We start from the raw sequence: 57,671 nt of genomic DNA, 5'->3' as shown, positions 1-57,671 counted from the left end.
GGTCGGAACAACGAGGAGAAAAATCCTGAAATAACGGGTTGACTCTGAAAGAGGAAAGCGTAATATACGCCACCTCGCAACGGTGAGCGAAAGCCGCGTTGCACTGCTCTTTAACAATTTATCAGACAATCTGTGTGGGCACTCAAAGTGACATGGATTCTTAACGTCCTCGGACGATAAATGAATACCAAGTCTCATAGAGTGAACACGTAATTCATTACGAAGTTTAATTCTACGAGCATCAAACTTTTAAATTGAAGAGTTTGATCATGGCTCAGATTGAACGCTGGCGGCAGGCCTAACACATGCAAGTCGAACGGTAGCACAGAGAGCTTGCTCTCGGGTGACGAGTGGCGGACGGGTGAGTAATGTCTGGGAAACTGCCCGATGGAGGGGGATAACTACTGGAAACGGTAGCTAATACCGCATAACGTCGCAAGACCAAAGAGGGGGACCTTCGGGCCTCTTGCCATCGGATGTGCCCAGATGGGATTAGCTAGTTGGTGAGGTAATGGCTCACCAAGGCGACGATCCCTAGCTGGTCTGAGAGGATGACCAGCCACACTGGAACTGAGACACGGTCCAGACTCCTACGGGAGGCAGCAGTGGGGAATATTGCACAATGGGCGCAAGCCTGATGCAGCCATGCCGCGTGTATGAAGAAGGCCTTCGGGTTGTAAAGTACTTTCAGCGGGGAGGAAGGCGTTGTGGTTAATAACCGCAGCGATTGACGTTACCCGCAGAAGAAGCACCGGCTAACTCCGTGCCAGCAGCCGCGGTAATACGGAGGGTGCAAGCGTTAATCGGAATTACTGGGCGTAAAGCGCACGCAGGCGGTCTGTCAAGTCGGATGTGAAATCCCCGGGCTCAACCTGGGAACTGCATTCGAAACTGGCAGGCTTGAGTCTTGTAGAGGGGGGTAGAATTCCAGGTGTAGCGGTGAAATGCGTAGAGATCTGGAGGAATACCGGTGGCGAAGGCGGCCCCCTGGACAAAGACTGACGCTCAGGTGCGAAAGCGTGGGGAGCAAACAGGATTAGATACCCTGGTAGTCCACGCCGTAAACGATGTCGACTTGGAGGCTGTGCCCTTGAGGCGTGGCTTCCGGAGCTAACGCGTTAAGTCGACCGCCTGGGGAGTACGGCCGCAAGGTTAAAACTCAAATGAATTGACGGGGGCCCGCACAAGCGGTGGAGCATGTGGTTTAATTCGATGCAACGCGAAGAACCTTACCTGGTCTTGACATCCACGGAATTCGGCAGAGATGCCTTAGTGCCTTCGGGAGCCGTGAGACAGGTGCTGCATGGCTGTCGTCAGCTCGTGTTGTGAAATGTTGGGTTAAGTCCCGCAACGAGCGCAACCCTTATCCTTTGTTGCCAGCGGTCCGGCCGGGAACTCAAAGGAGACTGCCAGTGATAAACTGGAGGAAGGTGGGGATGACGTCAAGTCATCATGGCCCTTACGACCAGGGCTACACACGTGCTACAATGGCATATACAAAGAGAAGCGACCTCGCGAGAGCAAGCGGACCTCATAAAGTATGTCGTAGTCCGGATTGGAGTCTGCAACTCGACTCCATGAAGTCGGAATCGCTAGTAATCGTGGATCAGAATGCCACGGTGAATACGTTCCCGGGCCTTGTACACACCGCCCGTCACACCATGGGAGTGGGTTGCAAAAGAAGTAGGTAGCTTAACCTTCGGGAGGGCGCTTACCACTTTGTGATTCATGACTGGGGTGAAGTCGTAACAAGGTAACCGTAGGGGAACCTGCGGTTGGATCACCTCCTTACCTTAAAGAACCTGCCTTTGTAGTGTCCACACAGATTGTCTGATGAAAAATAAAAAGCAAGGCGTCTTGCGAGTGAGACTTCAGTGTCCCCTTCGTCTAGAGGCCCAGGACACCGCCCTTTCACGGCGGTAACAGGGGTTCGAATCCCCTAGGGGACGCCACTTGCTGGTTTGTGAGTGAAAGTCACCTGCCTTAATATCTCAAAACTCATCTTCGGGTGACGTTTGAGATATTTGCTCTTTAAAAATCTGGATCAAGCTGAAAATTGAAACGACACACGAAAGTGTGTTCGAGTCTCTCAAATTTTCGCGACACGATGATGTTTTACGAAACATCTTCGGGTTGTGAGGTTAAGCGACTAAGCGTACACGGTGGATGCCCTGGCAGTCAGAGGCGATGAAGGACGTGCTAATCTGCGAAAAGCGCCGGCGAGGTGATATGAACCTTTGACCCGGCGATGTCCGAATGGGGAAACCCAGTGCAATTCGTTGCACTATCGTTTGATGAATACATAGTCAAACGAGGCGAACCGGGGGAACTGAAACATCTAAGTACCCCGAGGAAAAGAAATCAACCGAGATTCCCCCAGTAGCGGCGAGCGAACGGGGAGCAGCCCAGAGCCTGAATCAGCTTGTGTGTTAGTGGAAGCGTCTGGAAAGTCGCGCGATACAGGGTGACAGCCCCGTACACGAAAGCACACAGGCTGTGAGCTCGATGAGTAGGGCGGGACACGTGGTATCCTGTCTGAATATGGGGGGACCATCCTCCAAGGCTAAATACTCCTGACTGACCGATAGTGAACCAGTACCGTGAGGGAAAGGCGAAAAGAACCCCGGCGAGGGGAGTGAAAAAGAACCTGAAACCGTGTACGTACAAGCAGTGGGAGCACCTTCATGGTGTGACTGCGTACCTTTTGTATAATGGGTCAGCGACTTATATTCTGTAGCAAGGTTAACCGTATAGGGGAGCCGAAGGGAAACCGAGTCTTAACTGGGCGTTAAGTTGCAGGGTATAGACCCGAAACCCGGTGATCTAGCCATGGGCAGGTTGAAGGTTGGGTAACACTAACTGGAGGACCGAACCGACTAATGTTGAAAAATTAGCGGATGACTTGTGGCTGGGGGTGAAAGGCCAATCAAACCGGGAGATAGCTGGTTCTCCCCGAAAGCTATTTAGGTAGCGCCTCGTGAATTCATCTCCGGGGGTAGAGCACTGTTTCGGCTAGGGGACCATCCCGGCTTACCAACCCGATGCAAACTACGAATACCGGAGAATGTTATCACGGGAGACACACGGCGGGTGCTAACGTCCGTCGTGAAGAGGGAAACAACCCAGACCGCCAGCTAAGGTCCCAAAGTCATGGTTAAGTGGGAAACGATGTGGGAAGGCACAGACAGCCAGGATGTTGGCTTAGAAGCAGCCATCATTTAAAGAAAGCGTAATAGCTCACTGGTCGAGTCGGCCTGCGCGGAAGATGTAACGGGGCTAAACCATGCACCGAAGCTGCGGCAGCGACGCTTATGTGTTGTTGGGTAGGGGAGCGTTCTGTAAGCCTGCGAAGGTGTGCTGTGAGGCATGCTGGAGGTATCAGAAGTGCGAATGCTGACATAAGTAACGATAAAGCGGGTGAAAAGCCCGCTCGCCGGAAGACCAAGGGTTCCTGTCCAACGTTAATCGGGGCAGGGTGAGTCGACCCCTAAGGCGAGGCCGAAAGGCGTAGTCGATGGGAAACAGGTTAATATTCCTGTACTTGGTGTTACTGCGAAGGGGGGACGGAGAAGGCTATGTTAGCCGGGCGACGGTTGTCCCGGTTTAAGCATGTAGGCTGGTTATCCAGGCAAATCCGGATAACCAAGGCTGAGGTGTGATGACGAGTCACTACGGTGATGAAGTAACAAATGCCCTGCTTCCAGGAAAAGCCTCTAAGCATCAGGTAACACGAAATCGTACCCCAAACCGACACAGGTGGTCAGGTAGAGAATACCAAGGCGCTTGAGAGAACTCGGGTGAAGGAACTAGGCAAAATGGTGCCGTAACTTCGGGAGAAGGCACGCTGATATGTAGGTGAAGCCCCTGCGGGTGGAGCTGAAATCAGTCGAAGATACCAGCTGGCTGCAACTGTTTATTAAAAACACAGCACTGTGCAAACACGAAAGTGGACGTATACGGTGTGACGCCTGCCCGGTGCCGGAAGGTTAATTGATGGGGTTATCCGTAAGGAGAAGCTCTTGATCGAAGCCCCGGTAAACGGCGGCCGTAACTATAACGGTCCTAAGGTAGCGAAATTCCTTGTCGGGTAAGTTCCGACCTGCACGAATGGCGTAATGATGGCCAGGCTGTCTCCACCCGAGACTCAGTGAAATTGAACTCGCTGTGAAGATGCAGTGTACCCGCGGCAAGACGGAAAGACCCCGTGAACCTTTACTATAGCTTGACACTGAACATTGAGCCTTGATGTGTAGGATAGGTGGGAGGCTTTGAAGTGTGGACGCCAGTCTGCATGGAGCCAACCTTGAAATACCACCCTTTAATGTTTGATGTTCTAACGTGGACCCGTTACCCGGGTTGCGGACAGTGTCTGGTGGGTAGTTTGACTGGGGCGGTCTCCTCCCAAAGAGTAACGGAGGAGCACGAAGGTTGGCTAATCCTGGTCGGACATCAGGAGGTTAGTGCAATGGCATAAGCCAGCTTGACTGCGAGCGTGACGGCGCGAGCAGGTGCGAAAGCAGGTCATAGTGATCCGGTGGTTCTGAATGGAAGGGCCATCGCTCAACGGATAAAAGGTACTCCGGGGATAACAGGCTGATACCGCCCAAGAGTTCATATCGACGGCGGTGTTTGGCACCTCGATGTCGGCTCATCACATCCTGGGGCTGAAGTAGGTCCCAAGGGTATGGCTGTTCGCCATTTAAAGTGGTACGCGAGCTGGGTTTAGAACGTCGTGAGACAGTTCGGTCCCTATCTGCCGTGGGCGCTGGAAGATTGAGGGGGGCTGCTCCTAGTACGAGAGGACCGGAGTGGACGCATCACTGGTGTTCGGGTTGTCATGCCAATGGCACTGCCCGGTAGCTACATGCGGAAGAGATAAGTGCTGAAAGCATCTAAGCACGAAACTTGCCCCGAGATGAGTCTTCCCTTGGACTTTAAGTCCACTAAAGGAACGTTAAAGACGATGACGTTGATAGGCCGGGTGTGTAAGCGCAGCGATGCGTTGAGCTAACCGGTACTAATGAACCGTGAGGCTTAACCTTACAACGCCGAAGATGTTTTGGCGGATTTGAGAAGATTTTCAGCTTAGATTCAGAGTTGAGTACGCAATGAAAGATTGCGTACTGAGCACAAAGAATTTGCCTGGCGGCTTTAGCGCGGTGGTCCCACCTGACCCCATGCCGAACTCAGAAGTGAAACGCCGTAGCGCCGATGGTAGTGTGGGGTCTCCCCATGTGAGAGTAGGGAACTGCCAGGCATCAAATTAAGCGTGCTGATATGGCTCAGTTGGTAGAGCGCACCCTTGGTAAGGGTGAGGTCCCCAGTTCGACTCTGGGTATCAGCACCAGTTTTAAGGTTAAAGTTCGGCGCTTAGAAAGAATTTGTCTGGCGGCTTTAGCGCGGTGGTCCCACCTGACCCCATGCCGAACTCAGAAGTGAAACGCCGTAGCGCCGATGGTAGTGTGGGGTCTCCCCATGTGAGAGTAGGGAACTGCCAGACATCAATTAAAACAAAAGGCTCAGTCGAAAGACTGGGCCTTTTGTTTTTGATATAGGTTTATTAGCGCGTTTGCAGCTTTCTTTTTCAGTACAACCTACGGGAACTGAAGCAATAAAAAAGGCCATCCGTAGAGATGGCCTTTTGCATTTCTATAACAACTATCAGTGGATAACCTGAGACAGAAAAGCACGGGTGCGTTCGGACTTAGGATTAGCGAAAAACTCCTGCGGCGGCGCCTGCTCAACGATTTCACCACGATCCATAAAGATCACCCGGTCAGCAACGGTACGTGCAAAGCCCATTTCGTGAGTCACACACAGCATTGTCATTCCCGATTCAGCCAGACCAATCATGGTATCCAGCACTTCTTTCACCATCTCAGGGTCAAGCGCAGAGGTTGGTTCATCAAAAAGCATAATTTTCGGTTTCATACAGAGTGAGCGGGCGATAGCCACACGCTGCTGCTGGCCACCAGAAATTTGCCCCGGGAATTTATGGGCGTGCTCAGCAATACGAACGCGCTCTAAATAGTGCATTGCCAGCGCTTCGGCTTCCTTCTTCGGCATCTTCCGTACCCAGATCGGTGCCAGCGTACAGTTCTGCAGTACCGTCAGATGCGGGAAAAGGTTGAAGTGCTGAAATACCATCCCCACTTCCTGGCGAACCTTCTCAATATTACGAATATCTTCGTTTAACTCGATGCCATCCACTACGATACGACCCTGCTGATGCTCTTCCAGATGATTAATGCAACGAATAGTCGTGGATTTCCCTGAGCCGGAAGGGCCGCACAGAACGATGCGTTCCCCTTGCTTTACCTTAAGGTTAATATCTTTAAGTACGTGAAATTGCCCGTACCATTTATTCACATCTTCGAGCGTAATCATCGCATCGGCAGGTTGCATAGTAATTTGACTCATAATTTCCTCAATGCGCTGAACGCCCGGTATGGAAGCGCTTCTCCAGATGTTGGCTATAGCGCGACATGCTAAAACAGAAAATCCAATAAACTAACGCGGCAAATACATAACCTTCGGTCGACATACCGAGCCAGGCGGGGTCAACCGTTGCCTGCTGGACGCTACTGAAAAGATCGAACAGGCCGATGATGATAACGAGGCTGGTATCTTTAAACAGCGCGATAATGGTATTCACCAGACCCGGAATAACCAGTTTCAGTGCCTGCGGTAAAATCACCAGCCCTTGTGTTTTCCAGTATCCCAGCGCCAGTGACTCGGCAGCTTCGTATTGCCCTTTTGGCAGAGCCTGCAAGCCGCCACGCACGACTTCGGCGACGTAGGCGGACTGAAACAGAATTACCCCGACCAGCGCACGGATCAGCTTATCGATACTTGTGCCTTCCGCCATAAATAGCGGCAGCATGACAGAGGACATGAACAGTACGGTGATCAACGGTACGCCACGCCAGAACTCGATAAAAATCACTGACAATACCCGCACGACCGGCATTTTTGAGCGACGCCCGAGCGCCAGCAATATGCCCAGAGGCAAAGCGCCAGCGATACCCACAGAGGCGATGATTAACGTCAGCGTTAACCCGCCCCACTGGCGCGTTTCCACACGTTCGAGTCCCAAAAAACCACCGTACATCAGCCACCACACCACAAGCGGATAGGCCACAGCCCAGCAAGCGATATAGCGACCACGGCTCGGTAGCTTTTTCCAGAACATCGGTGCAATAGAAAGGAGTCCGACAATCAGGGCGAGGTTAATGCGCCAGCGTTGCTCGTGCGGATAGAGGCCATACATGAACTGACCAAAACGCTCATGAATAAACACCCAGCACGCACCCGCTTTGGTACAATCTGCGCGCGTCGATCCTATCCAGTTCGCCTGAAAAAGAGCCCAGTTCAGCAGCGGTGGAATCAGTTCCCACATCAGCCAGAGGCAGAAGAGCGTCAGCAGTGCGTTCAGCCAGCTTGAAAATAAATTTTTCTTTATCCACAGCACAATACCGCTGCTTCCTGCACGGGTCTGGCGCGTAGATTGAGACAGAATAGCTTTTGTCATCAGATGTCCTTAGCGCTCAATTAATGCGATGCGGCGGTTATAGATATTCATAAGCAACGAAATCGACAGACTGATAATCAGATAAACCGACATGGTAATCGCAATCGTTTCGATGGCCTGGCCTGTCTGGTTCAACACCGTACCGGCGAACAACGACACCATATCCGGATAACCAATCGCGGCCGCCAGAGACGAGTTTTTTGCAATATTTAAATACTGGCTGGTCAGCGGTGGAATAATGACACGCAGTGCCTGCGGAATGATGACCTGACGCAACGTCACCGGGTTGGGCAAGCCAAGCGAACGTGCCGCTTCATGTTGACCGTAGGGGACAGATTGAATGCCTGAGCGGATAATCTCAGCAATGAATGCCGAGGTGTAAACCGACAGTGCAATCGTTAGTGCCGCCAGTTCCGGAATTAACACCATACCGCCCTGGAAGTTGAAACCGCGCAAGTGCGGGATGTCCCAGTGAAGCGCTGCGCCAAATACCCAATGAGCCAGCAACGGGAGCACAATAATCAGCCCCAGAGCCGTTGGCCATGTGCGGCGCAATTGGCCGGTTTTAATCTGGTGCGCTTTGTTAAAGCGGTACAGACCGATGCTGATGGCCAGTGCGATAACAATCGTGCCGATAAACGCCCATAGCCCTTCCCCCAGTTGAGGTGATGGGATATAGAGCCCCCTGTTACTGAGGAACAGCAAATCCATAGCGCCAATAGCCTGACGTGGGCCAGGTAAATTACGCAATACGGCGAAATACCAGAAGAAGATTTGCAGCAGCGGGGGAATATTACGGAACGTCTCGATATAAATCGTAGAGAGCTTACGTAACAGCCAGTTTTCTGAAAGACGGCAGAGTCCCAGAAAAAAGCCGATAAATGAGGCGAAAACAATACACAGCGCTGATACCAGCAAGGTATTGAGCAGGCCAACGAAGAAGACGCGGCCATAAGTGTCACCCTGTTCGTAGTCGATAAGGTGCTGAACAATGCCAAATCCGGCAGCACGATCAAGAAATGCAAAACCAGAAGTAATACCGCGGCTGTTCAGGTTAGTAACGGTATTGTGTATCAAATAGATCGCGATGCCGATAACAGCAAGAATAGCGATAATTTGAAACAGCCAGGCACGAACCGCAGGGTTTGAAAAGGAGAGTGATCCTTTAACGGTTGGGCGGCGTTGGGACATAAGAAAACCTCGGTAACCATGACTCTGGAGTGGGCGCCGCATAGGCAGCGCCCGTTACAGCACTTACGTCTTAACGTACTGGCGGAGCGTATTGAATACCGCCGTTGTTCCAGAGATTATTCTGGCCGCGTTTGATTTTCAGCGCGCTGTCAGCACCGACGTTACGCTCGAAGATTTCAGAGTAGTTGCCCACTTTCTTGATGATGTTGTAGGCCCATTTGTTGTCGAGTTTCAGGTCTTTACCAAAATCACCTTCGGTACCCAGCAGGTGCGCCATGTCTGGCGTTGCTGGTTTAGCCGCTTTCTCGTCAACGTTTTTCGAGTTGATGCCCATTTCTTCTGCGTTCAGCATGGCAAACAGGGTCCAACGAACGATGGAGAACCAATCTTCATCACCGCGACGAACGACCGGGCCCAGCGGCTCTTTGGAGATCACTTCCGGCAGGACGATCCATTCAGCCGGATTGCTTAGCTTGATACGCAGTGCGTACAACTGAGACTGGTCAGATGCCAGCGTATCGCAACGGCCTGACTCCAGCGCTTTTGCGGATTCATCAGAGCGGTCAAAGGTCACCGGCGTGTATTTCATATTGTTGGATTTAAAGTAATCCGCCACGTTGAGCTCGGTATCGGTACCCGCCTGAATACATACGGTGGCGCCGTCCAGCTCTTTGGCGCTTTTCAGACCAGCTTTGTTATGGGTCAGGAAGCCGATACCGTCGTAATAGGTTACGCCAGTAAAGGACATCCCCATACCAGCGTCGCGTGAAGAGGTCCAGGTTGTGTTACGGGAAAGGATATCTACCTCGCCGGATTGCAGTGCGGTGAAACGCTCTTTTGCGGTCAGCGGGGTGTATTTTACTTTCGTGTCATCGCCAAATACGGCAGCGGCAACGCCACGGCATACATCAACATCAATACCGGTGAATTTACCGTTAGCATCCGCGTAAGAGAAGCCAGGAAGACCGTCACTGATACCGCACTGTACGAAGCCTTTCTTCTTAACGGCATCCAGAGTTGTGCCAGCATGGGCTTGATTTGCAACGGCAAACAGCACGCCGGCAGCTGCCAGGCTGGCAATCATCATCTTTTTCATAATGCATCCTGTGTGGCGAAAAATTATCGTTATATGAAGGCGTCCGGGAAACGCCTTAAACCTGTCTGTGGCTTTGGCCATACTCTTTAAAGCAAAGGTAGTGCCAGTTTTTGCGAACGCGGAAAAATGCGAGCCGCGAGCACAATATGGAGAGTGTAGACATGAAAAAATAACCTCAACGCCCTGCCATGGTGCAAAATTCCAACCTGCGCCACAAAACAGAGCAAAAAACTTTCACATAGCCGATTCTGCTAACAAATAAGTTTCAGGGGGTAATATAAGCAAGAAAGCTAAACGCATTACTTTGTGAAACGCGTCACGAGCAGAGATGAAATAATTAAAAATGTGGCGGGAAATCAGGCAGGAGTGCAGAATTATTTAAATGAGTTGCTCATTTTTGATGCTAAAAATTTACGCCAATAAAAAGAAATGCACTGTAATAAAGCAAAGCGCGGCATAACCGCGCTTTGGATAAATTACTTAGTTAACGCGACGATACCCAGCGTTAAGCCTGCCAGAGCCGCAGCCCCTCCCGCAATCGCACCTGCGGTTTCCCAGTTATCCTGAGTCGTTCCTTTTACACAGGTATTGGTATGGACCAGACGCCCTTGATCATCATACGTGGGGACGCAAGGTGAGTCGTGCGCACAACCTGCCAGGGTAGCGGTAAGCAGAACAACGGAAATTAATCTTTTCATGATGTTACCTCTAAATAGTCCCGATCCCTGGTATCAAATAACGACACCAGCGCAGAATCGATACGCTATTTTAACATCGCGAAGATTAAGAATGCCCCGTTCAATAATCTCAAAGTATGAGCTGTGTAAACATCGTGAAGAGAATAACGATATTTCATCGAATAATGCAGAAAAAATGGAGGTGATGAAGAGAGTATGCAGGGGGATAAGGAAATATAAAAATTTAAAGTTCGTTATCTATTGTGAGCCAATGATTTTAATAAAAATAATGGAAATGGCAATAGCAAGGTAGGTTAAAAACGCCGACAGGCTAATAGATAAAAGGGTGCAAAATTAAACCCCCTTTTATCTACTCTATTGATATTTAACAAACAGGTTCCTGTTGGCACAATGTATTTCCCTGAGCGCTGATAACCTCAGGCGTGACCGGGCGACCTAACAGATAACCTTGTAGCGTATTGCATCCCAGCTCAGTCAAAAAGGCCTGCTGTTCTGTGGTTTCAACCCCTTCCGCCACCACTTTCAGATTTAACGTTTTCGCCAGCGCGATGATAGCCGAGACGATGGTTGCATCGTCGCCATCACTATTGAGTTCTCTGACAAAAGCGCGATCAATTTTCAGTTCACACGCGGGAAGTCGCTTAAGATAAAGCAAGCTGGAATAGCCAGTACCAAAGTCATCAATGGATGCCTGAACGCCTGCATCGGTAAGTTCCGTCAAGACGCGGACGCTCTCGTCAGGGTTCGTCATCGCTGTGGTCTCGGTGACCTCAAGTATTAGCGTGTCAGGTGGCACCTCATGCTTTTGCAGGCTATCCATGATGGTCTGAACCAGCGACGGTTGTTCAAATTGCAGTGTTGATAAGTTGACTGCTACCGACCAGCCAATATTCCCCTGCGCACGCCATTCGCTTAACTGGCGGCATGCTTCATCAATGACCCAGTTTCCGAGCGGGACAATCAGGCCCGTCTTCTCCGCTAACGGTAAAAAAACGTCCGGAGAGAGCATCCCTCGTTTTGGATGCTGCCAGCGGAGCAGGGCTTCAAAGCCAATGATTGGTCCGGCTGGCGCCTGGAATTTCGGTTGATAAACCAGGCGGAACTCTTTACGTTCCATTGCCAGCCACAGGTCGTTCATCAGTTGTAACTGCGTCTGCGCCAGGGTATTCATGGACGGCTGGAAGAAGTGATAGCCGTTTCGCCCCATATGCTTGGTGTGATACATCGCCGCGTCGGCGTTAAACATCAGCTCGCGCTCATTTTTACCATCGTGCGGATAGAGTGCGATGCCCACGCTCAGGGTGACCATCATGTCATACGGGTCGATATTAAACGGCTTGTCGATAACGCGCACCAGCGAGCCAGCAAGCGTCGCTGCTTCATCCGGGGCACTTACCTCTGTCAGCAGGACGAATTCGTCACCACCCATACGAGCCAGCGTAAATTGCCCCTTGAGCTGCTGCTTGAGACGATCAGCCACAGCAACCAGCAATTTATCGCCCACGTCGTGCCCATAGGCGTCGTTAACGGTTTTAAAGCCGTCCAGGTCCATAAACATCAGCGCGAAGAAAGAACCTTCACGTCTGGCTTTATTTATTGCCTGATCCAGACGGTCTTCCAGCAGCACGCGGTTAGGCAGGCGCGTTAGGGTATCGTGTAGCGCCAGTTGGGCCAGCTCGCGGTTCGCTTCTGCCAGTGACGAGGCCAACTGAGATGTCCGCGCCTGCAGGCGTGCATCCAGCATGGAAACGAGTAGAGTGATGCCGAGGATGGAAAATGCCACGACGCTTACCAGCACTGCCAGCCAGTTGCCGTTAACGCCATGGTGACTCATTGGCTCCTGGTTTGGGAATCGCGCTGCCATCATGCCGCTGTAGTGCATACCGGCAATAGCGATCCCCATTAGGATGGCCGCGCCAAAGCGCATTAAGGCCACCTGAGCGGCTTCATGACGAAGACGGAACGTCAGCCATAGCGCGGCAAAAGAAGCGGTTAATGCAATGATGACCGAGATGGCGACCCAGAACATATCCCAGACAATGGCGGGCTCCACTTTCAGCGCTGCCATGCCGGTATAGTGCATGGCAACGATCCCCATCCCCATCACAAAGGAACCGGGGAGAAGATGCAGCATGGTCAGTTCATTACCGCTGACTAACCAGAGTGCGAACAATGAGGCGCCGATGGCAATGAGCATGGAGATCGCCGTCAATAACGGGTCATAGCTCAGGTGCATTGAGATATCCATCGCCAGCATGCCGATAAAATGCATGGCCCAGATACCAATGCCCATTGCTACACCGCCGCCGGTCAACCACACCCATGATGAAGACCCTGAGCTGGTGGACACACGACCTGCCATATTTAGCGCAGTATAGGAAGCCAGAATGGCAACAATAAAAGAAACAACAACCAGGATTTGGTCGTATTGGCTAACCAGCATGATGTCATCAACTCATTCACAAAAGTATTATGCGTAGCTACACTTGAGAAGACAAAAAAGGTGGTGACATTATCATTGCAAGTGGATGACTCAAAACGGTTTCTCTGCTTGCACGAAGCAAGAGGCCGGGCGGGAAAACAGCTAATTTAAATCAGCACAGTTCACCAGCTTGAGAGGATTGACGGAATCCATGTTTCGGCATTTATCTACCTCTGTTGTCAGGAATTCGATCCACTGCATGATCAATGCATCCAGCAACAGGACAGAAAGGGCAAAAATAACCAGCCAAAAATACTTTCGAATCATCCCGCATATCCTTTTCGTGCAACCATTCGTTGGGAATATACACGAAAATGTTATCGGCAGGCGTTGAGGAAAGATAAGTTTTTTGGCGGAATTCCAGCGAAAAAAAAGCGCGTCCCCATGCCGGTCCGCGCCTTTTAACAAGCAGTCTCTGATAACTATCAGTTCATGCCGTATTTTTTCAGTTTCTTACGCAGCGTACCACGGTTGATACCCATCATCAGGGCAGCGCGGGTTTGATTGCCGCGGGTGTATTGCATCACCATGTCCAACAGTGGCTGTTCAACTTCAGCCAGTACCAGCTCATACAGATCATTAACATCCTGACCATTCAGTTGAGCAAAATAGTTCTTCAGTGCCTGTTTAACCGAGTCACGCAGGGGCTTTTGAGTTACCTGATCCTGAGAGTTAACGGTAGAAACGGTCAGTACGTCAGAATTTACGCGTTGTTCGAACATAGTTCTGTCAGCTCTTTATTTCATTACGCAAGATTTTCGAAGTATGCCTCCAACGCCTCCAGCTGTTCGCTGGCGTCCTCTATGGCGTTGAATGTGCGCCGAAACTGGTCATTTGGAGCGTGCTCCTGGAGATACCAGGAGACGTGTTTACGTGCAATTCGGTACCCTTTTGCCTGACCATAAAAGTCATGCAATTCCCGAACATGCGCGCAAAGCAAGCGCTTTACCTCTGCCAAAGGCAGTGGGGCGAGCAGCTCCCCAGTGTCCAGATAATGCTGGATTTCCCGAAAGATCCAGGGTCTTCCCTGAGCTGCACGTCCTATCATCAGGGCATCAGCCCCCGTATAGTCGAGTACAGCTCTGGCTTTAAGCGGGTCAGTGATGTCACCATTCGCGATAATCGGAATGGAAACCTTCTGCTTAACTGCCCGAATACTGTCGTACTCAGCGTCTCCATTGAACAAACAGGCGCGGGTGCGTCCATGAATGGTCAGAGCCTGAATGCCACAGTCTTCAGCCAGTTGGGCAATTTCTACGCAGTTACGGTGTTCCGGAGCCCAGCCAGTGCGAGTCTTAAGCGTGACGGGCACATCCACTGCTTTCACTACCGCGTTCAGGATAGACTTCACCAGATCCGGGTATTGCAGCAGGGCAGAGCCCGCAAGCTTGCGATTCACTTTCTTTGCCGGGCAGCCCATATTGATATCAATAATCTGGGCGCCGCTTTCCACGTTGATACGTGCGGCTTCCGCCATTTCTTCCGGGTCACTACCGGCAATTTGCACGGTACGAATACCGGGCTCATCGATATGCACCATCCGCAGTCTTGATTTGTCACTCTCCCAAACCTGCGGGTTGGAGGACATCATCTCGGATACCGTTAATCCGGCTCCCATCTCGTAGCACAACGTCCGAAACGGTCTGTCAGTAATGCCAGCCATTGGCGCTGCGATCAGTCGATTTCTGAGCTGGTGGTGTCCGATGCGCATGAGTTAAGAAATGACCATACTGTGACTGCAAGGCGGCGTATATTACGCATTTTTCGCACGAGATGAAAGGCCAAACTTTGACCAATCCACTGTCGCAGATCAATGAATCACAGCGAAAGGCGATACATGCAAATATTAATTATTTAAAATCATTGAGTTATATTAAAATGGTGAATTTGTGAACAAATATAAATTCGTCAAACTTCTCTGTTTTTCTTCACCATAACCCTGATTCAGCGGCATATCTTGCTGTTTTAATCGTCAAAAAACAGGGTGAAAATGAGATCAGACTCCCATTTTCACCCTATGGAGCATTATGTCGCTGAATGCTTCATAGCCTCATTGTCAGGGCACCGACTTACTTTTTCTGGCCAGTGATGCGGCACCATTCTTCTTTTTCCACCACAGCGTCGAGTGCGAAGGTATCGCGATAGGCTTCACAGACACTTTCAGCCTGGCTGGCGAGAATGCCGGAAAGGCCGAGCAGGCCGCCTGAGATCGGCAGTACGCTGATAAGCGGGGCAAGCTCACGCAAAGGGCCTGCCAGAATGTTGGCGACCACCACGTCTGCTTGCATCGCGTCAGGCTGGTCTTGCGGCAGATACAGTTCCAGGCGCTCAGAAACGCCGTTACGCTCGGCATTGTCGCGGCTGGCCTGAATCGCCTGCGGGTCGATATCGATACCGATCGCTTTTGCCGCCCCCAGCTTCAGCGCGGCAATCGCCAGAATGCCGGAGCCGCAGCCAAAGTCGATCACTGTTTTACCCGCTAAGTCCAGGCCATCAAGCCACTGTAGACATAATGACGTGGTTGGGTGCGTGCCGGTACCGAACGCCAGGCCCGGATCGAGCATCACATTTACCGCGTTTTTGTCCGGCACATCGCGCCAGCTCGGGCAGATCCACAGACGTTCACCAAAGCGCATCGGGTGGAAGTTATCCATCCACTCGCGCTCCCAGTCTTTATCTTCGAGCTGTTCAATTTTGTGTGCGAAACCTGCACCGAGTAGCGGATGATTTTCCAGAATCGCGACGACTTCTTTCATGTCGGTTTCGGCATCGAACAGGCCAATAACGTCGGTATCACCCCACAGGCGCGTCTCGCCCGGCAGCGGCTCAAAGACCGGCGTGTCATGCGTGTCCTGAAAGGTGATGGAGACCGAGCCGGCCTCCATCAGCGCATCGCTCAGGTCTTCGGCGTTAGCGCCAGTTGTATTCAGCTTTAGTTGGATCCACGGCATAAGAAACTCTTTATTGATTCACGGTTATTGCGTCAGCATCCGCGGCTGGGCGGCCAAAACGGTTGCCAATCATAAACGCCAGCAGGCTAATTATCAGCGATGGCACAATCGGGTGAAGCCCGAAGTAATGGACGTTCCACGTTGCCAGCACGGCATACAGAACACCACCAACGAGCATTGCACTTAGCGCGCCTGCCGCATTTGCACGTTCCCAGTAAAGCCCCAGCACTAGCGGCCACAGGAATACAGCTTCCAGCCCACCAAACGCCAGCAGGTTCAGCCAGATGATCATCTCCGGTGGTCGCCAGGCGGCAAGCATCATTAAAATACCGAGCACCAGGGTGATGATCATAGAAATACGTTTCAGACGCTGCTCATTACGTAGCTGTTCCGGGCGAGTATTGAGCCAGAGATCTTTAATGATCGTAGCGGACGCCTGCAAAAGGTGCGCGTTAACGTTCGACATAATTGCCGCCATAGGCGCGGCCAGGAACAGTCCGGCGGCAAACGGCGGCAGAACTTCAACCATTAGCGTTGGGATGACCAGGTCAGGCACTTTCAAATCAGGCAGCACCGCGCGTCCCAGTGCCCCGGCCAGATGCATACCCAGCATCAGTAACGTCACCACAATGGTACCGATGATAATGCCCCGATGTACGGCTTTACTGTCTTTATAGGAGATGCAGCGAACGGCGGTATGGGGGAGACCAATCACGCCAAAACAGACCAGAACCCAGAACGAAGCCATAAACGCGGGCGAAAGTATGTCATCCCCTCCCTGCGGCGTCACCAGCTTCGGATCGATATGCTGTAACTTATCTACGGCACTGTGTAAGCCGCCTGCGGCGTGTACCACACCGACCAGTAAGACGATAGTACCGACCAGCATCACCATACCTTGCATGGTGTCATTGAGTACGCTTGCGCGAAAACCGCCAAATGCCGTGTAGAGGGCGATACTGATCCCGAATATCAGCAGCCCGGATTCATACTGAATACCGGCCGCGGTTTCCAGCAGGCGAGCACCACCGATAAACTGCACGGCAATGGCACCCACAAACGCAACCAGCAGGCTGATACTGGCGACCCACACAACGGTGCGGCTTTGATAGCGCGCCAACAGCATATCGTTCAGGGTAATCGCGTTGTAGCGGCGCGCAAGAATCGCAAATTTTTTGCCGAGTATGCCCAGCGATAGCCAGATGGTCGGTACCTGAATCATCGCCAGCAGTACCCAACCCAGCCCATATTTATAGGCTGCGCCCGGACCGCCAATAAACGAACTGGCGCTGATATAGGACGTGGTGAGCGTCATTGCCAGTACCAGTCCCCCCATCGAACGACTGCCAAGAAAATACTCGGTCAGGAATGTCCCGGACTTACGCTGACGCATGGCATAGACCGACAACCCTAAGACAATCAACATGTAGGCAATCAGAGGAATAATGACTTCAAGCCGCATCGTTATCCTCCAGTGAGATATCGCGGAAGATAAAGCGCACCATCGCCCAGCACAGCAGGATAAAAATCAGCGGCGTTAACAGGCAGGCCATTTCAAACCAGTGAGGTAATCCGGTAAACCCGACCGTTGAATCTGGTAAGTAAGCAGTCACCAACCATGCGGCGAGGTAGAGGAGGGTCAGCCACAGCGCCCAGCGCGCTTCTTTGTGGGCCTGAACAAAACGTTTGTCCATTTTGTGTCCCATGTGGATAAAGAAAGCGGGGATTGTACCTTATGGATAGTCAGCGATCCCCTGAAATAAAAAAGGCCGGAAAATCCGGCCTTTTACATGACAAGTCACCCAGTCTTACTTTTCGTTCAGACCGAGTTTCTTCTCCAGATAGTGGATGTTGGTACCACCCTGCTGGAATTTTTCATCGCTCATGATGCGCATCTGCAGCTCCACGTTGGTTTTGATACCGTCAATGATCAGCTCCTGCAACGCATTTTTCATACGCGCAATTGCCACATCACGGTTCTCACCAAAGCAAATCAGCTTGCCGATCATTGAGTCATAGTACGGCGGTACGGTGTAACCGGCGTAGATATGTGATTCCCAGCGCACGCCAAAACCGCCTGGCGCATGGAAACGGGTAATTTTACCCGGGCTCGGCAGGAAGGTGTTCGGATCTTCGGCGTTGATACGGCACTCTACCGCATGGCCTTTCACCACAACTTCTTCCTGTTTGATGGACAGTGGCTGACCGGCAGCGATACGCAACTGCTCTTTGATCAGGTCCACGCCAGTGATCATTTCGGTCACCGGATGTTCCACCTGGATACGGGTGTTCATTTCAATGAAATAGAACTCGCCGTTTTCGAACAGGAACTCAAACGTACCTGCTCCACGGTAGCCGATATCCACACAGGCTTTGGAGCAACGCTCACCGATATAGCGGCGCAGTTCCGGAGTGATACCCGGAGCCGGTGCTTCTTCGACAACTTTCTGGTGACGACGCTGCATGGAGCAGTCGCGTTCGGCCAGATAAATGGCGTTACCCTGGCCGTCAGCCAGCACCTGGATCTCGATATGACGAGGATTTTCCAGGTATTTTTCCATGTACACCATGTCATTGTTGAACGCCGCTTTGGCCTCAGCTTTGGTCATGGCAATGGACTGTGCCAGTTCAGCGTCACCGCGAACGACACGCATACCGCGACCGCCGCCGCCGCCGGACGCCTTGATGATAACCGGGTAGCCAATGCGTTTGGCATGCGCGCGGTTGACATCCATATCGTCGCCCAGCGGGCCGTCGGAGCCCGGTACGGTCGGTACGCCCGCTTTCTTCATCGCGGTAATGGCAGACACTTTGTCGCCCATCAGGCGAATAGTGTCAGCTTTCGGGCCGATGAAGATAAAGCCGGACTGCTCAACCTGCTCGGCAAAGTTGGCGTTCTCAGAAAGGAAACCATAACCGGGGTGAATCGCCACCGCGCCAGTGATTTCCGCCGCGCTGATGATAGCCGGGATGTTCAGGTAGCTTTTTACGGACGGAGCCGGGCCAATACAGACCGTCTCATCCGCCAGGAGTACGTGTTTTAAATCGCGGTCCGCAGTCGAATGCACGGCGACAGTCTTGATACCCAGTTCTTTACAGGCACGAAGAATACGCAGTGCAATCTCGCCGCGGTTGGCGATGACAATTTTATCCAGCATGTGCGCCTCGTTATTCGATGACGACCAGCGGCTCGTCAAACTCTACCGGCTGGCCACTTTCAACCAGAATGGCTTTCACTACGCCCGCTTTGTCGGCTTCGATCTGGTTCATCATTTTCATGGCTTCAACGATGCACAGGGTATCGCCGACATTGACTTTCTGGCCGACTTCACAGAACGCTTTAGCGTCCGGGCTCGGCGTGCGGTAGAAGGTCCCGACCATCGGGGAACGTACGATGTGACCACTGATTTGCGCAGCCGCAGGTTCTGCTGCCGTAGCCGGAGCTGCGGGAGCGACTGCGCCAGAAAGCGCAGGGGCTGGCTGTTGCATAACCGGAGCCGCATAAGCTTGCTGCATCACCGGGAAGCCCGTGTTCACCGGTGCGCGGCTGATGCGTACAGACTCTTCGCCTTCAGAAATTTCCAGTTCAGCGATGCCTGATTCTTCAACCAGTTCGATCAGTTTTTTAATCTTACGAATATCCATGAGTGGGTTCCGTACTCTTGTTTAGTTTGATTGTGACAGGCGTTTTACCGCCGTCTGTAAAGCGTATGTACAACTGCCAGCATAAGGTCCGAAGACCACGCCAGTAGCGATTTCGGAGAGCCAGGAATGATGGCGAGATGGTTCGTGCGCATGCATATTGCTCAGAGTGAACTCAGTAAAGTCGAAGGGTGCCATAGGTTTCCGACTTGCGTGCTCCCGGCATGTTAAGATTGGGGCCGTTTAAAAGCAAAATGCGCAACTTGCCAGCCATCATGCTGCTATCTCCTGCAATTTTCCGGTAAAAAACAAAATATACCTTCATTGCGTGGTTGTCACCTTTTTGGACCTTAAAAAGCCCGCCAGGCAAAACCAAAGTCGCACATTATAACTATTTCGTAGCATTTCGCAGCTAAATACTGGTCTTATCAGGGAAGATTATCAACCGCATTTGGTTTTATCCCTGCGATTGATAATGGAACTGCGGAGGAGTGCACATATCGAAAGTTTAGCGCCACCACTGGCGGAACTTCTTGTATCGCCACGCTAATAGCCCGAATGCAGCGGCTGCATAAAGGAGCGGCAACGGCGATAATATCTTCACTGACCACAGATAATGTACAGGGGCCAGGATCGCGACGAGATAGACGAAGTTATGCAATTGTTGCCATCGTTTACCCATTTTTCGCTGTGCCCACTGGGTAGATGTCGCTGCCAGGGCCAACAGGATAAACCAGCTCACAATTCCTAACATTAAATAGGGGCGCGTTGTCAGCTCCCGGCCAAGCAGAACCAGATTGTTGATCCCCAGTTCCAGCAGTGCGTAACTGGTCAGATGCAATGTTGCCCAGGCAAAACACCATAATCCCAGTAAACGACGGGTGCGAATAAGCAACGGTTGTTTAGCGTAACGCGCCAGCGGCGCAACCAGCAAGCCTGCCAGTAAAAATTTCAGCGCCATTCTGCCGGTAAAATGCTGAATGTCTTTTGCCGGGTCGGCACTAAAATACCCCTGCGACGATGCCCAGAACAACCAGACAAATGGTAGAAAACCTGCCAGGTGCAGCAATACTTTAAGCCAGACAATCTGTTTTGCTGTTAAACGCACTCAAAAATTCTCCCGCAGATCCAAACCACGATAAAGGGACGCCACTTCATCCGCATAGCCGTTAAAGAGAAGCGTAGGCTGGCGTTTTACATCCAGCACGCCGCCGGATCCGATAAAGCGCTCGGTTGCCTGTGACCAGCGAGGATGGTCGACATGCGGATTTACATTGGCAAAAAAACCGTACTCATTTGGCGCCGCAAGGTTCCAGGTCGTGGGGGGACGTTCTTTCGTTAGCTTAATACTGACTATCGACTTAATGCCTTTAAAGCCGTATTTCCACGGGACGGTCAGGCGGATCGGTGCGCCATTTTGTGGCGGCAACGCTTTGCCATAAACGCCGACCGACAATAATGTGAGGGGATGCATCGCTTCATCTATACGTAACCCTTCTACGTAAGGATATTCCAGACCGCCGCCAATGAAGCGATCCTTCTGACCGGGCATCTCATCGGGGGCATAGAGGGTTTGAAAAGCCACATATTTAGCGTTGCTGGTGGGTTCGACCAGCGACAGCAGCTTATGCAGCGGAAAGCCGGTCCATGGAATCACCATCGACCAGGCCTCAACACAACGCATGCGGTAGATGCGCTCTTCCAGCGGGAAACGCGTGGTAAGCGCGTCATAATCAAGCGTAAGAGGTTTGGTTACTTCACCGTCAATTTTGAGCGTCCATGGATTGGTTTTCATGCTTCCCGCGTTAGCCGCGGGATCGGCTTTATCCAGCCCAAACTCATAAAAATTGTTATAGCCCGTCACTTTATCTTCCGGCGTTAATGTCAGCGTGTTTTGCCACTGAGCCGGTTTACTGAACTGGAGTGGTTTGCCGGGCTGGGCTTTAGGCCGATCATTTCCTTTAAACCAGTCAAGCAGATCGGCGCGCGCTGTGGGAGACAGGCTCAGGGCAGCGGCGCTAATGCCCAGCGTTTTCAGGATCTGACGACGTCGCAGCATAAAAACGGATTCGGCGGTGACATCGGATTCAGTAAGTTTTTTCTTGTGCATAAATTTCCCCCTTTTTATTACTTGTAGCACGGCGAATATGGGGTCGGGGGATTATCACGAAAAATTGAAATCTGGCCGTTAACTGCCTGCAGGTGGCCTTTGCTCCCCAGGATGATTGGCAAATAAATTCTGAGGGCTATACTCGCATAGTTGTATGCAATACTGATTGCCAGAAGCGTCAGGCCTGCTAGTATGCCGGGCTCGTTTTTCAAGTTAGCGCTTACTTTGTTTTCAGGGTTTGCCGCGTCTCGTTCTTTTACACTACGGAGTTAACACAAGGATGCGATTAACGACGAAATTCTCGGCTTTTGTGACGCTACTAACGGGCCTGGCAATATTTGTCACCCTCTTTGGCTGCTCACTGAGCTTTTACAACGCCATTCAGGCGAAGGTGATGAACCGCGTTGAATCGGTTGCGGCGGTGGTTGATACCCGTTTGATTTTTATGTCTCCTTCGTCCATCTCTTCCCATCTGGATGAACTGATGGTGCCAGTGGACATAGTGGGTATTGAGGTACGTCAGGGAAAGCAAACCGTTCTGCAGCACACCCGCAAAAGCAGTTATCGCCCCGCCGGTAGTAATTACCAGTATCGTGAATTAGAGATTAACTCCCTTAAAAATCCGGGCATGACCATCACACTGGTCTACCAGGACCCGATGGCTAACTATTTCCGTTCTCTCTTAACCACCGTACCGCTGACGCTGGCGATCGGTTTTATGGTCCTGATTATTTTCCTCTCTGTACGCTGGTTGCGCCGACAGCTCTCGGGGCAGGAATTACTCGAACTTCGCTCCACCCGTATTCTTAATGGGGAGCGCGGGGCACAGGCGCGCGGTTCTGTTTATGAATGGCCATCCCGCGCCAGTAGCGCTCTGGATGTTCTGCTCTCGGAGATCCAGTTTGCCAGCGATCAGCGTAGCCATATCGATACGCTGATCCGTTCCTACGCCGCCCAGGATACAAAAACCGGGCTCAATAACCGTCTGTTCTTTGATAATCAACTGGCTACATTGCTTGAGGATCAGGAGAAAGTCGGCGCGTACGGCGTTGTCATGATGATCCGGTTACCAGATTTCGAATTACTGCGCGATAGCTGGGGGCGCCCGGCCGTCGAAGAGCATCTGTTTATGCTCATTAACCTGTTATCGACATTTATTATGCGTTATCCCGGCGCGCTGTTGGCGCGCTACCACCGCAGCGACTTTACCGTGCTGTTACCGCACCGCACATTAAAAGAAGCGGAAAGTATCGCCGGGCAGATTTTAAAGGCCGTGGATGGTCTGCAGCCCAGCAAAATGCTCGATCGTGAAGATATGATGCACATTGGCATTTGCGCCTGGCGCAGCGGACAGTCGACAGAGCAGGTCATGGAGCATGCCGAAGCGGCGACCCGCAACGCGGTATTGCAAGGGGGGAATAGCTGGTCGGTTTACGACGATACGCTGCCGGAGCAGGGGCGCGGCAACGTTCGCTGGCGCACGCTCATTGAGCAAATGCTTAGCCGTGGCGGCCCGCGGGTTTACCAGAAGCCAGCAGTGAATCGCGAAGGGATTGTTCACCATCGCGAACTGATGTGCCGCATCTATGATGGCGACCAGGAAGTTATTTCTGCGGAATATATGCCCATGGTGCTGCAGTTTGGTCTGTCTGAGGAGTATGACCGACTGCAAATTGGACGCCTCATTCCTTATCTGGGGTACTGGCCGGAAGAAACCCTCGCCATGCAGGTGACTGTGGAGTCGCTTATTCGGCCACGTTTTCAGCGCTGGCTGCGCGATACCTTGATGCAATGTGAAAAATCACAGCGTCGACGGATTATTTTTGAACTTGCCGAGGCTGATGTTTGTCAACATATCAGCCGGTTACAACCGGTGGTGCGGTTGATTAATGCGTTAGGCTCGCGAGTTGCTGTCACGCAGGCGGGTCTCACCCTGGTCAGTACCAGCTGGATTAAAGCGCTGGATGTCGAATTGCTAAAACTTCATCCTGGGATTGTCAGGAACATTGAGAAACGCACGGAAAATCAGCTACTGGTGCAAAGTCTTGTGGAAGCCTGCAAAGGTACGCATACGCGTGTTTTCGCCACTGGCGTTCGTTCCCGTGGCGAATGGCAGACGCTGATTGAACGTGGCGTTTCGGGTGGTCAGGGGGATTTTTTTGCTTCCTCCCAGCCGCTTGACACCAATGTGAAAAAATATTCGCAAAGATACTCGGTTTGAACTGCCGTTTAAGCCGTTTTCACGTAGAATAACGCGCGCTGTATCGTACGTATGGGGGTGTGCTTGCCTGCCCGCCAGATTGCCACAGCGCGAACGCTAGTTTTAACCTTTGACAGGTTACAAACGCAGGGCAAGGATTGCTCCCGCCATGGTTCATTCCTGAAGGAGTCAGGTTGTTTGTAACAAAGGAAACAAACTGCACTAATTTTCACCGTAGCAGATGATTTTTGCGCCTTGTCGCTGCTGCGTGTGGTTGGTAAAGTAAGCGGATTTTGTTTTCCGCCCCAGCTTTCAGGATTATCCCTTAGTATGTTGAAAAAATTTCGTGGCATGTTTTCCAATGACCTGTCCATTGACCTGGGTACCGCGAATACCCTGATTTATGTAAAAGGACAAGGCATCGTATTGAATGAGCCTTCCGTGGTAGCCATTCGCCAGGATCGTGCCGGTTCACCGAAAAGTGTAGCCGCGGTAGGTCATGAAGCTAAGCAGATGCTGGGCCGTACGCCGGGCAACATTGCTGCTATCCGCCCGATGAAAGATGGCGTGATCGCCGACTTCTTCGTGACAGAAAAGATGCTCCAGCACTTTATCAAACAGGTGCACAGCAACAGCTTTATGCGCCCAAGCCCGCGTGTTCTGGTGTGTGTGCCGGTTGGCGCGACCCAGGTAGAACGTCGCGCAATCCGTGAATCTGCCCAGGGTGCAGGTGCACGTGAAGTGTTCCTGATTGAAGAGCCAATGGCTGCCGCAATCGGTGCAGGCCTGCCGGTTTCTGAGGCAACCGGTTCTATGGTTGTCGATATCGGTGGTGGTACCACAGAAGTGGCCGTTATCTCTCTGAACGGCGTGGTCTACTCCTCCTCTGTACGTATTGGTGGTGACCGTTTCGATGAAGCGATCATTAATTACGTTCGCCGTAACTACGGCTCTCTGATCGGTGAGGCGACCGCTGAGCGTATTAAGCACGAGATCGGTTCTGCTTACCCGGGTGACGAAGTCCGCGAAATCGAAGTTCGTGGCCGTAACCTGGCAGAAGGTGTTCCGCGTGGCTTCACGCTGAACTCTAACGAAATTCTGGAAGCATTGCAGGAACCTCTGACCGGTATTGTTAGCGCGGTGATGGTCGCACTGGAACAGTGCCCGCCAGAACTGGCGTCCGATATTTCTGAGCGCGGTATGGTTCTGACCGGTGGTGGCGCGCTGCTGCGCAACCTTGACCGCCTGTTAATGGAAGAGACAGGTATTCCTGTCGTAGTTGCAGAAGATCCACTGACTTGCGTAGCGCGTGGCGGCGGCAAGGCGCTGGAAATGATCGATATGCACGGCGGCGATTTGTTCAGCGAAGAATAGTCTGATTCAGATTCGGGGCGAAGATATCGCCCCGGATTTGTCTGGCCTGAGAATACGCAAAGCCTATGAAGCCAATTTTTAGCCGTGGCCCGTCGCTACAGATTCGCCTTTTCCTGGCGGTGGTAGTGGCGCTCGGAGTTATTATTGCCGACAGCCGCCTCGGTACGTTCAGTCAAATTCGAACGTACATGGATACTGCCGTCAGTCCTTTCTACTTTATTTCCAATGGTCCTCGCGAATTATTAGATAGCGTTTCACAAACGATCTCGTCGCGCGATCAACTTGAGCTTGAAAATCGGGCATTGCGTCAGGAACTGCTGCTAAAAAACAGCGAGCTGCTGATGTTAGGGCAATATAAACAGGAGAACGCGCGACTGCGCGAGCTGCTGGGTTCGCCGCTGCGTCAGGACGAACAGAAAATGGTCACCCAGGTTATCTCAACGGTCAACGATCCGTATAGCGACCAGGTTGTAATCGACAAGGGCAGCGCTAACGGTGTCTATGAAGGCCAGCCGGTGATCAGCGATAAAGGCGTGGTAGGCCAGGTTGTCGCAGTAGCCAAACTGACCAGCCGGGTCCTGTTGATTTGTGATGCGACCCATGCACTGCCGATTCAGGTGTTGCGTAACGATATTCGCGTTATTGCCGCAGGCAATGGCTGTACTGACGATCTGCAACTGGAACATCTGCCAGCCAATACCGATATTCGGGTAGGGGATGTGCTGGTGACGTCCGGTCTCGGTGGGCGCTTCCCGGAAGGTTATCCTGTTGGGGTGGTCTCTTCCGTAAAACTCGACACGCAGCGGGCGTATACCGTTATCCAGGCGCGACCTACCGCAGGCTTGCAGCGTTTGCGCTACTTGCTTTTGCTGTGGGGAGCCGATCGTAACGGCACGAATCCGATGACGCCGGAAGAAGTACACCGCGTGGCTAACGAACGTTTGATGCAGATGATGCCGCAAGTGCTGCCTGCCCCGGATGCGATGGGGCCGCCTGCGCCGATCCCTGCTCCTGCAACCGGTATTGCCGGGCCGCCGTCACCGTCTCAAGGCTCCCGGGGAGGCCAATAGTGGCAAGTTACCGTAGCCAGGGGCGATGGGTTATCTGGCTCTCGTTTCTTATCGCATTGTTGCTTCAAATTATGCCCTGGCCGGATGACATTCTTGTCTACCGGCCAAACTGGGTGTTACTTATCCTGCTTTACTGGATTCTGGCGCTACCGCACCGCGTAAATGTCGGCACAGGTTTCGTTATGGGTGCCATACTGGATCTCATTAGCGGATCCACGCTTGGTGTACGTGCGTTGTCTCTGAGCATTATCGCCTATCTGGTCGCGCTTAAATTTCAACTGTTCCGTAACCTGGCGCTATGGCAACAGGCGCTGGTGGTGATGGTCTTGTCGCTGGCAACCGAAGTCATCGTCTTCTGGGCAGAGTTTTTGGTCATTAATGTCTCCTTCAAACCAGAAATTTTCTGGAGTAGCTTCGTTAATGGCGTGCTTTGGCCGTGGCTTTTCCTGCTTATGCGTAAAATTCGCCAGCAGTTTGCCGTGCAATAAAGGTTTTTATGACATCGATTTGGCTTGCCTCTGGTTCCCCGCGTCGTCAGGAACTGCTCACTCAACTGGGCGTGACCTTCGAGCGAATTATTCCCGGTATTGAAGAGCAACGTCGGGCGCAAGAAAGCGCCCAACATTATGTTGTGCGGCTGGCAAGGGAAAAGGCGCTCGCAGGTGTGGCGATGGTTTCTCGCGATTTACCCGTGCTGGGGGCTGACACCATTGTCATATTTAATGGTGAAGTGCTTGAAAAACCGAAAGACTCCTCGCATGCTGCTAAAATGCTGCGACAGCTCTCTGGTCAGACCCATCAGGTGATGACGGCCGTCGCGCTGGCGGACAACCAACATCTGCTGGATTGTCTGGTAACAACCGAGGTGACGTTCCGAACCCTTTCTGATGATGATATTGCTACTTATGTTGCCAGCGGTGAGCCGATGGACAAAGCCGGTGCGTACGGAATTCAGGGGCTGGGCGGTTGTTTTGTCAGGAAAATAAACGGGAGTTATCACGCTGTGGTGGGGTTACCGCTGGTAGAGACCTGGGAACTGTTGAGCAACTTTAATGCATTGCGCGAGGGAAGAGACAATCATGACGGCTGAATTGTTAGTCAACATTACGCCATCGGAAACACGCGTGGCCTATATCGATGGCGGTATTCTGCAAGAGATTCACATTGAACGTGAAGCGCGGCGCGGGATAGTAGGCAATATCTACAAGGGTCGGGTCAGTCGCGTACTGCCTGGTATGCAGGCGGCTTTTGTAGATATTGGTCTGGATAAGGCCGCGTTTCTTCACGCCTCGGACATTATGCCTCACACCGAATGTGTTGCGGGGGAAGAGCAGAAGAACTTCACCGTTCGCGATATCTCTGAGCTGGTGCGTCAGGGACAGGACCTGATGGTACAGGTGGTGAAAGATCCGCTGGGTACCAAAGGTGCTCGCCTGACCACAGACATCACTCTACCTTCTCGCTATCTGGTTTTCATGCCTGGCGCATCACACGTTGGGGTTTCTCAGCGTATCGAAAGCGAGGCTGAACGTGAGCGACTCAAGCAGGTCGTCTCTGAGTATTGCGATGAGCAGGGCGGATTCATCATTCGTACAGCGGCAGAAGGGGTGTGCAATGAGGACCTCGCCTCCGATGCAGCCTACCTCAAGCGGGTATGGACGAAAGTCATGGAGCGCAAAAAGCGTCAGCAGACCCGATGCAAGCTCTACGGCGAACTGGCGCTGGCGCAGCGTGTGCTGCGTGATTTTGCCGATGCTCAACTTGACCGGATCCGCGTTGACTCACGTCTGACCTATGAGATGCTGCTGGAGTTCACCGCTGAGTACATGCCGGAAATGACCAGCATGATTGAACATTACAGCGGTCGCCAGCCGATATTCGATCTCTATGACGTTGAGAATGAAATCCAGCGTGCGCTGGAAAGAAAAGTGGAGTTGAAATCCGGTGGCTATTTGGTTATTGACCAGACCGAAGCCATGACAACGGTGGATATCAACACCGGGGCGTTCGTTGGCCACCGTAATCTCGATGACACCATTTTCAATACCAATATAGAAGCCACGCAGGCTATCGCTCGCCAACTGCGTTTACGTAACCTTGGCGGCATTATCATCATTGATTTCATTGATATGAATAACGATGACCATCGCCGCCGTGTCCTGCATTCACTGGAACAAGCCTTGAGCAAGGACCGTGTGAAGACCAGCATAAACGGTTTCTCTCAACTCGGCCTGGTTGAGATGACCCGTAAACGTACGCGTGAAAGCGTGGAACATGTTCTCTGTAATGAATGCCCAACCTGCCATGGACGAGGCACAGTAAAAACGGTGGAAACCGTCTGCTACGAAATCATGCGCGAGATCGTTCGCGTACACCATGCTTACGACTCGGATCGTTTCCTGGTCTATGCTTCTCCTGCTGTGGCGGAAACCCTGAAAGGGGAAGAGTCCCATGCGCTGGCTGAGGTCGAAATCTTTGTCGGTAAGCAAGTTAAAGTGCAAATTGAGCCGCTCTATAATCAGGAGCAGTTTGATGTGGTGATGATGTAAAAGACGATTACGTCCAGACGTTTGTTAACAAGGAGAGGTGCGTGAGGCGATTGCCGGGGATATTGCTGCTTACAGGTGCGACGCTGGTGGTGATAGTGGCGCTGCTGGTAAGTGGCTTGCGCCTTATCCTGCCCCATCTGGATAACTGGCGCCCTGAAATCCTGGCGAAAATTCAGGCACACACCGGTATTGTAGTCGATGCCAGTCAGTTGAACGCCAGTTGGGAAAATTTCGGCCCCATCCTCGACGTTCGTGACGTTAAAGCCACCCTCAATGACGGCGGCGATCTGTCCGTTAAACGCGTCACCCTGGCGCTGGACGTCTGGCAAAGCCTGCTACAAATGCGCTGGCAGTTCCGCGATCTCACGTTTTATCAGTTGGCTGTGCGCACGAATACCCCGTTACAGCGCAATGATGATGGTAAAGCGATAGAAACTGACCGTATCCGCGATCTTTTCCTTCGCCAGTTCGATCACTTCGTTCTGCGCGACAGTCGCCTTAGCTTTTTGACCCTCTCCGGCCAGCGTGCCGAACTCGCGATACCTCAATTGACCTGGCTTAATAGCGATGACCGACACCGCGCAGAAGGCCAGGTGAGTCTGTCCAGCCTGACCGGACAGCATGGCATTATGCAGGTGAGAATGGATCTTCGCGATGACAGGGGCATCCTCAATAACGGTCGGCTGTGGCTACAGGCGGACGACATTGACGTTAAGCCCTGGCTTAATAAATGGATGCAGGACAACGTTGCCCTGGAGAGCGCCCAATTCAGTCTCGAAGGCTGGATGACCCTCAATAAAGGTGTGGTGGAAAGTGGTGATGTCTGGTTTAAAAAAGGCGGCGCAAGCTGGCCTGGGGACAAAGATAATCACCAACTGTTGGTTGATAACCTGACGGCACACGTCTCGCGTCAGCAGCAGGGCTGGCAGTTTGATATTCCCACTACGCGCATCACTATGGATGGACACCCGTGGCCGCAAGGCTCGCTGGCTTTGGCGTGGGTACCGGCCAGGGAAGCAGGTGGGGAAAAAGATCAGCGTAGCGATGAATTACGCGTCCGTGCCAGTCGCCTCGATCTGGGTGCGCTTGATGGTATGTTGCCGATTGCCGAAAAAATTTCACCACAACTGGGAAAAGTCTGGCGAACAATGGCCCCGGAAGGGCTGCTGGAAAACCTGGCGCTGGATATTCCGCTACAGGCGACGGAAAAAACGCGCTTCCAGGCAAACTGGAAAGACATCTCCTGGAAGCAGTGGGAGCTGCTGCCCGGCGTCGAGAACCTTTCCGGTACGTTGTCCGGTAGCGTTGAAAATGGGCGCGTGACTGTCGACATGGCAAAGGCAAAAATGCCTTATGCCACGGTTTTCCGTGCGCCGCTGGAGATTGAAAAAGGGGGAGCGACCCTCGCCTGGCAAAACGATGAGCGTGGTCTGCAGATTGATGGACATGGTATCGACGTGCAGGCGAATGCGATTCACGCCAGGGGCGATTTCCGCTACTTGCAGCCTAAAGACGACGAGCCGTGGCTGGGTATTCTGGCAGGCATTAATGTTACCGATGGCGGCCAGGCATGGCGCTACTTCCCGGAAAACCTGATGGGCAAAGCGCTGGTGGATTATCTGAGCGCGGCGATTCAGGGCGGGCAGGCTGATAACGCGACGCTGGTCTACGGCGGCAACCCACGGCTATTCCCTTATAAGCATAATGAAGGGCAGTTTGAGGTGCTGGTGCCGTTACGCAACGCCACCTTTGCCTTCCAGCCAGACTGGCCAGCGCTGAAAAATTTCGATATTCAACTCGATTTCATCAATGACGGCCTGTGGATGAAGACGGATGAAGTGGCATTGGGCGGTGTTAAAGCCACAAACCTGACGGCTGTCATTCCGGATTACATTAAAGAGAAACTGCTCATTGATGCCGATATCAACGGGCCAGGGAAAGCGGTTGGGCCCTATTTTAAAGATACGCCGCTGAAAGATACGCTTTCTACAGCCCTTGATGAGCTCCAGTTGGATGGCGATGTGAGTGCTCGCTTACATCTTGATATTCCGCTGGACGGCGAGATAACGACCGCCAAAGGCGATGTCGTCCTCAACCACAATAATCTGTTCATTAAACCGCTTAACAGCACGGTGAAAGATTTGCGGGGCTCGTTCAGCTTTGTTAACGGTAATCTGAAAAGTGAGCCACTGCAGGCGATGTGGTTTAACCAGCCTGTGAATATTGATTTCACTACCACCGAAGGGGCGAAAGCCTATCAGGTGGCGGTCAATCTGAATGGCAACTGGCAACCGGCGAAAACGGGCGTCATGCCGCAGCAGCTCAGTGATGTGGTGAGCGGCAGTGTGGGCTGGAAAGGTAAAGTGGACATCGAACTGCCGCACAGCGCCGGGGCGAAATATAACGTCAGTATCGACGGTGATTTGACGGATATCGCCAGTCGCCTGCCGCCGCCGCTTGATAAACCTGCGGGAAAAGCGTTGCCGGTGAAGGTGAATGTTGAAGGCAATCTGCGCAGTTTTGATCTGACCGGCAGCGCAGGCAATAGCAACCATTTTAACAGTCGCTGGTTACTCAACCAGAAACTCACCCTCGACAGGGCGATCTGGACCTCTGATAGCCGCACGCTGCCGCCACTGCCTGAGCAGGCCGGTCTTGAACTGAATCTGCCGCCAATGAATGGCGCGCAGTGGCTGGGTCTGCTGCGTCAGGGTGTTGCCAGTAACGTCAGCAACGCGACGGCTTTCCCGGCCAGTGTCACGCTGCGCACTCCGGCGCTCACCCTGGCAGGTCAGCAGTGGAACAACTTGAGCATTGTCTCGCAGCCACAGGCATCAGGGTCGGTTGTCGAAGCACAAGGGCGTGAAATCAACGGGACGTTTACGCTGCGCGATAACGCACCGTGGCAGGCTGCGATTCGCTACCTTTACTACAACCCGTCAGCGACAGCGTCGGATGACAACGATATCTCTTCGCCATCGACATTGCTGCGCGGCAAGACGCAGGTGGACTTCACCGGTTGGCCGGATCTGCAACTGCGTTGTGCTGAGTGCTGGCTGTGGGGACAAAAATATGGCCGTATTGAGGGCGATTTCGCGATCAACGGAGACACCCTGTCGCTGGCAAATGGTCTCATCGACAGCGGCTTTGCCCGTCTCACTGCCGATGGCGAGTGGGTCAACAAAATCGACGGAGAACGTACCTCACTGAAAGGTACACTGCACGGTGACAAAATCGATTCGGCGATGAATTTCTTCGGCATTTCAACGCCTGTGCGCAATGCGCCGTTTGATGTGAACTATGATTTACACTGGCGTAGCGAGCCATGGCAGCCGCAGGAAGAGTCGCTTAACGGTATTCTGCGCACCCGCCTCGGCAAAGGGGATATTACCGATATCAGTACCGGGCACGCCGGGCAACTGTTGCGCCTGTTTAGCGTCGATGCGTTGCTGCGCAAGCTTCGTTTCGATTTCAGCGACACGTTCAGCAGTGAAGGGTTCTATTTTGACTCTATCCGCAGCGCCGCCTGGATCAAAGATGGTGTTCTGCATACTGACGATACGCTGGTGGACGGCCTGGAAGCTGATATTGCGATGAAAGGGTCGGTGGATCTGGTACAGCGCCAGTTAGATGTCGAGGCAGTTGTCGCACCGGAAATCTCAGCAACGGTAGGCGTTGCGGCTGCCTTTGCCGTTAACCCGATTATCGGTGCTGCGGTGTTCGCCGCCAGTAAAGTTTTGGGGCCGCTGTGGAATAAAGTCTCCATTTTGCGTTATCGCATCACCGGTCCGGTAGACAAACCACAAATCAATGAAGTCTTACGCCAGCCGCGTACAGATAAAAAGCAATGATTTGACGGCGTCGGCGAATTGCCTCAAGCTCCTTATATCACACTTTTTTATTGCCCGATGTGGCGGCAACGACGAGTAGCAAACGATGAGTCTGAACCTGGTAAGTGAACAATTGCTCGCAGCGAATGGCCTGAATCATCAGGATCTATTTTCCATCCTTGGTCAATTGACCGAGCGCCGACTCGACTACGGTGACCTCTATTTTCAGTCGAGCTATCACGAATCCTGGGTGCTGGAAGACAGTATCATCAAAGACGGGTCATACAACATCGACCAGGGCGTTGGTGTGCGTGCGGTAAGCGGTGAGAAAACCGGTTTTGCCTATGCTGACCAAATTAGTCTGCTGGCGCTGGAGCAGAGCGCGCAGGCGGCACGTACCATCGTGCGTGAGTCAGGCGATGGGCGTGTGCAAACGCTTGGCGCCGTTGAGCATCAGGGACTCTATGCCAGCATTGACCCGCTGCAAAGCATGAGCCGGGAAGAGAAGCTGGATATTCTGCGCCGCGTCGACAAAGTGGCCCGTGCAGCGGATAAGCGTGTACAGGAAGTGTCCGCCAGCCTGACTGGTGTGTATGAATTAATTCTGGTTGCCGCGACGGACGGTACGCTGGCGGCGGATGTTCGCCCGCTGGTACGCCTCTCTGTGAGTGTGCAGGTGGAAGATGACGGCAAACGCGAACGCGGCTCCAGCGGTGGCGGCGGTCGTTTTGGCTATGACTGGTTCCTGAAAGATGTCGATGGCGATGTCCGTGCCGATGCCTGGGCAAAAGAAGCCGTGCGGATGGCGCTGGTGAATCTCTCTGCTGTGGCGGCGCCTGCCGGAACACTGCCTGTGGTGCTGGGCGCTGGCTGGCCGGGCGTATTGCTGCACGAGGCGGTCGGGCACGGTCTGGAAGGCGACTTTAACCGCCGTGGTACGTCAGTATTCAGTGGTCATATGGGCGAGCTGGTAGCCTCTGAGCTTTGTACTGTTGTTGATGATGGCACCATTGCCGATCGCCGAGGTTCCGTCTCTATCGACGACGAAGGTACGCCGGGCCAGTACAATGTGCTGATTGAAAACGGTGTGTTGAAAGGCTACATGCAGGATAAGTTGAATGCCCGTCTGATGGGCGTTGCGCCAACCGGTAACGGTCGTCGCGAATCTTACGCGCATTTGCCGATGCCGCGTATGACCAACACCTACATGCTGGCAGGGAAATCAACGCCGCAGGAGATCATCGAGTCGGTCGAGTTTGGTATTTATGCACCGAACTTTGGTGGTGGTCAGGTGGATATCACCTCCGGTAAGTTCGTGTTCTCTACCTCAGAGGCCTACCTGATTGAAAAAGGCAAGGTGACGAAGCCGGTGAAAGGGGCAACCCTTATTGGCTCGGGCATTGAAGCCATGCAGCAGATTTCCATGGTGGGTAATGACCTGAAACTCGATAACGGCGTCGGTGTCTGCGGCAAAGAAGGCCAGAGCCTTCCGGTGGGTGTCGGTCAGCCGACGCTGAAGGTGGACAACCTGACCGTCGGTGGGACGGCGTAAGTTCGGTTTATTCCCGGATGGCGCAGCGCCGTTATCCGGGAGCGCATCCTACAATCTCCGCCCCTGTACGCCCTGATACAGCTTCGCGACCTCGTTAAAATAATCCGTCAAATAGTTAATACACACCTGCACCTTTAGCGGCAGTTTGTCTTTTTCCGTATACAGAGCCCAGACCGGACGCGGATCGGACTGATAGCGGCTGAACAAGATCTCCAGCGTCCCGTTATTGATCTCATTGATCGCCCACATCAACGGTACATAGGCGATCCCGGCCCCGGCGGTAAGCCAGCGTGTCATGGTCATCGGATCGTTGGTGACAAAGCGGCCCTGGGGGATCAGGCGAGTGGAAATGCCCTCTGGTGCGATCAGCTCAAATTCATTATCTGGTCTGACGCTGTATTCCAGCCATGAATGATTAACAAGATCCGTGGGTTTTTCCGGAACACCGTACTGTGCCAGATAACTTTTAGCCGCGCAGACGACCATCGGCATCGCGCCCAGACGACGTGAAAACAGGCTGGAATCCTGCAACGCGCCCACCCGGATGACCACATCCAACCCGTCGGCAATCAGATCCGGCGCGGGAATACCCGTCACCAGATTCACCGATAAACCGGGGTACTCTTTCAGCATCGCGGCGGTCATCTGCGCCAGAACATTGTGCGCCATGGTTGAAGAACAACCAATGCGCAGTGTACCGATGGGCGTGTTATTGAAGGCGTAAAGCTGTTCATGGACATCCTGCACTTCATGCAGCATGCGTCGGCAACCCTGATAATAAATTTTCCCGGCTTCGGTGAGCCCAAGGCTGCGTGTACTGCGGTTTAACAGCTTAACCTGTAGCTCATCTTCCAGCTTCGCCACCGTTTGACTGATGGAAGATACGCTCATTTGCAACTGCCGGGCCGCGGCAGTAAACGAGCCTTGTTCCACCACTTTGGCGAATACCGACATGCGTTTAAGTCGTTCCATTATTCACTCTGGCTTAAAAGTGATTTAGATCACATAATATAGATAACAGCATAACAGTTACGTTAATATACTATTCGCTGAATAATTAACGTGCCGATCTCGCCTTGCTTCCTGCTCCGCTGCGGTGCGTATAAGAAATATTGTCGCCTGCATTCTCTCTAATCAAGGTCAACATGAGTCTGTTTCCCGTTATCGTGGTGTTCGGTCTGTCGTTCCCACCGATTTTTTTTGAATTGCTTTTGTCACTGGCGATCTTCTGGCTGGTGCGCCGCATGCTAATCCCTACCGGGATCTATGATTTTGTCTGGCATCCGGCGTTGTTCAATACTGCGCTCTACTGCTGCTTGTTTTACCTGCTGTCGCGTCTGTTTGTTTGAGGTAGAAGTGAAAACACTAACAAGAAATTTCTTTCGTACCGCCATCACCCTGGCGCTGGTTATCCTCGCTTTCATCGCTATTTTCCGCGCATGGGTGTACTACACAGAATCCCCCTGGACCCGCGATGCGCGCTTTAGCGCCGACGTGGTCGCTATCGCGCCTGACGTCGCCGGATTAATTACCGACGTCAGCGTTCACGATAACCAACTGGTTAAAAAAGACCAGGTGCTGTTTACCATCGATCAGCCGCGTTATCAGAAAGCGCTGGAAGAGGCTGAAGCGGATGTCGCTTACTACCAGGCGCTGGAAAGTGAAAAGCGCCGTGAAGCAGGCCGCCGTAACCAGCTTGGCGTTCAGGCGATGTCCCGCGAAGAAATCGATCAGGCCAACAACGTCCTGCAGACAGTATTACATCAACTGGCGAAAGCGCAGGCTACACGTGACCTGGCAAAACTGGATCTGGAACGCACGGTGATTCGCGCACCGGCAGACGGCTGGGTTACCAACCTCAATGTCTACGCCGGGGAGTTTATTACCCGTGGTTCAACGGCCGTCGCGCTGGTCAAACAGAACTCCTTCTATGTTCAGGCTTATATGGAAGAGACCAAACTGGAGGGCGTTCATCCTGGCTTCCGGGCCGAAATCACTCCGCTGGGCAGTAACCGGGTTCTGAAAGGCACGGTAGAGAGCGTGGCCGCCGGTGTGACGAATGCCAGCAGCAGCAATGACAGCAAAGGGATGGCGACCATTGATTCGAATCTTGAGTGGGTACGTCTGGCGCAACGCGTGCCGGTACGTATTCGCCTGGATGAGCAGCAGGGGAATCTCTGGCCAGCAGGCACGACGGCTACGGTTGTGGTAACGGGACAAACCGATCGCGATGAGAGCCACGACTCATTTTTCCGTAAACTGGCTCATCGCCTGCGTGAATTTGGTTAATCCCTATGGCTATGTTTTCCATCGCCAGCTACCACGTTCGCTTCGCCCTCAAACTCGCATGCGCTATCGTACTGGCGCTGTTTGTCGGCTTTCATTTCCAACTGGAAACACCGCGCTGGGCAGTATTGACGGCGGCGATTGTGGCGGCAGGTCCGGCTTTTGCTGCCGGGGGAGAACCCTGGTCGGGCGCGATTCGTTATCGCGGTATGCTGCGTATTGTCGGTACTTTTATTGGCTCTATCGCCGGTCTGACCATCATCATCGCCATGATCCGCGCTCCATTCCTGATGCTGACGGTCTGCTGTATCTGGGCGGGGTTTTGTACCTGGGTTTCTTCGCTCGTCCGTGTGGAGAACTCTTATGCCTGGGGACTGGCAGGCTATACGGCGCTGATTATTGTTGTGACGATCCAGAGCGAACCGCTGCTGGCCCCTCAGTTTGCCGTTGAGCGTTGCAGTGAAATCGTTATCGGTATTGTCTGCGCCATTGCGGCAGATTTGCTGTTTTCTCCCCGTTCGATTAAACGCGAGATTGACCGCGAACTGGACAGTCTGCTGGTGGCCCAATACCAGCTAATGCAGTTGTGCATTAAACATGGCGACCCTGAAGATGTGGATAAAGCCTGGGGAGCGCTGGTGCGGCGCACGACTGCCCTGGAAGGGATGCGCAGCAACCTGAAAATTGAATCTTCCCGCTGGGGGCGCGCCAACCGCCGTCTGACAGCGATCAATACGTTGTCGCTTACGCTGATTACCCAGGCCTGTGAAACGTATCTGATCCAGAATACGCGACCCGAATTGATTACCGACACGTTCCGCGAACTGTTCGATGAGCCCGTAGAAACCGTTCAGGATGTGCATAGACAAATGAAGCGGATGCGCCGGGTGATCGCCTGGACCGGTGAACGTGAAACACCAGTCACCATCTATAGCTGGGTGGGGGCGGCAACGCGGTATTTGCTGCTCAAACGTGGGGTGGTGAGCAACACCAAAATCAGTGCGACGGAAGAAGAAGTCCTGCGCGGCGAAGTGGTTATCAAACCGGCATCGGCGGAACGCCATCATGCGATGGTCAACTTCTGGCGTACCACTCTATCCTGCGGATTAGGAACCTTATTCTGGTTGTGGAGTGGCTGGACTTCCGGCAGTGGAACCATGGTGATGATCGCGGTGGTGACGTCGCTGGCAATGCGTCTGCCAAATCCGAAAATGGTGGCCATTGATTTTCTGATAGGGACGTTGGTCGCCCTGCCGGTCGGTGCGCTCTATTTTCTGTTTATCATCCCTTCGACGCAGCAGAGCATGCTATTGCTCTGCATCAGCCTGGCTGTACTGGCTTTTTTTGCCGGTGTCGAGGTGCAGAAACGGCGGCTGGGTTCGCTGGGGGCGCTGGCAAGCACCATCAACATTATCGTGCTTGATAACCCGATGACGTTTAAGTTCAGCCAATTTCTTGATAGCGCGCTTGGGCAAATTATCGGCTGCGGGCTGGCGCTGATCGTCATTTTGCTGGTGCGGGACAATTCGCAGGCACGTACCGGACGGATGTTGCTCAATCAGTTTGTTTCGGCGGCCGTTTCGGCGATGACAACCAACAGTGCGCGACGTAAAGAGAACCATTTACCTGCGCTCTATCAGCAGTTGTTTTTACTGTTGAATAAATTCCCTGGCGATGTGGCGAAATTCCGCCTGGCGCTGACATTGATCATCGCTCATCAGCGTTTACGTGATGCGCCTGTACCGGTGAATGATGAGCTTTCGGCGTTCCATCGACAGCTTCGCCGTACGGCGGATAGCGTCATCTCTGCCCGATCTGACAGCAGACGACGGCACTATTTTTCGCAGTTGCTGAAGGAGCTGGAGGTCTATCAGGAGAAATTGCAGCACTGGGATGCGCCGCCGCAGGTGACCGAGCCGGTAAAACGACTTACCGGAATGTTACACAAATATCAGCATGCGCTAACCAGCAGCTAGACCCGAAACCGACGCCAGAAGCGTCGGTTTTTTTATGGCTATACTTTACGGGAGCTTTTGTAAATCACAGATCAGGAGGACAAATGACAACGCAGGCATTGCAGGACAGCGAACTTTTCCAGACGGGCTATCTTGTCGATGGCGTCTGGAAATCGTTGGACACGACATTTGACGTACTGAACCCGGCGACCGGCGAGGTTGTCGCAAAAGTAGCAAAAGCCGGGAAAAAAGAGACAGAAGCCGCTATCGCCGCAGCCACCAGGGCTTTTCCCGCCTGGCGTGCGAAAACGGCAAAAGAGCGTTCTGCCATTCTTTATCGTTGGTACGAATTGATCATTGAAAACAAAAGCTGGCTGGGAAGGTTAATGACCACCGAACAGGGCAAGCCTTTAAAAGAAGCCGAAGGTGAGGTGGACTATGCTGCAAGCTTTATTCAATGGTTCGCCGAGCAAGCGAAGCGTGCTAATGGCGAAATTATCCCGCCGATAAAACCCGGATCGCGTATTTTTGCTACCCGCGAACCCATTGGCGTTGTGGCAGCGATAACCCCCTGGAATTTCCCGATGGCGATGCTGACCCGTAAGCTGGGACCCGCGTTAGCTGCAGGGTGTACAGGAGTGATTAAACCCGCCAATAACACGCCGCTCAGTGCCTTTGCGCTGCTGGCGCTGGCGAAAAAAGCGGGCGTGCCGGACGGTGTGCTAAATGCGGTTGCCGGGAGTACATCGGAAATTAGCGATGCGATCATGGCGAGCCATGATGTACGCAAAATTTCCTTTACCGGATCTACCGCCGTCGGTAAAACGCTGGTGCGTAACGCGGCTGAAACCATGAAGAAAGTCTCCATGGAACTCGGGGGCAACGCGCCTTACATCGTCTTTGAAGACGCAGATATTGATGCGGCGGTAAAAGGGGCGGTTGCCAATAAATTCCGTAATGCCGGGCAAGTATGCGTGAGCGTAAACCGTTTTTATATTCATGAGTCGGTGTATGACACCTTCACGCAGAAACTGGCAGAGGCGGTCAATGCCCTTAAAGTCGGAAATGGTCTTGACGACGGTGTGGTGGTTGGCCCGCTTATTGAATCTTCTGCGGTGGATAAAGTGCGTGAACACGTGGAAGACGCCGTCGCAAAAGGGGCGAAAGTTCTGGCTGGGGGTAAAGCGCACGCGTTGGGAGGCAATTTCTGGCAACCCACCGTCCTGGGGGATTGCAGCGATGGCATGAAGCTGGCGAACGAAGAGACGTTTGGCCCGGTCGCCGCCTGTTTTCGCTTTACGACCGAGGATGAAGTTATCCAGCGCGCTAACGCAACGCCGTTTGGTCTTGCAGCCTATTTCTACACCCAAAACTTATCCCGCGTATTTCGCGTCTCCCAGGCGATTGAAAGTGGGATGATTGGTATCAATGAATGCGCGGTATCCACTGAGCTGGGCCCCTTTGGCGGTGTAAAAGAGTCCGGCCTGGGGCGGGAAGGCTCCGTTCTGGGGCTGGAAGAGTTTATGGAAGTCAAAACCCTGCATCTTGGGGGATTATAGTGAAACGGGTGGCGTAAGCCGCCCGACAGGGCTGGATGGCGGACAATGAATACCTATACCTTCGATTTTGCTGAGATCGACACGCAAAGTAAGTTCTATCGCGAATTTTCCCGCCGGTTTGCTCTCGCTGGGGCAAGCATTACCGATCTGGATTCATTATGGATAATAGTGACGGAAAAGTTGCCGTTGCCGGTTGAAATTGAGTTCATTCATCTTAGCGAAACACTGCGGCGGCGTTTCGGCGCGCTCATTCTGCTGTTTGATGAAGCGGAGGAAGAACTGGAAGGGCAGTTGCGTTTTAACGTGCGCTAATGCAGCACAAAAAAAAGCCCCCGACAGGCGGGGGCAAGTCGTCGGAGTAGACGACGAGGGTTTATTTGTAGAGTTCCGCTGTTGCGTGCCAGGTATCACCTTCCTGGAGTTCGGTCACGTGGTAGGCTTTCGCGCCTGCCGCGTCCGCTTTAGCAGATAATTCGTCACGGATGCTCATTGGAGAACTTGCGGTCTGGGAAACAGAAATGGTCCCAATGGCCTGCATGTTTTGTGTTTGGTTCTCGGACAGTTGAGTGGCTGCGCTGGCACCAAAAGAGATCAGTGAAGCTAAACCAAGGGCTGCGATGATTGCGTTACGTTTCATTGTCTTTCTCCTCAATACTCAACGGCGAGAAGGTTTATACCGCTATTTTTATGCCTGGTGCCGCTGAGTGATGATGACATAGGGTTGTCGATTAATTATTTATACAGTTCAGCAGTGGCATGCCAGCTATCGCCGGTACGTGCTTCGATGATGCGATAAGAAGACGCACCCTGTTCTTCAGCTTTTTTGTTCAGTTCCGCACGCATATCCATCGGGGATGATGCAATGCCACCGACGGAGACGGTGCCTAATGATTGGCGATTTTGCGCCTGGCCAGCATCGATAGAGCTTGCTGCAAATGCGCCAAATGACAGAACAGAAAGGATGCTGAGTGTTGCTACAGTTGATTTGATTTTCATAATGCTTACCTCGTCGAATCTTAATTCCTGAGGGCTTTGTTTCGTGACCCTCATCACAAAATCAAGTATACACTAATAACGTGTAAAATTAATACTAAGCTAATTATTGCTATTGTAAGTAAGTGGTAAAGAAACCTTTTTTTATAGTCAAAAAGGCATAAAAAACGGGTGATTTTGAGCGGGATTTTATTTTTTAATATTTAAAATCAAGGTGATATGTGATTTTGATTTTTTGTGCGAAAACATTCATTGCGTGAATGAAATGCGACAGAAATTCGCACATTGTGTTAAAGGAAAGGGGGGCCAGAAAGAGATGTGACCCTAAGAGAGGCATTTCCCCGGCATGAAACCGGGGGAAGGAATTAAAGTTCTTGTTCGAAGAGTACGAGGATGGCTTCGTAAAGTTCTTTGACCGTAAAGCCGCTTGCCGGGGTAGTGAAAATGGTATCGTCACCGGCAATAGTACCCAGAATACCTTCTGCTTTGCCCAGCGAGTCCAGTAAGCGCGCAATCAGTTGTGCAGCGCCTGGGCTGGTATGAATAACAACAACGGCGTCGTTGTAATCGATATCAAGCACCAGATTTTTGAGCGGGCTGGAGGTGGTTGGAACACCCATTTCGACAGGCAAACAGTACACCATCTCCATTTTGGCGTTGCGCGTACGCACCGCGCCGAATTTAGTCAACATGCGGGACACTTTAGACTGATTGATATTGTCAAAGCCCTGTTCTTGTAACGCCAGAACAATCTCTCCCTGAGAACTAAATTTCTCTTCTTTAAGTAGCGCTTTAAACGCTTTAACTAATTCTTCTTGTTTTGCCGAGCTTCGCATAAGTCACCCGTATTAAGGCCGTGAAAACTACATTATTATGCACATGGATGAATTTTTATGCAAATAATCTACTGTGGAAATAACTCAAATTTTCTTATAGTTCACGTAAATTTTATCAAATTACGTTATGGAACCTACTGTGTCATGTGTCGCAAATTCAAGCAAAAGTAAAATAAATGTTACTGAAATGATATTGTTTAGATGGATATCAGCGCTATATTGTAAACTCTCAATCTTAGTTGCTTGGTTTGCCGGTCCGACGGTCGTGAAAGCCCATTATAATATTTTAAAAGCGTGCCATGCCGCAGAATTTTGGCTGGTTCGTTGCCATAATTATCAGGGTGAATTAAGGTCGCCGCAATGGAGTAACAAAATATTTAGCTAACCATAATAAGGAGTTTATGATGAAAGTTGCAGTCCTCGGCGCAGCTGGTGGCATCGGCCAGGCGTTAGCTCTACTACTTAAAACACAACTGCCTTCAGGTTCAGAACTCTCGCTCTATGATATTGCTCCTGTAACCCCTGGGGTTGCTGTTGACCTCAGCCATATTCCTACCGCTGTGAACATTAAAGGTTTTTCTGGAGAAGACGCAACGCCTGCCCTGCACGGTGCGGATGTGGTGCTGATTTCCGCAGGCGTCGCGCGTAAACCGGGTATGGATCGTTCCGATCTCTTTAATGTGAATGCCGGTATTGTGAAAAACCTGGTCGCGCAAATTGCTAAAACCTGCCCCAAAGCCTGTATTGGCGTGATCACTAACCCGGTTAACACTACGGTGGCGATTGCCGCGGAGGTGCTAAAAAAAGCGGGTGTGTATGACAAAAACAAACTGTTCGGCGTGACAACGCTGGATATCATTCGCTCCAATACCTTTGTGGCTGAGCTGAAAGGTAAGCAGCCGGGCGAGGTTGAAGTGCCGGTCGTGGGTGGGCATTCAGGCGTCACCATTCTGCCGCTGTTGTCGCAAATTCCGGGTGTCAGCTTCTCTGAACAGGAAATTGCCGATCTGACAAAACGTATTCAGAACGCGGGCACTGAGGTGGTCGAAGCAAAAGCGGGTGGCGGGTCTGCAACTCTCTCTATGGGCCAGGCAGCCGCGCGCTTTGGCCTGTCGCTGGTGCGTGCGTTGCAGGGCGAAAAAGGTGTTGTTGAATGTGCCTATGTTGAAGGCGATGGCCAGTATGCCCGCTTCTTCTCTCAGCCGCTGCTGTTAGGTAAAAATGGTATTGAAGAACGCCAGTCGATTGGCAAATTAAGCGCCTTTGAACAGCAGGCGCTGGAAGGGATGCTGGAAACCCTGAAAAAAGATATTCAGCTCGGCGAAGATTTTGTTAACAAATAAATAGCTGCCGCCGTCTGGTACGCCGTTTGCCTCCAGAGACGCGCAAAAAAACCGGAGTTCATAGGGCTCCGGTTTTTTTATGGCTTTTAGTTGGTCGCTGGATATTCCTGGATCGTGACCTGTAGTTTCAGTTTCTTGTCATCACGCATCACTTCAACCGGTATTTCTGACCCGGGACGAATTTCCGCGACCTGGTCCATGGTTTCCAGTGCTGAGACCGCAGGCTTACCATTCACGCTGACAATAACATCATTCACTTGAATGCCTGCCCGGGCTGCCGGACCATCTGGCGAGACTTCGTTAACCACGATCCCCTGAATTTGATCGATACCGCCGTTCTGGGTATGCATGGGGGCGATTTCTCTTCCGCCGATACCGATATAACCACGGATCACCCGACCATCGCGAATCAACTTATCCATGATTTTCGTCGCGAGCTGGAAGGGGATAGCGAAACCAATACCTTCCGGTGTCTCGCCATCGTTGCTCTTGTCGAAAGAGAGAGTATTGATACCCATTAACTCACCCAGCGAGTTCACCAGCGCGCCGCCGGAGTTGCCGTGGTTGATGGAGGCATCCGTTTGCAGGAAATTCTGGCGACCGGTTGGGTTCAGGCCAATACGCCCGGTGGCACTGATTATTCCCTGAGTAATGGTTTGACCCAGGTTATAAGGGTTACCAATCGCCAATACCACATCACCAATGTGCGGTACACGACGCGGATTGATCGGAATCACCGGCAGGCCGCCAGTGGCGTTAATTTTCAGTACCGCCAGGTCGGTAAGGGAGTCCGACCCCACCAGAAGCGCCTCAAAAACGCGGCCATCCTGCAAGGCAACGATGATCTGGTCCGCATCGTTGATAACATGTTTATTCGTAACGATATAACCACGCTGATCCATTATCACACCGGAACCCAGGGTGCGAATTTCCAGACGATTATGGGATGACGTATTCATACTACGGTTATAGACATAGACTACCGCGGGCGCGGCGCGGCGAACCGCCGGGTTGTAGCTGGCGGGCGTTTCATCGGTACTGTCAAATTGCGTTGCGGTTAGCGGGTTATGCTGGCGTAGCGAAGGCAGGGCGGCGAGGATAATGCCACCAACCATTAAACCAATTGCAACCGAGCGTAAGAGCTTCAAAAACATGATGCAGGCGTCGTCATTAGGGAGTCGCAGCAGCATAGCACGAGTTTTCCGGACATCACATGCAGCGGTGATGTCCGGGATCGCATTTGCTTAACGTAGCAATAAATAGAGTGTTTCATTGCCGCGGATGATTTGCAGAGCAATTACCGACGGTTTGGTTTCAAGAACCTTACGCAGCTCGGCAATGGACTGCACCTGCGTACGGTTAATGCCAATAATGACATCGTCTTTATGCAGGCCTGCCTGAGCAGCCGCACTGCCTTTTTCGACGTTCTCAATATTGATACCTTTCGTACCGTCTTTGAGTTGACCATCACTCAACGAGGCGCCCTGTAGCGCCGGGGAGATCAGTTCAGCGCTGGCAGAAGACGAAGTGCTCTTATCCAGTGTGACTTCAATATCCTGCGGTTTGCCGTCACGCAGGATGCCTAACTTCACTTTTGCGCCTGGTTCCGTCGTTGCAATGCGTGAACGCAGTTCGGCAAAGCTGTTCAGCGGCTTATCATTAAGGCTGACAATCACGTCGCCAGATTTAATGCCCGCTTTCGCTGAACCGGAGTTCGGCAATACTTCGCTGACAAAGGCGCCACGCTGCACATTCAGGTTAAAGGCTTTGGCGATATCAGCACTCATCTCGGTCCCTTTAATACCCAGCAGGCCGCGTTTGATTTCACCGAACTGAATCAACTGGCGAGACAGTGTCTGTGCCATATTACTGGGAATCGCAAAACCGATACCGATGCTGCCGCCGCCCGGCGCAAGGATTGCTGTGTTGATGCCAATAAGCTCACCGTTCAGGTTCAGCAATGCGCCGCCGGAGTTACCGCGGTTAATCGAGGCATCGGTCTGGATAAAGTTTTCCAGTCCTTCGAGATTAAGTCCGCTTCGGCCCAGAGCAGAAACAATTCCGGATGTCGCTGTTTGCCCCAGCCCGAACGGGTTCCCCACGGCAACGACAAAGTCACCCACTCTTAACTTATCGGAATCGGCGATCGCGATTTGCGTCAGGTTGCTGGGGTTTTGTAGCTGCAACAGCGCAATGTCGCTTTGATCGTCGCCGCCAATCAGTTTGGCCTCGAACTCGCGACCATCGTTGAGCTGGACATTGATTTTTTGCGCCTGGTTAATGACGTGGTTGTTCGTCAACACGTAACCTTTTGCTGCATCAATGATGACCCCGGAACCCAACCCTTCAAAAGGCTGAGCCTGCTGCTGTTCGGGCAACTCGTCGCCAAAATATTTTTTCAGTTCATCAGGGACTTTCTGTCCTTGTACCGCCGTTCCTTCCACCTGCACGCTCACCACGGCAGGTAAAACTTTCTCCAGCACTGGCGCGAGGCTGGGAAGCGCTCCCTGGCCTGGAACCTGCGATGGCATCGCTGCCATAGTCTGGATGGGTGCCGAGAGAGATAACCCGACACTTAACGCTAACGCACTCAACAGCTGGGTTTGTTTCTTCATTGATGCTGGCTCTCGTAACCTGAAGTGAAAGGGAAAACGATGCAAAACAGTTTGATGTTATTGAAATTTCAATCGGGTAACAATGAGGTTAATGACTAAATGATAGCTGTGATTATAAAGACAAGACGGGCGCAACCTGTGCGCCCGTTAAAAATGCGGTAATAAAGTGATTATTTGCGGTTTGCGTTGCCGCGCAGCAAGCCGGAGGCACCTTCGGAATAGTCGCGAGGAATCTGTACCGGTGCCTGATCGTTGCCCGCTTCGGACTCCGCCAGACGGTTACGGAATGGGTTTTCCTCAGCAGACATTTCCGGCAGTAAGCTGCTGGAACTTTTTGCCATGTGCTGATAAAGCTGGCGGTAATCATGCGCCATATTGTCGAGGAGTTCTGCGCTGCGAGCGAAGTGATTGACCAGCTCTTCACGGTACTCTTCAAGTTCTGCTTTATTTTTTTCCAGCTCGTACTGCATTGCCTGTTGCTGGCGTAATTTCCGGTTTCCAAAACGCATGGCCACAGCACCAATGATGACGCCGACGACTAACCCAATTAGCGCGTATTCCCAGGTCATGTACTTCTCCCATTGTCTTATGGTTCCGTAGGGTAATAGCTGCAAGCTCCTTGCCTGCGCCTGATTATGCCACTATAACCGCTATTCGCGCAGAAGTGGAATCCCGACGCGGCATCGCGTAGGGTAGAACGACCTTTTTTTCGCCAACCCTGTGGGCAGGATCGATTTTCAAGGAATAACGATAACACCATGCAGAGCCTTACCCCGACATCGCGTTACCTCAATGCCCTCAACGAGGGTAGCCATCAGCCGGATGATGTGCAAAAAGAAGCTGTTAGCCGTCTTGATCTCATTTACCAGCAAATTGTGACCAAAGAACAATCCGCCCCGCAAAGCGGTGGCTTGATGGCGAAACTTGGCAAATTGTTAGGTAAGCGTGAGCCCACGACGCTTACCCCCGTACGCGGCCTTTATATGTGGGGGGGCGTTGGGCGCGGTAAAACCTGGTTAATGGACCTCTTTTATCAAAGCCTGCCAGGGGAACGGAAACAGCGTCTGCATTTCCACCGTTTTATGCTGCGTGTGCATGAGGAATTAACGCAACTACAGGGACATAGCGACCCGCTGGAGATTGTCGCCGACCATTTCAAAGCCGAAACCGATGTGCTCTGTTTTGATGAGTTTTTCGTATCGGATATCACCGACGCCATGTTGCTCGGCGGGCTAATGAAGGCACTCTTCGCCAGAGGGATTACGCTGGTCGCCACTTCGAATATTCCGCCGGACGAACTTTATCGTAACGGGTTGCAACGGTCGCGCTTTTTGCCGGCTATTGATGCCATCAAGCAGCACTGCGATGTGATGAATGTCGATGCGGGTGTGGATTATCGTCTGCGCACCCTGACCCAGGCACACCTGTGGCTTTCGCCCTTAAATGAAGAGACGCAGCAGCAAATGGATAAACTCTGGCAAGCGCTGGCAGGGGCAAAACGTACTCATTCTCCGGTATTAGAAGTCAATCACCGTCCGCTGGAGACGCTGGGGGTGGAAAATCAGACGCTGGCGGTGTCGTTCGCCACGCTGTGTGTGGATGCCCGTAGTCAACACGACTATATTGCGCTCTCTCGTCTGTATCACACCGTCATGCTATTTGATGTCCCCGTCATGACAACGCTGATGGAGAATGAAGCGCGGCGTTTTATCGCGCTGGTGGATGAATTCTACGAGCGGCATGTGAAGCTGGTGGTGAGCGCGGCGGTTCCGCTGTACGAGATTTATCAGGGCGAGCGACTGAAATTCGAGTTCCAGCGCTGTCTGTCTCGTCTGCAGGAGATGCAGAGCGAAGAGTACCTCAAGCGGCAACATATGCCATAACTGCCCGCTTCTCTGTGGGAGAGGGGCTGGGGGGAGGGTATCAGAACGCACAACCCCAACACCGAAAAACCCTCTTCAAATCACAAATAGGGGTCGATCTTTGACCCCGACTTCTCTATAATCCTGCGACCCCACGTTACAAGAAGGTTTTTTTCCCAAAACTTTCTCTGCGCCGGCATAGGCTATTCGAAGGGGTAGGTTTGCTGGACAATGTCGTGTGAACCTCAACTGACTAAACGTTTGGGTGTTCACCAACGTGTAACTTATTATTTGGGTAAGCTTTTAATGAAAACTTTTACAGCTAAACCAGAAACCGTACAACGCGACTGGTATGTTGTTGACGCGACAGGTAAAACTCTGGGCCGTCTGGCTACTGAACTGGCACGTCGCCTGCGCGGTAAGCATAAAGCGGAATACACTCCGCACGTTGATACTGGTGACTACATCATCGTTCTGAACGCAGAAAAAGTTGCTGTAACCGGCAACAAGCGTGAAGACAAAATGTACTACCACCACACTGGCCACATCGGTGGTATCAAAGAAGCGACCTTTGAAGAGATGATTGCCCGCCGTCCTGAGCGTGTGATTGAAATCGCGGTTAAAGGCATGCTGCCAAAAGGCCCGCTGGGTCGTGCTATGTACCGTAAACTGAAAGTTTACGCTGGCAACGAGCACAACCACGCGGCACAGCAACCGCAAGTTCTTGACATCTAATCGGGATTATAGGCAATGGCTGAAAATCAATACTACGGCACTGGTCGCCGCAAAAGCTCTGCTGCTCGCGTGTTCATCAAACCGGGCAACGGTAAAATCGTAATCAACCAGCGTTCTCTGGAACAGTACTTCGGTCGTGAAACTGCCCGCATGGTAGTTCGTCAGCCGCTGGAACTGGTCGACATGGTTGAGAAACTCGATCTGTACATCACTGTTAAAGGTGGTGGTATCTCTGGTCAGGCTGGTGCGATCCGTCACGGTATCACCCGCGCTCTGATGGAGTACGACGAGTCCCTGCGTTCTGAACTGCGTAAAGCTGGCTTCGTCACTCGTGACGCTCGTCAGGTTGAACGTAAGAAAGTCGGCCTGCGTAAAGCACGTCGCCGTCCGCAGTACTCCAAACGTTAATTGCTTTCTGCGAAAGCAGAACGATTGGCGAAAAACCCGGTTTCTACCGGGTTTTTTTATGGATAAAAATCACGTTATCCACAGTAATGAGTTGATTCTCTCTTCTTTTTCAGCATTTCCAGAATCCCCTCACCACAAAGCCCGCAAAATCTGGTAAACTATCATCCAATTTTCTGCCCAAATGCCTGGGATTGTTCATTTTTTGTTTGATGTTTAAACGAGAGTGACTGTGCGCGTGGGTGGGTTACCAACATCTCGCCGGTCAAAGTAAGACTGGTAGCAGTAAAAATACTGAATATACCTGGAGGTTTTCATGGCTGTCGCTGCCAACAAACGTTCGGTAATGACGCTGTTTTCTGGTCCTGTTGACATCTATAGCCATCAGGTCCGTATCGTGCTGGCAGAAAAAGGTGTCAGCTTCGAAATTGAGCACGTGGAAAAGGATAATCCTCCTCAGGATCTGATTGACCTCAACCCGAATCAAAGCGTACCGACTCTTGTCGATCGTGAACTCACTCTGTGGGAATCACGCATTATCATGGAATACCTGGATGAGCGTTTCCCTCATCCGCCGCTGATGCCGGTTTATCCGGTTGCGCGTGGTGAAAGCCGTCTTTACATGCATCGCATTGAGAAAGACTGGTACTCGCTGATGGAAGTGATCATGTCCAGCAGTGGCGCGCAGGCCGATAACGCCCGCCGTCAACTGCGTGAAGAACTGATGCAGATTGCTCCGGTGTTCGGCCAGAAGCCTTACTTCCTGAGTGATGAATTCAGCCTGGTGGATTGCTACCTGGCGCCGTTGTTGTGGCGTTTGCCGATTCTGGGTATTGAACTTAGCGGCGCAGGCTCTAAAGAGCTGAAAGGCTACATGACACGTGTTTTCGAACGTGATTCATTCCTCGCGTCTCTGACAGAAGCCGAGCGCGAAATGCGCCTGGGCCGGGGTTAATCGAATGGACTTGTCGCAACTGACACCGCGCCGTCCTTACCTGTTGCGGGCTTTTTATGAGTGGTTGCTCGATAACCAGCTCACCCCACATCTGGTAGTCGACGTAACGTTGCCGGGTGTGCGCGTGCCCATGGAATATGCGCGCGACGGGCAGATCGTGTTGAACATTGCGCCGCGAGCCGTGGGTAACCTTGAACTGGCGAATGATGAAGTGCGTTTTAACGCGCGCTTTGGCGGCGTCCCGCGTCAGGTTGCTGTGCCGCTTGCCGCTGTTCTTGCTATCTACGCACGTGAAAACGGCGCGGGTACGATGTTCGAACCTGAAACGGCATACGATGAAGACGTGGTCACGGTGAATGACGACGACGAAACCTCTCTGCCGGATGGCGAGACGGTGATGTCGGTTATCGATGGCGACAAACCCGATCATGCGGACGATAACGATCCGGATGATGATCCCCCACCACGCGGCGGGCGTCCATCGCTGCGTGTCGTGAAGTAACACAAAGGCAGGGTCAATCGACCCTGCTTTTTTTACGGCAGCAACCCCGGCGCCAGCCAACACGCGATCGTTTCGCGCATTACCTTCCGCCTTGTTGCCAGCGCTTCAGGACGCTTAAGATCCTGCTGATAGATGATCGACAGCGTCGACTGGTTAATCAGATAGAAAAATCCCAAAGCCGACATTGTGATGTTTAGCTGCATCGCATCAATACCTGGGCGGATCGTCCCATCCTGCTGGCCGCGTTCAAGAATGCGCTGGGTTATCGAAAGCCAGCTACTGTTGATGGGGACAATCGTATCCACTTCCTTAAGGTGACGCGCCTTGAGCTGGTTTTCACTGTTGAGCAACTGGATAAATTCCGGGTTCTCAAGGTAGTAGTGCCAGGTAAAATCCATCAGTTCAAGTACCGCGTCGCGGGCAGGCAGATGATCGAGTTCCAGTGCGGCCTCTTTGGTACGGATATCCTGGTACGCGGCCTGCAAAACATGGGTAAACAGCGTATCTTTGTTGTCGAAATAATAGTAAATCAGCTGCTTGTTCACGTTCGCCGTCGCGGCGATCTGATCAATCCTCGCCCCGTCAAAACCCTTTTCAGCGAACTCCTTTTTGGCTGCATCAAGGATCAGGCTTTTTGTGAGATCTGGATCATGCCTGCGCTTTGTTCTGGCTTCCCCTTTCATAGATCCTCCATTCAATTTATTGTTTTAATTGTAGTTTTAAATAAATCAACCAGTTGGTTGATTTTGAGAAGTCGATCATGAATTTAATTTTTCTCTCTTTCTATACTGCTTTTACAGTTTCAACTGTTTAGTTGAAATGTTTGGCACTCATCAGGGAGTATGCTCATGATCCATTCGCAACGTCCGGTAGCATTAGTGACAGGCTCGACACGGGGAATTGGTAAAGCGTGCGCGTTGGCGCTTGCCAGAGCCGGGTTTCACGTCGCAATCAACGGACGCGATAACGAAGAAGGTCGCGCCCGACAACAAGCCATGGTAGCGGAATTAGAACAATTTGGCATCGAAGCTCTGGCGTTACCGGGTGATGTTTCAGATTTAATTCTCCAGCAAGGGATGCTGGACACCGTTTTGCAACGCTGGGGGCGACTGGACTGCCTTGTCAACAACGCCGGGACGGCGGCGAAGCAGCGTGGCGATCTGCTTGAGGTCACGCCGGATAATTACCAGTACTGTCAGGACGTCAACACCAGGGCAATGTTCTTCTTTTGCCAAAAAGCGGCGCGCGCCATGCTTTCGCAGGGTGAGCTTAATAATCAGCACCGCTCTATTATCAACATCACTTCCTGTAGCGCCCACAGCTTATCGATTTCTCGCGGAGAATATTGCGTATCGAAAGCAGCCGCCAGCATGGTGACGCAACTTTTTGCGCTGCGCCTGGCGGAAGAAGGCATCGGTGTTTATGAAATTCGCCCTGGTATCATCGAAACTGACATGACCAGCGGTGTGAAACCGAAGTATGACCAGTTGATCGGCGGCGGTCTGGTGCCGATGAAACGCTGGGGCCAGCCGACGGACATTGCCGTGGTCGTCGATGCGCTGGCAAACGGCAACTTACCTTTCACTGTCGGTCAAATTATTGATGTCGACGGCGGCCTGAACAAATCCCACTTTTAATTACGAGGCACAGCAATGGCGACAATTTCCGTTGGCATCATCATGCATGGCGTAACCGGGCGGATGGGCAAAAATCAGCATCTGATCCGCTCCATCGTGGCAATTCGTGAACAGGGCGGCGTTGAGCTGGCAAACGGCGACAGGCTCATGCCGGACCCGATCCTGATTGGTCGTAATGAAGAAAAAATTGCCGCACTGGCGAAACAAACCGGTATCAGTCGTTGGGGCACGGATCTGGATGCGGCGCTGGCCAACCCAAGCGATACGATCTTCTTTGATGCCGCCACGACGCAGGCGCGCCCCGGTTTACTGAAAAAAGCCATTGCCGCCGGTAAGCATATTTACTGCGAAAAACCGGTAGCGGTCAGCCTGTCAGAAGCCGTCGAGTTATATCACTACGCAGAGCAGCAGGGCGTTTGCCACGGCGTGGTACAGGACAAACTGTGGCTGCCGGGGCTGCGTAAACTGCAAATGCTCAATCAGGCGGGCTTCTTCGGTAAAGTGCTGTCGGTTCGCGGCGAGTTTGGTTACTGGGTGTTTGAAGGTGATTTGCAGCCGACCCAGCGCCCGTCATGGAACTACCGTCAGGAAGATGGCGGCGGCATCATCCTCGATATGATCTGCCACTGGCGTTATGTCGTCGACAACCTGTTTGGCGAAATCAAAAGCATCAGTTGCCTGGGCGCGACCCATATTCCGGAACGTTTTGATGAGCAGGGGAACGCCTACAAAGCCACCGCTGATGACGCCGCCTACGCCACATTTGAACTGCACAATGGCACTATCGTGCAGATCAACAGCTCCTGGTGTGTCCGGGTGCGTCGCGATGACCTGGTGACTTTCCAGGTGGATGGTGTGAACGGTTCTGCGGTTGCAGGCCTGACCGACTGTCTGACGCAATCACGTGTGAACACCCCGAAACCTGTCTGGAACCCGGATGTTCGCCAGACACATGACTTCTTCGAAGACTGGGCGCCAGTACCTGATACCACCACCTATGACAACGCCTTCAAGGTGCAATGGGAACTCTTTCTGCGCCATGTGCATGGTGAGATCGACTTCCGCTGGAATCTGCTGGAAGGGGCCAAAGGGGTGCAACTGGTTGAACTGGCGCTGCAAAGCTGGAAAGAACGCCGCTGGGTTGATGTTCCGTCACTGGTGCGCTAAGGAGGCCATATGCAACAGCCCGATCCACGTCGTTTATCGATGAATACCGCCACCGTCCGTAAGCAGTGGACGCTGGATAAGATCATCGACGGCTGCGCCCGTCATGAAATTCGCGGCATCTCGCCGTGGCGCGATCAGGTTCAGGCGCTGGGGTTAGAACGTACCGCGCAGCTGATCCGCAGTAACGAACTGACCGTCAGCGGCTATTGCCGCGGCGGGATGTTTCCCGGCATCGATGAGGCGGCACGCCGTGCGGCGGATGACGATAACCGCCGGGCGGTAGATGAAGCACTGGCAGTGAATGCCGCCTGTCTGGTGCTGGTGGTGGGCGGATTGCCGGGTGATTCGAAAGATATTGCCGGCGCACGTAGCCAGGTACGGGATGGTCTGGGCCGCCTGCTGGAGTATTCGCGCAAGGTGGGAATGCCGCTGGCGATTGAGCCGCTACACCCGATGTATGCCGCGGACCGCGCCTGTATAAACACCCTTGAGCAGGCCAACGATCTGTGTGATGAGCTCGGTGATGATGGGTTAGGAATGGCCGTCGATCTCTATCACACCTGGTGGGATCCAAAGTTTTTCCAGCAGATCGAACGCGCCGGACGGAAACGTATCCTGGGTTTTCACATCTGCGACTGGCTGGTGCCGACACAGCATCTGCTGCTCGATCGCGGCATGATGGGGGATGGGGTGATCGACATTCGCGCGGCCCGTCAGGCGGTGGAGGCGCTGGGGTACCAAGGGGCGCATGAAGTGGAGATTTTCTCCGAACACGACTGGTGGCAACGTGACCCGGATACGGTGCTCGCTACCTGCAAAGCGCGTCATTTAACGCATTGTTAATCAGATTTTGGCTGTATCTGATGTCTCGTCAGTCTTACCAGGTTAGTCGAGGGAATTATGAATACAGATACAAAAAAGATGATACTGGTGTCGGTGCTGTGTGGCCTTGGCTACATGATGTACTCCGTCGACCGTATGACTGTCTCCTCCGCCATTGGACTTATCGCGACGGATTTTGGGCTCGGTAGAGCCCAGTCCGGGATCCTGATGAGTTCATTCTTCTATGGCTTTATTGGTTTCTTATTTATCTCCGGGATTATCGCCGACAAACTCAGCGGCAAACCGGTGCTCATTCTTGGTTTAGTGATGTTCTCGCTTGCGACGATCCTGACGGGGGTGGCGGGTAGTCTGACATCGCTTATCTTTTACCGCGTGATGACCGGTATCGGCGAGGGGGTCTTCTGGCCCGCCGCATCGCTGGAAGTGGCCAACGTTACCACCGAGAAACAGCGCACGACGGTGATGTCCCTTTACTGGATGGGTTATCCGATTGGCGGCTTCTTCGGTACCTGGCTCGGTGCAATGCTCGGCCCGGTGTACGGCTGGCGCGTTGTGTTCTATGTCGCCGGAGCGCTGGGTCTGCTGGTAGCGCTGGCGTACGCCTTCATGGTGAAAAACGAGCCGAAAAAAGTGGTTGTCGCCACGACAAAAGAAAAAGTGCTGTTAAAACAACTGTTTCGTAACCAGTCCGTCATGCTGATGGCGTTCTATTACTTCCTGCTGCTGAGCGGCTGGTGGATTGTGTTGCTGTGGGCGCCGACCTTCCTGATGAATGTAAAACAACTGCCAATCAGTACCGCAGGAACCATTGCCAGTCTGCTGGGGCTGACCGGTGCGCTGGGGGGCTTCCTGCTTGGGCGTTTATGTGACCGTGGCGACTTCTCGCGTAAGCGTGCGGTGTTGATAGGCATCACGCTCGCCAGCAGCCTGCTGATGGCCGCGATGGTACTGCAACTGCCGGTCTTCGCCGTGGTGATTCTGGTGTTGTTCCTCGGGCTGCTCGGTTATCCCATCACACCGCTGGTCCTCTCATTTACCGCCGAACTGGTACCGCCACAGCTTCGCGGCTCCGCCATTGGCTTTGTGATGAATGTCGGCATGACGGCCGGTGGGATTTCACCCGTCCTGGCGGGCTATTTCGCGGATAAATATTCCATGTCTACCGTCTGGTTTGTCGCGGCCTGCGTGATGGTCGTCAGTTCGGTACTGCTGCTGGGGGTGCGTAAAGCGCCCAGGCCAGTGAAAGAGATGGAAATATCCGGCCTGTCATCACGCGTTTAACGAGGTAAAACATGACCACAGCGATCCCGCAATCGATCCTGGAAGCGCTTACGAATGTCTCTATGCCGCGCCATGTCATGATGGCGCAGCCGCAACAGACGCTGGACGTGGCGGGATACCGTATTCCGCTCTACCACAGCGAGGCGTTAGTGATTGGCAGCGGCGCCGCCGGGCTGCGCGCGGCGGTGGAGTTGCGTCGCCGCAAAATGGATGTTCTGGTGGCGACCCAAACCTTGTTTTGGGGAACATCGGCCTGCTCCGGATCGGATAAACAGACCCTGCATACCGCCTCGACCAGTTTTCGTGGCGATAATTTTACAGCCCTCGCCAGTGCTATCGGCGCGGGTGGGGCGATGGATGCCGACACGGCGTATGTTGAAGCGGTCGGCTCGGTAGAGGCTTTTATCGGCCTGAAAAGCATGGGGCTTCCCTTGCCGGAGGACCGCTACGGCGCCGTATTGCGCTACCAGACCGATCACGATGAAGTGGGCCGCGCAACCAGTTGTGGGCCACGTACTTCCCGCCTGATGGTCAAAGTGCTGGCGGAAGAGGCGGTCCTGTTGGGTGTGCCGTTTGTCGATCACGCGACAGCCGTACGTTTGCTCACCGAAGGGGAAGGGGAGCAGCGCCGGGTCGCCGGGGTGCTGGCCATTGTGAAAGGCGCGCGACAGGAAAATAACCCGTGGGGTCTATGTCTGATGCGTAGCGCGACAGTAGTCCTGGCGGCCGGTGGACCGGGTGAACTGTTCCGCGACAGCGTCTACCCGAAGCGCTGTTTTGGTTCGCTGGGGCTGGCGCTGGAGGCGGGGATCGCGACGGTCAATCTGACGGAACATCAGTTTGGTATCGGTACGCGACGCGATGAGTTCCCCTGGAACCTCTCCGGCACCTACGTGCAGAGCATGCCTTATATCTACTCGATAGATGCGCAGGGCCAGGAGCATAACTTTCTTGCCCGCTACTATCGCACCACGCGGGAGCTGGCCTCGAATATCTTCCGTAAGGGATATCAGTGGCCGATTCACGCCACGCGAATGCTGGATTTTGGCTCCAGCCTGGTGGATTTGGCTATCTATAATGAGTCGCAGGCCGGGCGCACGATCTATATGGATTTTAACCGTAATCCGCTGCCAGTACCGGGCGATGAACCCTTTGCCCTTGGCAATCTGGACGAGGATGTTTACCACTATCTGCGCAATAACGATGCCTGCCTGGAGCTACCGATTGCGCGCCTGCAACGGATGAACCCGCTGGCCATTGAGCTTTATAAACATCATGGTCATGACCTGACAACACAGCCGCTGCCGTTTAACGTCAATCACCAGCATATGAATGGCGGGATTGCGGTAGATACATGGGGCCATTCGTCGTTAAGTGGCTGCTATGCGATTGGCGAAGCGGCGGGCACGCACGGAGTAACGCGCCCCGGCGGTGCGGCGCTCAATGCCGGACAGGTCTTTGGGCTGCGCTGCGCGAAGCATATCGCGGCGACGCCACGGTTCGCATCAGAGTCTCTTTTTGCCCGTGAAACGGCTGAGCTTTTGCAGCAGATCCAGCGTGACAGCAGCCATCCTCAGGCGTTGCGGATTGACGATATTCGCGACGAAATCCAGCAGCGCATGAGTGAGCGTGCCGGGTTTGTCTGTGATGCCGGGCAGGTACCTGGCGCTGTTCAGGCGGCCCGTCGACTCAATCAACGTATTGCGCAAAACGGGGTGGCAATAACCCATCCAAACCAGACGGCGTTTAGCCTCCAGTGGCGCCAGATGGCGCTGGCATCGGAAGCGTTACTGGTGGCGCTGGAAAGCTATATTGCCCGTGGTGGCGGTAGCCGTGGCGCACGGATGTTGTGCTCTGCACAGGGAGACGTCGCACCGCAAACACGTGAAGGGGTATTGTCTGAGTTTCGTTTCATCTCTGAAAAGGCGGAGCACCGGCAGGAGCAAATACAGGTGACATGGCGCAACGGCGAGTTTGTTGTCGAGCAGCGGCCATTACGTACGCTTGATGACCTCTCGACGATCTTCTTTGAAAAGAACTGGCCAGATTATCTGACGGAGGAGATCTACCGACGTTAGTACTTTACCCAGGCTACGCTAGTGCGAGTAGCCTGGGTAAGCGAAGCGCCGCAGGGGAATATCCCCACTCATCACTCGCCGACTTCCCCTCTGGTGCTAACTTCGCCAGTCAGATATTCCTGTGATATGATGAAGTTGCTATCACATTTGCCACACTCCACTGCCATGAGCGCTATGAAATCATCAGATTCGCACGCTGAAAACACTGCTGAAAATGTCGGGCGCACGCTGCGTCGCCGTCCGTTGGCGCGCAAAAAATTATCCGAGATGGTGGAAGAAGAGCTCGAACAGATGATCCGCCGCCGGGAGTTTGCCGAAGGCGATGTGCTGCCCTCCGAGCGTG

The 57,671-nt window shown here is 52.8% G+C and carries 49 protein-coding genes, 2 tRNA genes, 4 rRNA genes and 1 pseudogene (1 of these 56 only partly in view); 31 read left to right on the top strand and 25 right to left on the bottom strand.

Annotation, left to right across the window (positions count from 1 at the left end; all coding sequences use genetic code 11):
- The first annotated feature begins 251 nt into the window (after positions 1-251).
- The 6 genes from IP582_RS22675 to rrf (IP582_RS22650) all read left to right on the top strand — a co-directional run bounded on the left by IP582_RS22675 (position 252) and on the right by rrf (IP582_RS22650) (position 5,500).
- A 16S ribosomal RNA gene (locus IP582_RS22675) occupies positions 252-1,791 on the top strand.
- An 85-nt stretch (positions 1,792-1,876) separates the two neighbouring features.
- A tRNA-Glu gene (locus IP582_RS22670) sits at positions 1,877-1,952 on the top strand.
- Between the two features lie 187 nt (positions 1,953-2,139).
- A 23S ribosomal RNA gene (locus IP582_RS22665) occupies positions 2,140-5,042 on the top strand.
- 99 nt (positions 5,043-5,141) lie between these two features.
- Positions 5,142-5,257: ribosomal RNA gene (gene rrf / locus IP582_RS22660) — 5S ribosomal RNA — on the top strand.
- Between the two features lie 14 nt (positions 5,258-5,271).
- Positions 5,272-5,347, top strand: a tRNA-Thr gene (locus IP582_RS22655).
- 37 nt (positions 5,348-5,384) lie between these two features.
- Positions 5,385-5,500, top strand: a 5S ribosomal RNA gene (gene rrf / locus IP582_RS22650).
- Together the 16S, 23S and 5S rRNA genes with 2 tRNA genes alongside form the textbook arrangement of a ribosomal RNA operon.
- Positions 5,501-5,661: 161 nt before the next feature.
- Here the strand turns inward: rrf (IP582_RS22650) and IP582_RS22645 are convergent.
- The 17 genes and pseudogenes from IP582_RS22645 to msrP form a co-directional block, all read right to left on the bottom strand.
- Entirely contained in the window at positions 5,662-6,420 is a 759-nt protein-coding gene (locus tag IP582_RS22645; RefSeq protein WP_039077391.1) for an amino acid ABC transporter ATP-binding protein, read from the bottom strand.
- Positions 6,421-6,427: 7 nt separating this feature from the next.
- On the bottom strand, positions 6,428-7,531 hold the full coding sequence (locus IP582_RS22640; RefSeq protein WP_193794500.1) for an amino acid ABC transporter permease: 1,104 nt from the start codon (positions 7,529-7,531) through the stop codon (positions 6,428-6,430).
- Positions 7,532-7,540: 9 nt separating this feature from the next.
- A complete protein-coding gene (locus IP582_RS22635) occupies positions 7,541-8,722 on the bottom strand; it encodes an amino acid ABC transporter permease (protein ID WP_132441031.1) in 1,182 nt (393 codons plus the stop codon).
- A gap of 70 nt (positions 8,723-8,792) precedes the next feature.
- Positions 8,793-9,818, bottom strand: coding sequence for an amino acid ABC transporter substrate-binding protein (locus tag IP582_RS22630; protein WP_039077394.1), 1,026 nt, complete (start codon positions 9,816-9,818; stop codon positions 8,793-8,795).
- Between the two features lie 476 nt (positions 9,819-10,294).
- Entirely contained in the window at positions 10,295-10,516 is a 222-nt protein-coding gene (locus tag IP582_RS22625) for a membrane protein (RefSeq protein ID WP_039077395.1), read from the bottom strand.
- A gap of 364 nt (positions 10,517-10,880) precedes the next feature.
- On the bottom strand, positions 10,881-12,959 hold the full coding sequence (locus tag IP582_RS22620) for a bifunctional diguanylate cyclase/phosphodiesterase (RefSeq protein WP_039077397.1): 2,079 nt from the start codon (positions 12,957-12,959) through the stop codon (positions 10,881-10,883).
- A gap of 141 nt (positions 12,960-13,100) precedes the next feature.
- A complete protein-coding gene (locus IP582_RS22615) occupies positions 13,101-13,265 on the bottom strand; it encodes a DUF2556 family protein (RefSeq protein ID WP_039077398.1) in 165 nt (54 codons plus the stop codon).
- A gap of 158 nt (positions 13,266-13,423) precedes the next feature.
- Positions 13,424-13,720, bottom strand: a complete 297-nt coding sequence (gene fis / locus IP582_RS22610; RefSeq protein ID WP_000462905.1) for a DNA-binding transcriptional regulator Fis — start codon at positions 13,718-13,720, stop codon at positions 13,424-13,426.
- Positions 13,721-13,743: 23 nt separating this feature from the next.
- On the bottom strand, positions 13,744-14,709 hold the full coding sequence (gene dusB / locus IP582_RS22605) for a tRNA dihydrouridine synthase DusB (RefSeq protein WP_039077399.1): 966 nt from the start codon (positions 14,707-14,709) through the stop codon (positions 13,744-13,746).
- 358 nt (positions 14,710-15,067) lie between these two features.
- Positions 15,068-15,949, bottom strand: coding sequence for a 50S ribosomal protein L11 methyltransferase (prmA, locus tag IP582_RS22600; protein WP_193794499.1), 882 nt, complete (start codon positions 15,947-15,949; stop codon positions 15,068-15,070).
- 10 nt (positions 15,950-15,959) lie between these two features.
- The gene (gene panF, locus IP582_RS22595; RefSeq protein ID WP_193794498.1) at positions 15,960-17,411 is read right to left on the bottom strand and encodes a sodium/pantothenate symporter; all 1,452 of its coding nucleotides are present in this window, start codon (positions 17,409-17,411) and stop codon (positions 15,960-15,962) included.
- Positions 17,401-17,643, bottom strand: coding sequence for a YhdT family protein (locus IP582_RS22590; RefSeq protein WP_193794497.1), 243 nt, complete (start codon positions 17,641-17,643; stop codon positions 17,401-17,403). The genes panF and IP582_RS22590 overlap by 11 nt, the downstream gene beginning before the upstream one ends.
- Before the next feature lie 114 nt (positions 17,644-17,757).
- Positions 17,758-19,107 carry an acetyl-CoA carboxylase biotin carboxylase subunit gene (gene accC / locus IP582_RS22585; protein WP_193794496.1) on the bottom strand — a complete coding sequence of 450 codons (1,350 nt, stop codon included), beginning with the start codon at positions 19,105-19,107 and terminating at the stop codon, positions 17,758-17,760.
- A gap of 10 nt (positions 19,108-19,117) precedes the next feature.
- Entirely contained in the window at positions 19,118-19,594 is a 477-nt protein-coding gene (gene accB, locus IP582_RS22580; RefSeq protein WP_039077404.1) for an acetyl-CoA carboxylase biotin carboxyl carrier protein, read from the bottom strand.
- Positions 19,595-19,615: 21 nt separating this feature from the next.
- Positions 19,616-19,865 (bottom strand): annotated as a pseudogene (locus tag IP582_RS22575) (type II 3-dehydroquinate dehydratase).
- A 234-nt stretch (positions 19,866-20,099) separates the two neighbouring features.
- Positions 20,100-20,699 (bottom strand): protein-methionine-sulfoxide reductase heme-binding subunit MsrQ, encoded by a 600-nt coding sequence (msrQ, locus tag IP582_RS22570; RefSeq protein ID WP_193794495.1) that lies wholly within the window; start codon positions 20,697-20,699, stop codon positions 20,100-20,102.
- Positions 20,700-21,701: a protein-methionine-sulfoxide reductase catalytic subunit MsrP gene (gene msrP, locus IP582_RS22565; RefSeq protein ID WP_193794494.1), complete on the bottom strand. Its 1,002-nt coding sequence runs from the start codon at positions 21,699-21,701 to the stop codon at positions 20,700-20,702. It abuts the gene before it with no gap.
- A gap of 280 nt (positions 21,702-21,981) precedes the next feature.
- On the opposite strand from msrP, the gene csrD reads away from it, so the two are divergent.
- The 8 genes from csrD (at position 21,982) to tldD (ending at position 34,276) form a co-directional block, all read left to right on the top strand.
- Positions 21,982-23,922 (top strand): RNase E specificity factor CsrD, encoded by a 1,941-nt coding sequence (csrD, locus tag IP582_RS22560; RefSeq protein ID WP_193794493.1) that lies wholly within the window; start codon positions 21,982-21,984, stop codon positions 23,920-23,922.
- Between the two features lie 309 nt (positions 23,923-24,231).
- A complete protein-coding gene (mreB, locus tag IP582_RS22555) occupies positions 24,232-25,275 on the top strand; it encodes a rod shape-determining protein MreB (protein WP_006818047.1) in 1,044 nt (347 codons plus the stop codon).
- Between the two features lie 65 nt (positions 25,276-25,340).
- The gene (gene mreC / locus IP582_RS22550; protein WP_071194416.1) at positions 25,341-26,345 is read left to right on the top strand and encodes a rod shape-determining protein MreC; all 1,005 of its coding nucleotides are present in this window, start codon (positions 25,341-25,343) and stop codon (positions 26,343-26,345) included.
- On the top strand, positions 26,345-26,833 hold the full coding sequence (gene mreD, locus IP582_RS22545) for a rod shape-determining protein MreD (protein ID WP_039077409.1): 489 nt from the start codon (positions 26,345-26,347) through the stop codon (positions 26,831-26,833). The genes mreC and mreD overlap by 1 nt, the downstream gene beginning before the upstream one ends.
- Before the next feature lie 8 nt (positions 26,834-26,841).
- On the top strand, positions 26,842-27,435 hold the full coding sequence (locus IP582_RS22540) for a nucleoside triphosphate pyrophosphatase (RefSeq protein WP_039077410.1): 594 nt from the start codon (positions 26,842-26,844) through the stop codon (positions 27,433-27,435).
- Positions 27,425-28,894: a ribonuclease G gene (gene rng, locus IP582_RS22535; protein WP_039077411.1), complete on the top strand. Its 1,470-nt coding sequence runs from the start codon at positions 27,425-27,427 to the stop codon at positions 28,892-28,894. Before IP582_RS22540 ends, rng begins: the two co-directional genes overlap by 11 nt.
- 41 nt (positions 28,895-28,935) lie before the next feature.
- Positions 28,936-32,745, top strand: a complete 3,810-nt coding sequence (gene yhdP / locus IP582_RS22530; protein ID WP_193794492.1) for an AsmA2 domain-containing protein YhdP — start codon at positions 28,936-28,938, stop codon at positions 32,743-32,745.
- 85 nt (positions 32,746-32,830) lie between these two features.
- On the top strand, positions 32,831-34,276 hold the full coding sequence (gene tldD, locus IP582_RS22525) for a metalloprotease TldD (RefSeq protein ID WP_039077413.1): 1,446 nt from the start codon (positions 32,831-32,833) through the stop codon (positions 34,274-34,276).
- A gap of 48 nt (positions 34,277-34,324) precedes the next feature.
- On the opposite strand, the gene aaeR is transcribed toward tldD, so the two are convergent.
- Positions 34,325-35,248 (bottom strand): HTH-type transcriptional activator AaeR, encoded by a 924-nt coding sequence (gene aaeR, locus IP582_RS22520; RefSeq protein WP_110295860.1) that lies wholly within the window; start codon positions 35,246-35,248, stop codon positions 34,325-34,327.
- Positions 35,249-35,421: 173 nt separating this feature from the next.
- Between aaeR and aaeX the strand changes: the two genes are divergently transcribed.
- The 5 genes from aaeX (at position 35,422) to IP582_RS22495 (ending at position 40,388) form a co-directional block, all read left to right on the top strand.
- The gene (gene aaeX / locus IP582_RS22515) at positions 35,422-35,625 is read left to right on the top strand and encodes a p-hydroxybenzoic acid efflux pump operon protein AaeX (protein ID WP_039077415.1); all 204 of its coding nucleotides are present in this window, start codon (positions 35,422-35,424) and stop codon (positions 35,623-35,625) included.
- 7 nt (positions 35,626-35,632) lie between these two features.
- Positions 35,633-36,565 carry a p-hydroxybenzoic acid efflux pump subunit AaeA gene (gene aaeA / locus IP582_RS22510; RefSeq protein WP_039077416.1) on the top strand — a complete coding sequence of 311 codons (933 nt, stop codon included), beginning with the start codon at positions 35,633-35,635 and terminating at the stop codon, positions 36,563-36,565.
- Between the two features lie 5 nt (positions 36,566-36,570).
- The gene (gene aaeB / locus IP582_RS22505; RefSeq protein ID WP_193794491.1) at positions 36,571-38,538 is read left to right on the top strand and encodes a p-hydroxybenzoic acid efflux pump subunit AaeB; all 1,968 of its coding nucleotides are present in this window, start codon (positions 36,571-36,573) and stop codon (positions 38,536-38,538) included.
- A gap of 83 nt (positions 38,539-38,621) precedes the next feature.
- Positions 38,622-40,076, top strand: coding sequence for an NAD-dependent succinate-semialdehyde dehydrogenase (locus IP582_RS22500; protein WP_193794490.1), 1,455 nt, complete (start codon positions 38,622-38,624; stop codon positions 40,074-40,076).
- A 45-nt stretch (positions 40,077-40,121) separates the two neighbouring features.
- A complete protein-coding gene (locus tag IP582_RS22495) occupies positions 40,122-40,388 on the top strand; it encodes a hypothetical protein (protein ID WP_193794489.1) in 267 nt (88 codons plus the stop codon).
- Between the two features lie 61 nt (positions 40,389-40,449).
- Here IP582_RS22495 and yhcN (IP582_RS22490) read toward each other — a convergent pair whose 3' ends face one another.
- The 3 genes from yhcN (IP582_RS22490) to argR all read right to left on the bottom strand — a co-directional run bounded on the left by yhcN (IP582_RS22490) (position 40,450) and on the right by argR (position 41,905).
- Positions 40,450-40,713, bottom strand: coding sequence for a peroxide/acid stress response protein YhcN (yhcN, locus tag IP582_RS22490; protein WP_193794488.1), 264 nt, complete (start codon positions 40,711-40,713; stop codon positions 40,450-40,452).
- A gap of 95 nt (positions 40,714-40,808) precedes the next feature.
- Positions 40,809-41,072: a peroxide/acid stress response protein YhcN gene (yhcN, locus tag IP582_RS22485; protein WP_039077421.1), complete on the bottom strand. Its 264-nt coding sequence runs from the start codon at positions 41,070-41,072 to the stop codon at positions 40,809-40,811.
- A 362-nt stretch (positions 41,073-41,434) separates the two neighbouring features.
- On the bottom strand, positions 41,435-41,905 hold the full coding sequence (argR, locus tag IP582_RS22480) for a transcriptional regulator ArgR (RefSeq protein ID WP_039077422.1): 471 nt from the start codon (positions 41,903-41,905) through the stop codon (positions 41,435-41,437).
- A gap of 404 nt (positions 41,906-42,309) precedes the next feature.
- Here argR and mdh point away from each other — a divergent pair, with 404 nt between their 5' ends.
- Positions 42,310-43,248: a malate dehydrogenase gene (gene mdh / locus IP582_RS22475; RefSeq protein ID WP_193796333.1), complete on the top strand. Its 939-nt coding sequence runs from the start codon at positions 42,310-42,312 to the stop codon at positions 43,246-43,248.
- An 86-nt stretch (positions 43,249-43,334) separates the two neighbouring features.
- On the opposite strand, the gene degS is transcribed toward mdh, so the two are convergent.
- The 3 genes from degS to zapG form a co-directional block, all read right to left on the bottom strand.
- Positions 43,335-44,402 (bottom strand): outer membrane-stress sensor serine endopeptidase DegS, encoded by a 1,068-nt coding sequence (degS, locus tag IP582_RS22470; RefSeq protein ID WP_039077545.1) that lies wholly within the window; start codon positions 44,400-44,402, stop codon positions 43,335-43,337.
- Between the two features lie 90 nt (positions 44,403-44,492).
- Positions 44,493-45,863: a serine endoprotease DegQ gene (degQ, locus tag IP582_RS22465; protein ID WP_193794487.1), complete on the bottom strand. Its 1,371-nt coding sequence runs from the start codon at positions 45,861-45,863 to the stop codon at positions 44,493-44,495.
- A 170-nt stretch (positions 45,864-46,033) separates the two neighbouring features.
- A complete protein-coding gene (gene zapG, locus IP582_RS22460; RefSeq protein WP_039077425.1) occupies positions 46,034-46,432 on the bottom strand; it encodes a Z-ring associated protein ZapG in 399 nt (132 codons plus the stop codon).
- Between the two features lie 189 nt (positions 46,433-46,621).
- Here zapG and zapE point away from each other — a divergent pair, with 189 nt between their 5' ends.
- The 5 genes from zapE (at position 46,622) to sspB (ending at position 50,322) form a co-directional block, all read left to right on the top strand.
- Positions 46,622-47,746 (top strand): cell division protein ZapE, encoded by a 1,125-nt coding sequence (gene zapE, locus IP582_RS22455; protein WP_193794486.1) that lies wholly within the window; start codon positions 46,622-46,624, stop codon positions 47,744-47,746.
- Positions 47,747-48,031: 285 nt separating this feature from the next.
- Positions 48,032-48,460, top strand: a complete 429-nt coding sequence (gene rplM, locus IP582_RS22450; RefSeq protein ID WP_013364512.1) for a 50S ribosomal protein L13 — start codon at positions 48,032-48,034, stop codon at positions 48,458-48,460.
- Between the two features lie 15 nt (positions 48,461-48,475).
- Positions 48,476-48,868, top strand: a complete 393-nt coding sequence (gene rpsI / locus IP582_RS22445) for a 30S ribosomal protein S9 (protein ID WP_002437466.1) — start codon at positions 48,476-48,478, stop codon at positions 48,866-48,868.
- Between the two features lie 313 nt (positions 48,869-49,181).
- Positions 49,182-49,820: a stringent starvation protein SspA gene (gene sspA / locus IP582_RS22440; RefSeq protein WP_039077427.1), complete on the top strand. Its 639-nt coding sequence runs from the start codon at positions 49,182-49,184 to the stop codon at positions 49,818-49,820.
- Between the two features lie 4 nt (positions 49,821-49,824).
- Positions 49,825-50,322 (top strand): ClpXP protease specificity-enhancing factor, encoded by a 498-nt coding sequence (gene sspB, locus IP582_RS22435; protein ID WP_039077428.1) that lies wholly within the window; start codon positions 49,825-49,827, stop codon positions 50,320-50,322.
- Between the two features lie 32 nt (positions 50,323-50,354).
- Here the strand turns inward: sspB and IP582_RS22430 are convergent, their stop codons facing one another.
- Entirely contained in the window at positions 50,355-51,005 is a 651-nt protein-coding gene (locus IP582_RS22430; RefSeq protein ID WP_079497045.1) for a TetR/AcrR family transcriptional regulator, read from the bottom strand.
- Between the two features lie 165 nt (positions 51,006-51,170).
- On the opposite strand from IP582_RS22430, the gene IP582_RS22425 reads away from it, so the two are divergent.
- The 6 genes from IP582_RS22425 to nanR all read left to right on the top strand — a co-directional run.
- On the top strand, positions 51,171-51,959 hold the full coding sequence (locus IP582_RS22425; protein WP_052249198.1) for a 3-ketoacyl-ACP reductase: 789 nt from the start codon (positions 51,171-51,173) through the stop codon (positions 51,957-51,959).
- A gap of 15 nt (positions 51,960-51,974) precedes the next feature.
- Entirely contained in the window at positions 51,975-53,126 is a 1,152-nt protein-coding gene (locus IP582_RS22420; RefSeq protein ID WP_193794485.1) for a Gfo/Idh/MocA family protein, read from the top strand.
- A gap of 9 nt (positions 53,127-53,135) precedes the next feature.
- Positions 53,136-53,969, top strand: coding sequence for a sugar phosphate isomerase/epimerase (locus tag IP582_RS22415; protein WP_193794484.1), 834 nt, complete (start codon positions 53,136-53,138; stop codon positions 53,967-53,969).
- Between the two features lie 57 nt (positions 53,970-54,026).
- Positions 54,027-55,250, top strand: coding sequence for an MFS transporter (locus IP582_RS22410; RefSeq protein ID WP_193794483.1), 1,224 nt, complete (start codon positions 54,027-54,029; stop codon positions 55,248-55,250).
- An 11-nt stretch (positions 55,251-55,261) separates the two neighbouring features.
- Positions 55,262-57,328, top strand: a complete 2,067-nt coding sequence (locus IP582_RS22405; RefSeq protein ID WP_193794482.1) for an FAD-binding protein — start codon at positions 55,262-55,264, stop codon at positions 57,326-57,328.
- A 174-nt stretch (positions 57,329-57,502) separates the two neighbouring features.
- On the top strand, positions 57,503-57,671 hold the 5' end (the start) of the coding sequence (gene nanR, locus IP582_RS22400; protein WP_370551777.1) for a transcriptional regulator NanR. The gene runs 614 nt beyond the window's last position; the window shows 169 of its 783 coding nt (coding positions 1-169); it begins with the start codon at positions 57,503-57,505; its stop codon lies off the right edge, out of view.

It is taken from the genome of Citrobacter sp. BDA59-3 (genome assembly GCF_015167655.1).
GTDB classification, from domain to species: Bacteria; Pseudomonadota; Gammaproteobacteria; order Enterobacterales; family Enterobacteriaceae; genus Phytobacter; species Phytobacter diazotrophicus.
Note: the sequence above shows the minus strand (reverse complement) of the source record. Positions and strands in the feature narration are given on the sequence as shown.

What these genes read in the sequence shown, in the direction of transcription:
- IP582_RS22645 (WP_039077391.1), bottom strand. Translation starts at nt 6,420, where the DNA reads ATGAGTCAAATTACTATGCAACCTGCCGATGCGATGATTACGCTCGAA.
- IP582_RS22640 (WP_193794500.1), bottom strand. Translation starts at nt 7,531, where the DNA reads ATGACAAAAGCTATTCTGTCTCAATCTACGCGCCAGACCCGTGCAGGA.
- IP582_RS22635 (WP_132441031.1), bottom strand. Translation starts at nt 8,722, where the DNA reads ATGTCCCAACGCCGCCCAACCGTTAAAGGATCACTCTCCTTTTCAAAC.
- IP582_RS22630 (WP_039077394.1), bottom strand. Translation starts at nt 9,818, where the DNA reads ATGAAAAAGATGATGATTGCCAGCCTGGCAGCTGCCGGCGTGCTGTTT.
- IP582_RS22625 (WP_039077395.1), bottom strand. Translation starts at nt 10,516, where the DNA reads ATGAAAAGATTAATTTCCGTTGTTCTGCTTACCGCTACCCTGGCAGGT.
- IP582_RS22620 (WP_039077397.1), bottom strand. Translation starts at nt 12,959, where the DNA reads ATGCTGGTTAGCCAATACGACCAAATCCTGGTTGTTGTTTCTTTTATT.
- IP582_RS22615 (WP_039077398.1), bottom strand. Translation starts at nt 13,265, where the DNA reads ATGATTCGAAAGTATTTTTGGCTGGTTATTTTTGCCCTTTCTGTCCTG.
- fis (WP_000462905.1), bottom strand. Translation starts at nt 13,720, where the DNA reads ATGTTCGAACAACGCGTAAATTCTGACGTACTGACCGTTTCTACCGTT.
- dusB (WP_039077399.1), bottom strand. Translation starts at nt 14,709, where the DNA reads ATGCGCATCGGACACCACCAGCTCAGAAATCGACTGATCGCAGCGCCA.
- prmA (WP_193794499.1), bottom strand. Translation starts at nt 15,949, where the DNA reads ATGCCGTGGATCCAACTAAAGCTGAATACAACTGGCGCTAACGCCGAA.
- panF (WP_193794498.1), bottom strand. Translation starts at nt 17,411, where the DNA reads ATGCGGCTTGAAGTCATTATTCCTCTGATTGCCTACATGTTGATTGTC.
- IP582_RS22590 (WP_193794497.1), bottom strand. Translation starts at nt 17,643, where the DNA reads ATGGACAAACGTTTTGTTCAGGCCCACAAAGAAGCGCGCTGGGCGCTG.
- accC (WP_193794496.1), bottom strand. Translation starts at nt 19,107, where the DNA reads ATGCTGGATAAAATTGTCATCGCCAACCGCGGCGAGATTGCACTGCGT.
- accB (WP_039077404.1), bottom strand. Translation starts at nt 19,594, where the DNA reads ATGGATATTCGTAAGATTAAAAAACTGATCGAACTGGTTGAAGAATCA.
- msrP (WP_193794494.1), bottom strand. Translation starts at nt 21,701, where the DNA reads ATGCACAAGAAAAAACTTACTGAATCCGATGTCACCGCCGAATCCGTT.
- csrD (WP_193794493.1), top strand. Translation starts at nt 21,982, where the DNA reads ATGCGATTAACGACGAAATTCTCGGCTTTTGTGACGCTACTAACGGGC.
- mreB (WP_006818047.1), top strand. Translation starts at nt 24,232, where the DNA reads ATGTTGAAAAAATTTCGTGGCATGTTTTCCAATGACCTGTCCATTGAC.
- mreC (WP_071194416.1), top strand. Translation starts at nt 25,341, where the DNA reads ATGAAGCCAATTTTTAGCCGTGGCCCGTCGCTACAGATTCGCCTTTTC.
- IP582_RS22540 (WP_039077410.1), top strand. Translation starts at nt 26,842, where the DNA reads ATGACATCGATTTGGCTTGCCTCTGGTTCCCCGCGTCGTCAGGAACTG.
- rng (WP_039077411.1), top strand. Translation starts at nt 27,425, where the DNA reads ATGACGGCTGAATTGTTAGTCAACATTACGCCATCGGAAACACGCGTG.
- tldD (WP_039077413.1), top strand. Translation starts at nt 32,831, where the DNA reads ATGAGTCTGAACCTGGTAAGTGAACAATTGCTCGCAGCGAATGGCCTG.
- aaeR (WP_110295860.1), bottom strand. Translation starts at nt 35,248, where the DNA reads ATGGAACGACTTAAACGCATGTCGGTATTCGCCAAAGTGGTGGAACAA.
- aaeX (WP_039077415.1), top strand. Translation starts at nt 35,422, where the DNA reads ATGAGTCTGTTTCCCGTTATCGTGGTGTTCGGTCTGTCGTTCCCACCG.
- aaeB (WP_193794491.1), top strand. Translation starts at nt 36,571, where the DNA reads ATGGCTATGTTTTCCATCGCCAGCTACCACGTTCGCTTCGCCCTCAAA.
- IP582_RS22500 (WP_193794490.1), top strand. Translation starts at nt 38,622, where the DNA reads ATGACAACGCAGGCATTGCAGGACAGCGAACTTTTCCAGACGGGCTAT.
- IP582_RS22495 (WP_193794489.1), top strand. Translation starts at nt 40,122, where the DNA reads ATGAATACCTATACCTTCGATTTTGCTGAGATCGACACGCAAAGTAAG.
- yhcN (WP_193794488.1), bottom strand. Translation starts at nt 40,713, where the DNA reads ATGAAACGTAACGCAATCATCGCAGCCCTTGGTTTAGCTTCACTGATC.
- yhcN (WP_039077421.1), bottom strand. Translation starts at nt 41,072, where the DNA reads ATGAAAATCAAATCAACTGTAGCAACACTCAGCATCCTTTCTGTTCTG.
- argR (WP_039077422.1), bottom strand. Translation starts at nt 41,905, where the DNA reads ATGCGAAGCTCGGCAAAACAAGAAGAATTAGTTAAAGCGTTTAAAGCG.
- mdh (WP_193796333.1), top strand. Translation starts at nt 42,310, where the DNA reads ATGAAAGTTGCAGTCCTCGGCGCAGCTGGTGGCATCGGCCAGGCGTTA.
- degS (WP_039077545.1), bottom strand. Translation starts at nt 44,402, where the DNA reads ATGTTTTTGAAGCTCTTACGCTCGGTTGCAATTGGTTTAATGGTTGGT.
- degQ (WP_193794487.1), bottom strand. Translation starts at nt 45,863, where the DNA reads ATGAAGAAACAAACCCAGCTGTTGAGTGCGTTAGCGTTAAGTGTCGGG.
- zapG (WP_039077425.1), bottom strand. Translation starts at nt 46,432, where the DNA reads ATGACCTGGGAATACGCGCTAATTGGGTTAGTCGTCGGCGTCATCATT.
- zapE (WP_193794486.1), top strand. Translation starts at nt 46,622, where the DNA reads ATGCAGAGCCTTACCCCGACATCGCGTTACCTCAATGCCCTCAACGAG.
- rplM (WP_013364512.1), top strand. Translation starts at nt 48,032, where the DNA reads ATGAAAACTTTTACAGCTAAACCAGAAACCGTACAACGCGACTGGTAT.
- rpsI (WP_002437466.1), top strand. Translation starts at nt 48,476, where the DNA reads ATGGCTGAAAATCAATACTACGGCACTGGTCGCCGCAAAAGCTCTGCT.
- sspA (WP_039077427.1), top strand. Translation starts at nt 49,182, where the DNA reads ATGGCTGTCGCTGCCAACAAACGTTCGGTAATGACGCTGTTTTCTGGT.
- sspB (WP_039077428.1), top strand. Translation starts at nt 49,825, where the DNA reads ATGGACTTGTCGCAACTGACACCGCGCCGTCCTTACCTGTTGCGGGCT.
- IP582_RS22430 (WP_079497045.1), bottom strand. Translation starts at nt 51,005, where the DNA reads ATGAAAGGGGAAGCCAGAACAAAGCGCAGGCATGATCCAGATCTCACA.
- IP582_RS22425 (WP_052249198.1), top strand. Translation starts at nt 51,171, where the DNA reads ATGATCCATTCGCAACGTCCGGTAGCATTAGTGACAGGCTCGACACGG.
- IP582_RS22420 (WP_193794485.1), top strand. Translation starts at nt 51,975, where the DNA reads ATGGCGACAATTTCCGTTGGCATCATCATGCATGGCGTAACCGGGCGG.
- IP582_RS22415 (WP_193794484.1), top strand. Translation starts at nt 53,136, where the DNA reads ATGCAACAGCCCGATCCACGTCGTTTATCGATGAATACCGCCACCGTC.
- IP582_RS22410 (WP_193794483.1), top strand. Translation starts at nt 54,027, where the DNA reads ATGAATACAGATACAAAAAAGATGATACTGGTGTCGGTGCTGTGTGGC.
- IP582_RS22405 (WP_193794482.1), top strand. Translation starts at nt 55,262, where the DNA reads ATGACCACAGCGATCCCGCAATCGATCCTGGAAGCGCTTACGAATGTC.